Annotated in this window: 56 protein-coding genes and 6 pseudogenes (1 of these 62 running past the window's edge); 10 read left to right on the top strand and 52 right to left on the bottom strand. The window is 58.5% G+C overall.

Features of this window, described 5'->3' with window-relative positions; genetic code table 11:
• Positions 1–112 precede the first annotated feature (112 nt).
• The 10 genes and pseudogenes from ABIA45_RS00005 to ABIA45_RS00050 all read right to left on the bottom strand — a co-directional run bounded on the left by ABIA45_RS00005 (position 113) and on the right by ABIA45_RS00050 (position 9,118).
• The gene (locus ABIA45_RS00005) at positions 113–640 is read right to left on the bottom strand and encodes a hypothetical protein (protein WP_404650743.1); all 528 of its coding nucleotides are present in this window, start codon (positions 638–640) and stop codon (positions 113–115) included.
• An 11-nt stretch (positions 641–651) separates the two neighbouring features.
• Positions 652–2,055, bottom strand: coding sequence for an amidase (locus ABIA45_RS00010; RefSeq protein ID WP_404650744.1), 1,404 nt, complete (start codon positions 2,053–2,055; stop codon positions 652–654).
• Positions 2,056–2,065: 10 nt separating this feature from the next.
• Entirely contained in the window at positions 2,066–2,965 is a 900-nt protein-coding gene (gene phnE, locus ABIA45_RS00015; protein WP_404650745.1) for a phosphonate ABC transporter, permease protein PhnE, read from the bottom strand.
• A complete protein-coding gene (phnE, locus tag ABIA45_RS00020) occupies positions 2,919–3,812 on the bottom strand; it encodes a phosphonate ABC transporter, permease protein PhnE (RefSeq protein ID WP_404650746.1) in 894 nt (297 codons plus the stop codon). Before phnE (ABIA45_RS00020) ends, phnE (ABIA45_RS00015) begins: the two co-directional genes overlap by 47 nt.
• Positions 3,813–3,930: 118 nt before the next feature.
• Complete coding sequence (gene phnD / locus ABIA45_RS00025) at positions 3,931–4,617, bottom strand: phosphate/phosphite/phosphonate ABC transporter substrate-binding protein (RefSeq protein ID WP_404650747.1); 687 nt, start codon at positions 4,615–4,617, stop codon at positions 3,931–3,933.
• 24 nt (positions 4,618–4,641) lie between these two features.
• A pseudogene (locus ABIA45_RS00030) lies at positions 4,642–5,776 on the bottom strand (IS3 family transposase).
• Between the two features lie 294 nt (positions 5,777–6,070).
• Positions 6,071–6,709: a phosphonate ABC transporter ATP-binding protein gene (locus ABIA45_RS00035; RefSeq protein ID WP_404650748.1), complete on the bottom strand. Its 639-nt coding sequence runs from the start codon at positions 6,707–6,709 to the stop codon at positions 6,071–6,073.
• A gap of 82 nt (positions 6,710–6,791) precedes the next feature.
• Positions 6,792–7,733 carry an aminotransferase class IV gene (locus ABIA45_RS00040; protein ID WP_404650749.1) on the bottom strand — a complete coding sequence of 314 codons (942 nt, stop codon included), beginning with the start codon at positions 7,731–7,733 and terminating at the stop codon, positions 6,792–6,794.
• 69 nt (positions 7,734–7,802) lie between these two features.
• Complete coding sequence (locus ABIA45_RS00045; RefSeq protein WP_404650750.1) at positions 7,803–8,498, bottom strand: GntR family transcriptional regulator; 696 nt, start codon at positions 8,496–8,498, stop codon at positions 7,803–7,805.
• A 110-nt stretch (positions 8,499–8,608) separates the two neighbouring features.
• Positions 8,609–9,118: a hypothetical protein gene (locus ABIA45_RS00050; protein ID WP_404650751.1), complete on the bottom strand. Its 510-nt coding sequence runs from the start codon at positions 9,116–9,118 to the stop codon at positions 8,609–8,611.
• Between the two features lie 77 nt (positions 9,119–9,195).
• Between ABIA45_RS00050 and ABIA45_RS00055 the strand changes: the two genes are divergently transcribed.
• A complete protein-coding gene (locus ABIA45_RS00055) occupies positions 9,196–9,711 on the top strand; it encodes a RidA family protein (protein WP_404650752.1) in 516 nt (171 codons plus the stop codon).
• A 259-nt stretch (positions 9,712–9,970) separates the two neighbouring features.
• Here the strand turns inward: ABIA45_RS00055 and ABIA45_RS00060 are convergent, their stop codons facing one another.
• The 8 genes from ABIA45_RS00060 to ABIA45_RS00095 all read right to left on the bottom strand — a co-directional run bounded on the left by ABIA45_RS00060 (position 9,971) and on the right by ABIA45_RS00095 (position 19,123).
• Positions 9,971–11,512 (bottom strand): porin, encoded by a 1,542-nt coding sequence (locus ABIA45_RS00060; RefSeq protein WP_404650753.1) that lies wholly within the window; start codon positions 11,510–11,512, stop codon positions 9,971–9,973.
• Between the two features lie 499 nt (positions 11,513–12,011).
• Positions 12,012–12,941, bottom strand: a complete 930-nt coding sequence (locus tag ABIA45_RS00065; protein ID WP_404650754.1) for a Crp/Fnr family transcriptional regulator — start codon at positions 12,939–12,941, stop codon at positions 12,012–12,014.
• Positions 12,938–13,834, bottom strand: coding sequence for a CehA/McbA family metallohydrolase (locus tag ABIA45_RS00070; RefSeq protein WP_404650755.1), 897 nt, complete (start codon positions 13,832–13,834; stop codon positions 12,938–12,940). The genes ABIA45_RS00065 and ABIA45_RS00070 overlap by 4 nt, the downstream gene beginning before the upstream one ends.
• A 20-nt stretch (positions 13,835–13,854) precedes the next feature.
• Positions 13,855–14,613 carry an ABC transporter ATP-binding protein gene (locus tag ABIA45_RS00075; protein WP_404650756.1) on the bottom strand — a complete coding sequence of 253 codons (759 nt, stop codon included), beginning with the start codon at positions 14,611–14,613 and terminating at the stop codon, positions 13,855–13,857.
• A 131-nt stretch (positions 14,614–14,744) separates the two neighbouring features.
• On the bottom strand, positions 14,745–15,665 hold the full coding sequence (locus ABIA45_RS00080) for an ATP-binding cassette domain-containing protein (RefSeq protein ID WP_404650757.1): 921 nt from the start codon (positions 15,663–15,665) through the stop codon (positions 14,745–14,747).
• Entirely contained in the window at positions 15,662–16,543 is an 882-nt protein-coding gene (locus tag ABIA45_RS00085; RefSeq protein ID WP_404650758.1) for an ABC transporter permease, read from the bottom strand. The genes ABIA45_RS00080 and ABIA45_RS00085 overlap by 4 nt, the downstream gene beginning before the upstream one ends.
• A complete protein-coding gene (locus ABIA45_RS00090; RefSeq protein WP_404650759.1) occupies positions 16,540–17,505 on the bottom strand; it encodes an ABC transporter permease in 966 nt (321 codons plus the stop codon). The genes ABIA45_RS00085 and ABIA45_RS00090 overlap by 4 nt, the downstream gene beginning before the upstream one ends.
• Before the next feature lie 10 nt (positions 17,506–17,515).
• A complete protein-coding gene (locus tag ABIA45_RS00095; protein WP_404650760.1) occupies positions 17,516–19,123 on the bottom strand; it encodes an ABC transporter substrate-binding protein in 1,608 nt (535 codons plus the stop codon).
• Positions 19,124–19,281: 158 nt separating this feature from the next.
• On the opposite strand from ABIA45_RS00095, the gene ABIA45_RS00100 reads away from it, so the two are divergent.
• The 3 genes from ABIA45_RS00100 (at position 19,282) to ABIA45_RS00110 (ending at position 22,076) form a co-directional block, all read left to right on the top strand.
• The gene (locus ABIA45_RS00100; RefSeq protein WP_404650761.1) at positions 19,282–19,869 is read left to right on the top strand and encodes an HD domain-containing protein; all 588 of its coding nucleotides are present in this window, start codon (positions 19,282–19,284) and stop codon (positions 19,867–19,869) included.
• A 22-nt stretch (positions 19,870–19,891) separates the two neighbouring features.
• Positions 19,892–20,626 (top strand): GntR family transcriptional regulator, encoded by a 735-nt coding sequence (locus tag ABIA45_RS00105; RefSeq protein ID WP_404650762.1) that lies wholly within the window; start codon positions 19,892–19,894, stop codon positions 20,624–20,626.
• Positions 20,627–20,996: 370 nt separating this feature from the next.
• A complete protein-coding gene (locus ABIA45_RS00110) occupies positions 20,997–22,076 on the top strand; it encodes a D-alanine--D-alanine ligase family protein (protein ID WP_404650763.1) in 1,080 nt (359 codons plus the stop codon).
• A gap of 502 nt (positions 22,077–22,578) precedes the next feature.
• Here the strand turns inward: ABIA45_RS00110 and ABIA45_RS00115 are convergent.
• From ABIA45_RS00115 to ABIA45_RS00125, 3 genes and pseudogenes are all read right to left on the bottom strand, one after another.
• Positions 22,579–22,701, bottom strand: a pseudogene (locus ABIA45_RS00115) (IS110 family transposase); the annotation flags it as partial.
• A gap of 55 nt (positions 22,702–22,756) precedes the next feature.
• Positions 22,757–22,963, bottom strand: a pseudogene (locus tag ABIA45_RS00120) (integrase); the annotation flags it as partial.
• Entirely contained in the window at positions 22,945–23,469 is a 525-nt protein-coding gene (locus tag ABIA45_RS00125) for a tyrosine-type recombinase/integrase (RefSeq protein WP_404650764.1), read from the bottom strand. The pseudogene ABIA45_RS00120 and the gene ABIA45_RS00125, both read right to left, overlap by 19 nt.
• A 79-nt stretch (positions 23,470–23,548) precedes the next feature.
• Here ABIA45_RS00125 and ABIA45_RS00130 point away from each other — a divergent pair, with 79 nt between their 5' ends.
• Positions 23,549–24,319, top strand: coding sequence for an ISL3 family transposase (locus ABIA45_RS00130; RefSeq protein ID WP_404650765.1), 771 nt, complete (start codon positions 23,549–23,551; stop codon positions 24,317–24,319).
• Positions 24,316–25,074: a helix-turn-helix domain-containing protein gene (locus tag ABIA45_RS00135; RefSeq protein ID WP_404650766.1), complete on the top strand. Its 759-nt coding sequence runs from the start codon at positions 24,316–24,318 to the stop codon at positions 25,072–25,074. Before ABIA45_RS00130 ends, ABIA45_RS00135 begins: the two co-directional genes overlap by 4 nt.
• Before the next feature lie 17 nt (positions 25,075–25,091).
• Here ABIA45_RS00135 and ABIA45_RS00140 read toward each other — a convergent pair whose 3' ends face one another.
• From ABIA45_RS00140 to ABIA45_RS00225, 18 genes and pseudogenes are all read right to left on the bottom strand, one after another.
• Positions 25,092–25,652, bottom strand: a complete 561-nt coding sequence (locus ABIA45_RS00140; protein WP_404650767.1) for a hypothetical protein — start codon at positions 25,650–25,652, stop codon at positions 25,092–25,094.
• On the bottom strand, positions 25,649–26,224 hold the full coding sequence (locus ABIA45_RS00145; protein WP_404650868.1) for a tyrosine-type recombinase/integrase: 576 nt from the start codon (positions 26,222–26,224) through the stop codon (positions 25,649–25,651). Before ABIA45_RS00145 ends, ABIA45_RS00140 begins: the two co-directional genes overlap by 4 nt.
• Positions 26,225–26,236: 12 nt before the next feature.
• Complete coding sequence (locus ABIA45_RS00150; protein ID WP_404650768.1) at positions 26,237–26,890, bottom strand: site-specific integrase; 654 nt, start codon at positions 26,888–26,890, stop codon at positions 26,237–26,239.
• 41 nt (positions 26,891–26,931) lie between these two features.
• Positions 26,932–27,132: pseudogene (locus tag ABIA45_RS00155) on the bottom strand (hypothetical protein); the annotation flags it as partial.
• A gap of 37 nt (positions 27,133–27,169) precedes the next feature.
• Positions 27,170–27,709: pseudogene (locus ABIA45_RS00160) on the bottom strand (transposase); the annotation flags it as partial.
• 223 nt (positions 27,710–27,932) lie between these two features.
• Positions 27,933–28,898: a DMT family transporter gene (locus ABIA45_RS00165; RefSeq protein ID WP_404650769.1), complete on the bottom strand. Its 966-nt coding sequence runs from the start codon at positions 28,896–28,898 to the stop codon at positions 27,933–27,935.
• Between the two features lie 20 nt (positions 28,899–28,918).
• Complete coding sequence (locus ABIA45_RS00170) at positions 28,919–30,178, bottom strand: hypothetical protein (protein ID WP_404650770.1); 1,260 nt, start codon at positions 30,176–30,178, stop codon at positions 28,919–28,921.
• Complete coding sequence (locus ABIA45_RS00175; protein WP_404650771.1) at positions 30,175–31,110, bottom strand: transketolase family protein; 936 nt, start codon at positions 31,108–31,110, stop codon at positions 30,175–30,177. The genes ABIA45_RS00170 and ABIA45_RS00175 overlap by 4 nt, the downstream gene beginning before the upstream one ends.
• Entirely contained in the window at positions 31,103–31,933 is an 831-nt protein-coding gene (locus ABIA45_RS00180; protein WP_404650772.1) for a transketolase, read from the bottom strand. The genes ABIA45_RS00175 and ABIA45_RS00180 overlap by 8 nt, the downstream gene beginning before the upstream one ends.
• Positions 31,924–32,841: an aminotransferase class IV gene (locus tag ABIA45_RS00185; protein WP_404650773.1), complete on the bottom strand. Its 918-nt coding sequence runs from the start codon at positions 32,839–32,841 to the stop codon at positions 31,924–31,926. The genes ABIA45_RS00180 and ABIA45_RS00185 overlap by 10 nt, the downstream gene beginning before the upstream one ends.
• A complete protein-coding gene (locus ABIA45_RS00190; RefSeq protein WP_404650774.1) occupies positions 32,838–33,746 on the bottom strand; it encodes an aminotransferase class IV in 909 nt (302 codons plus the stop codon). The genes ABIA45_RS00185 and ABIA45_RS00190 overlap by 4 nt, the downstream gene beginning before the upstream one ends.
• A gap of 20 nt (positions 33,747–33,766) precedes the next feature.
• On the bottom strand, positions 33,767–34,939 hold the full coding sequence (gene aepY, locus ABIA45_RS00195; protein WP_404650775.1) for a phosphonopyruvate decarboxylase: 1,173 nt from the start codon (positions 34,937–34,939) through the stop codon (positions 33,767–33,769).
• A gap of 74 nt (positions 34,940–35,013) precedes the next feature.
• Complete coding sequence (locus tag ABIA45_RS00200; RefSeq protein ID WP_404650776.1) at positions 35,014–36,192, bottom strand: TauD/TfdA family dioxygenase; 1,179 nt, start codon at positions 36,190–36,192, stop codon at positions 35,014–35,016.
• Between the two features lie 53 nt (positions 36,193–36,245).
• Positions 36,246–37,565: an aminotransferase class III-fold pyridoxal phosphate-dependent enzyme gene (locus ABIA45_RS00205; RefSeq protein ID WP_404650777.1), complete on the bottom strand. Its 1,320-nt coding sequence runs from the start codon at positions 37,563–37,565 to the stop codon at positions 36,246–36,248.
• Between the two features lie 28 nt (positions 37,566–37,593).
• Positions 37,594–38,091 carry a GNAT family N-acetyltransferase gene (locus tag ABIA45_RS00210; protein WP_404650778.1) on the bottom strand — a complete coding sequence of 166 codons (498 nt, stop codon included), beginning with the start codon at positions 38,089–38,091 and terminating at the stop codon, positions 37,594–37,596.
• 494 nt (positions 38,092–38,585) lie between these two features.
• Entirely contained in the window at positions 38,586–38,996 is a 411-nt protein-coding gene (locus tag ABIA45_RS00215) for a LuxR C-terminal-related transcriptional regulator (protein ID WP_404650869.1), read from the bottom strand.
• Positions 38,906–39,292: an autoinducer binding domain-containing protein gene (locus ABIA45_RS00220; RefSeq protein ID WP_404650779.1), complete on the bottom strand. Its 387-nt coding sequence runs from the start codon at positions 39,290–39,292 to the stop codon at positions 38,906–38,908. Before ABIA45_RS00220 ends, ABIA45_RS00215 begins: the two co-directional genes overlap by 91 nt.
• A gap of 212 nt (positions 39,293–39,504) precedes the next feature.
• A complete protein-coding gene (locus tag ABIA45_RS00225; RefSeq protein ID WP_404650780.1) occupies positions 39,505–40,896 on the bottom strand; it encodes a nitrate/nitrite transporter in 1,392 nt (463 codons plus the stop codon).
• An 86-nt stretch (positions 40,897–40,982) separates the two neighbouring features.
• Here ABIA45_RS00225 and ABIA45_RS00230 point away from each other — a divergent pair, with 86 nt between their 5' ends.
• The gene (locus ABIA45_RS00230; RefSeq protein ID WP_404650781.1) at positions 40,983–41,216 is read left to right on the top strand and encodes a hypothetical protein; all 234 of its coding nucleotides are present in this window, start codon (positions 40,983–40,985) and stop codon (positions 41,214–41,216) included.
• 31 nt (positions 41,217–41,247) lie between these two features.
• On the opposite strand, the gene ABIA45_RS00235 is transcribed toward ABIA45_RS00230, so the two are convergent.
• The 13 genes and pseudogenes from ABIA45_RS00235 to traI all read right to left on the bottom strand — a co-directional run bounded on the left by ABIA45_RS00235 (position 41,248) and on the right by traI (position 52,591).
• A complete protein-coding gene (locus tag ABIA45_RS00235; RefSeq protein WP_404650782.1) occupies positions 41,248–42,195 on the bottom strand; it encodes an alpha/beta fold hydrolase in 948 nt (315 codons plus the stop codon).
• A gap of 229 nt (positions 42,196–42,424) precedes the next feature.
• The gene (trbI, locus tag ABIA45_RS00240; RefSeq protein WP_404650783.1) at positions 42,425–43,723 is read right to left on the bottom strand and encodes an IncP-type conjugal transfer protein TrbI; all 1,299 of its coding nucleotides are present in this window, start codon (positions 43,721–43,723) and stop codon (positions 42,425–42,427) included.
• A gap of 13 nt (positions 43,724–43,736) precedes the next feature.
• On the bottom strand, positions 43,737–44,189 hold the full coding sequence (gene trbH, locus ABIA45_RS00245; RefSeq protein ID WP_404650870.1) for a conjugal transfer protein TrbH: 453 nt from the start codon (positions 44,187–44,189) through the stop codon (positions 43,737–43,739).
• Between the two features lie 2 nt (positions 44,190–44,191).
• Positions 44,192–45,031 (bottom strand): P-type conjugative transfer protein TrbG, encoded by an 840-nt coding sequence (gene trbG, locus ABIA45_RS00250; protein ID WP_404650784.1) that lies wholly within the window; start codon positions 45,029–45,031, stop codon positions 44,192–44,194.
• A gap of 17 nt (positions 45,032–45,048) precedes the next feature.
• A complete protein-coding gene (locus ABIA45_RS00255) occupies positions 45,049–45,711 on the bottom strand; it encodes a conjugal transfer protein TrbF (RefSeq protein WP_404650785.1) in 663 nt (220 codons plus the stop codon).
• Between the two features lie 42 nt (positions 45,712–45,753).
• Positions 45,754–46,914: a P-type conjugative transfer protein TrbL gene (trbL, locus tag ABIA45_RS00260; protein WP_404650786.1), complete on the bottom strand. Its 1,161-nt coding sequence runs from the start codon at positions 46,912–46,914 to the stop codon at positions 45,754–45,756.
• A 16-nt stretch (positions 46,915–46,930) separates the two neighbouring features.
• Positions 46,931–47,116 carry an entry exclusion protein TrbK gene (gene trbK, locus ABIA45_RS00265; RefSeq protein ID WP_404650787.1) on the bottom strand — a complete coding sequence of 62 codons (186 nt, stop codon included), beginning with the start codon at positions 47,114–47,116 and terminating at the stop codon, positions 46,931–46,933.
• Positions 47,113–47,910: a P-type conjugative transfer protein TrbJ gene (gene trbJ, locus ABIA45_RS00270; RefSeq protein ID WP_404650788.1), complete on the bottom strand. Its 798-nt coding sequence runs from the start codon at positions 47,908–47,910 to the stop codon at positions 47,113–47,115. Before trbJ ends, trbK begins: the two co-directional genes overlap by 4 nt.
• Positions 47,882–50,332, bottom strand: coding sequence for a conjugal transfer protein TrbE (locus ABIA45_RS00275; protein WP_404650789.1), 2,451 nt, complete (start codon positions 50,330–50,332; stop codon positions 47,882–47,884). Before ABIA45_RS00275 ends, trbJ begins: the two co-directional genes overlap by 29 nt.
• 9 nt (positions 50,333–50,341) lie before the next feature.
• On the bottom strand, positions 50,342–50,641 hold the full coding sequence (locus ABIA45_RS00280) for a conjugal transfer protein TrbD (protein ID WP_404650790.1): 300 nt from the start codon (positions 50,639–50,641) through the stop codon (positions 50,342–50,344).
• Positions 50,634–51,002, bottom strand: coding sequence for a TrbC/VirB2 family protein (locus tag ABIA45_RS00285; RefSeq protein ID WP_404650791.1), 369 nt, complete (start codon positions 51,000–51,002; stop codon positions 50,634–50,636). Before ABIA45_RS00285 ends, ABIA45_RS00280 begins: the two co-directional genes overlap by 8 nt.
• Positions 50,992–51,960, bottom strand: coding sequence for a P-type conjugative transfer ATPase TrbB (gene trbB / locus ABIA45_RS00290; protein WP_404650792.1), 969 nt, complete (start codon positions 51,958–51,960; stop codon positions 50,992–50,994). The genes ABIA45_RS00285 and trbB overlap by 11 nt, the downstream gene beginning before the upstream one ends.
• A 5-nt stretch (positions 51,961–51,965) precedes the next feature.
• Positions 51,966–52,591 (bottom strand): annotated as a pseudogene (gene traI / locus ABIA45_RS00295) (acyl-homoserine-lactone synthase TraI).
• A 413-nt stretch (positions 52,592–53,004) separates the two neighbouring features.
• On the opposite strand from traI, the gene repA reads away from it, so the two are divergent.
• From repA to repC, 3 genes are all read left to right on the top strand, one after another.
• Positions 53,005–54,192 (top strand): plasmid partitioning protein RepA, encoded by a 1,188-nt coding sequence (gene repA / locus ABIA45_RS00300; protein ID WP_161532284.1) that lies wholly within the window; start codon positions 53,005–53,007, stop codon positions 54,190–54,192.
• A gap of 72 nt (positions 54,193–54,264) precedes the next feature.
• Positions 54,265–55,284 (top strand): plasmid partitioning protein RepB, encoded by a 1,020-nt coding sequence (gene repB / locus ABIA45_RS00305; RefSeq protein ID WP_404650793.1) that lies wholly within the window; start codon positions 54,265–54,267, stop codon positions 55,282–55,284.
• A 169-nt stretch (positions 55,285–55,453) separates the two neighbouring features.
• Positions 55,454–56,408: the 5' portion of a plasmid replication protein RepC gene (gene repC, locus ABIA45_RS00310; protein WP_404650794.1), read on the top strand. The gene runs 368 nt beyond the window's last position; only the first 955 of its 1,323 coding nucleotides appear in the window; its start codon is at positions 55,454–55,456; the stop codon falls past the right edge of the window.

The raw sequence follows: 56,408 nt of genomic DNA on the forward strand, positions 1-56,408 counted from the left end.
CCGGCCACTATAATGCGATTCTGCTGTGAGCTTGTTACTTGCCGTTCAGCCTTGTAGGTCCCTTCCCTCCTAATCTGCGCCAGGATCTCGTCAAGATATGCGTCAAGCTGATTCATTTTCTTACTTCGCCTGTCGCCTGTTCATTTGTGCTGGGCGACGATGCTTGCGTTTTGACGTTCGCTCCTGTCGGCGGCTCAATGTCAAAGTGCTTCGTGAGCCATTCGATCTGGGCCTCCGTCTCGACCGCCTTCGGACAATATTCTCGTCGAACAGTTTCGATTGCACATCGGTCGCCCAGCGATATGCGCAAGAGCGCAGATAACACGAGACCGGTGCGTCCGTGACCACCAACACACCCGATGTGCACTTTCTTTCTGGCGCCAAGTGCTTGAGTAATCACTTCGAGCAATTCTCGAAAAGACTCAAGGTTCTCTGGCGGACCTCTGTCCGGTATCGGATAAACGTAGTTCGCCGCACGCGCGGGCAGCACAGTGTGTTGCCCTCTGGCATCAAGGGCCACATACAAATCGGCGTCCAAAACAGCCGGCGCTAGACAAGATCCACCATAGATGACTCTAGCATTCGCTAGGCACAACGGTGCGTGAGAGGTATAGCAATTCGCCTTAAGATCGACGCTCACGATGGTCTCCTCTAGCAATCGCCGCGTTGTTTGCTCGTGGTTGTCGTTCTTGGAGCTGGTACAGAACCAAGCACGTTCTCAAGCGTCGAGGCTACGGAAAGAAGCGACAAATCTGATCCGATCCTAGAAGCGATCTGCATTCCGACCGGTAGACCACCTTCCGTGACTCCGCACGGAATACTCACCACCGGTACCCCCGCGAGAGTGAGCGCGTTGGTTATGTGAAACCAGTCGGCGTAGCGCTGATATCGGATCCCAGCTACTTCAGTAGGAAATAGCATGTTCGCATCGAAGGCTGTTGTAATGGTCGTCGGACAGATCAAGGCGTCAAAGCCGTCAAAAAACGCGGTTACGTCCCTAATAATTTCGCTCCTACGTACTTCCGCACGGGCTATTGCATCGCTCCCGATCTCCATTCCCATGTTGATTTCATCCTGCAAATGAGTCGCGAGTTCGGATTGCATAGGGCGCAGTGAGGTAGTACGCGCTCGCCTCAACGTGTTTCCAACTTCAACTACATCTTTAAAGGATGGACAGTCGTAGTCGACGTCGAATCCGGCGGCCTCAAGTCGCCTAACCGCTGCCTCAAAAACTCGAACGACCTCCGCGTCCGACTTGAAAAGTCCCAGGTCTTGTGAGACGGCGATTCTGATCGCCCGCTTTGACGTAGCGGCCGCAGCAATGGCGCTTCCAGGAGTCCACGGCCTGCTTATCGGATCGCGGTAGTCCCAGCCCGCCATCGCATCGAGCAATAGTGCCGCGTCTGCCACACTGCGTGCGATTGGTCCACAGACGCTGATTCCGTCGTAGGAATACGTACGCGGTCCGTACGGAACAACTCCGACTGATGGGCGGAAGCCTACAACTCCGCAGAGCGCCGCGGGAATTCGAAGGGATCCTCCTGAATCGCTTCCAGTTGCAAGCCAAGCAATCCTCGCAGCTACGGCCGCGGCCGAGCCACCGGAGCTTCCGCCGGCCGATTTCTCTAGATCGTGCGGATTGACGGTCGTCCCAAACACGCTGTTGGTCGTGTGCGCTCCGGCCCCCATTTCTGGCACATTGCTCTTAGAGTAAATGATTCCGCCGGAAGCCTTTATCTTCTCGACAAAGAGGTCGTCACGGAATGCCTTGTTTTCCTTAAATTTTGGGTGCCCCCACGTCGTGTGGAAGCCCGATACGTCGTATTGATCCTTAACAACGACCGGTAGACCATAAAGAGGTCCCGGCAATTGCTTGCTGGGGTAGCTCTGCAATTGCGCTCTAGCAGCGAGGAAATCTACCTCTATCAGGGCATTGATCTTCGAATTCTCAGTCAGCACGCGCTCCTCAAGCGCGCTTAGGAGCTCATGGACGGAGACCTCTCGATCGCGCAATGCGCGTGCGAGTTCAACTGCTGACATTTCGAAGAGGCTCATGCGAACTCCATCAGCTCAATCTTGTTCTAATGCGAGATGACATCACACTAACCATCCAGACAGTTCCGGCCACGATTAGAACAATGAATCCGACCTCTCTCCAATTGTTCGCGCGAAGCTGTTCGAACAACTGAAGCCCAATACCGCCAGCACCGACAGCGCCTAGAACGGACGCGGACCTTATGTTCGATTCGAGTCGGTAAAGTATATTGCTGAGCATGACGGGGGCGACTTGCGGCCAAAGCGCAAATCGAACTAGCTGAATGCGACTTGCACCAACGGACTCGACGCCTTCTCGCTGCGCTCTGTCGGTATTCTCGACGGCTTCCGCGAATAGCTTCGATAGAGTGCCGACATCAGCCACCACAAGCGCGAGCACTCCGGCGAACGGCCCGAGACCAACTGCCGAGACGAAAACAAGGCCCCAAATAAGTGAATCGATCCCACGCAGGAAATCGAACGATCTTCTTAGCAAGAGCCTATTCACGTGGCTTCGGGTAACGTTTCGGGAGGCTACGAATCCGAGTGGAAGAGCCAGTGCAGTCGCAATTGCAGTCGCGAGAAACGCCATGCTGATCGACTGGCCGAGCGCTAGGAGAATGTCGGCCGCAGAATCCTTCGGTACAGGCGGCCACATGAGAAGCGTGATAGTAGTGAGCTTCGCCAAACCACCTGCGAGGCGCTCAATATTGAAGCAGTCGGTAACCCAAAGTCCCCAAACCAGAAGGCTAATTGAGATCGAAGCTAGCGAAATCCGCAACATTCGCCGCTGGCTGTTTCTTCTTAAGATTCTGTTGCGTTCGTGTGCGTCGGGAGCTGACATAGCAAGTGGCGGTACAGCAGCACAATCAAATCCGCTCATCTCAAGTCCGCCCAATGATGGAGTGACGGATCTTCGTGCAAAGAACATCAATCATCACTACGGTCGCGAGTAGCATCGTGACAATCGCGCTGATGTCCGTGTAGTAGAACTGACGCACTGCAAACAGCAGATCCTGCCCGATGCCTCCTGCTCCAACAAATCCAATTATCGATGCACCACGTATATTCACCTCGAAACGAAAAAGACTGTAGCTTAGGAGCAGTGGGGAGACCTGGGGAAAAGCTTCAAAAGCGATGGTTTGGATCCGGTTAGCACCGGCAGACTGGACGCCCTCAAGAGAGCGTAGGCTCACGTTCTCATTTGCTTCGCTAAAGAATGTTGCCAGCACACAGCTGGAATGAATTGAGAGCGCCAACACTCCAGCCAAAGGTCCAATGCCGAATGCGTACACAAAAATCATGGCGAGTAGGAGTTCTGGAATGGACCGCGTTATATCTGCGATCGTGCGAATTGCGGCGCTCAACCGGGGAGAGCCGCTAAGAGTTGGCGTACAGGCGAGCGAAATCAGCAATCCAGCAATACTAGCGACTGCAGTGCTTACCAAGGCTATGATGATTGTGTCGCCTAGCGAACGCAGCCACTTAGGGGCCCCCGAGAACCAATGGGCGAGATCAGCCGACAGAGTGCCAAAGTGAAGCGTAGGCCCCGTGCGGGCAAAGTATGCGACGACATCCGGCAGCCCGTTGTATAGGACCGCAAGGTTAACCTCGTTGAGGTACGCACATGCAGCCAAGCAGATGGCGATTGAGAGAGCACCGACAACTCGTCGTCTAATGAGTCTAGAACGGTGCTTGGACCATACTCTAAGCAGCTCGCGAGTTTCATTGGCGTCCGCCGCCCTAGCAACTGCTGTCGACGCAGCATCGAGTGTCATAGGCACCGGACTCCTGGTTTCAAAACATTGCGCCCATGACGGGCCTGTGAGGTCTAGTTTGAGGCAGGTCCTTCACCTCACGCGACGAAAGAGGTTATTCTGCTATCGTTTCTGCTGGTTAGCTTGCACTATCCCAACGATGCCTTGGTAGTCTTCGGCGGGATGCGGCAACGAATCGCGCTAAGTTACCTGCTGCAGCTAAAGCACGAAGGGCTTCAGGATCATCTTTTGCCATCGAGACGATGGCATCGCGCAGGTCAGACCGCATCCTTTCCGGCAACCATGTTGGTGCAACCCGCGGATCAGACGGCAGCATCGGTGATTTCCAAATGATGCGGACTGACTGTTGGGGAATTAATCCCTTGTCTTCAACTCTCTTGATTGCGGACCTACTATCGTCCTGCCACCAAGACGTAGCCCCATCGACCGCTCCGCTCAGCAGCGTCGTTATGTTGTTATCATCGCTGCCAGTGAAGATCGTCGTCGCAAAGAATGTGTCAATATCGTACCCGGTTTTCCTTAGGTAGTACTTGGGGGCTTGATACCCGCTAGTGGAATTGGGGTCATTAAAACCAAATTTCTTCCCCTTCAGATCGTCAAGCGCGTGGTATGAACTATCGCTGCGGACTATGACGACGGAGTAGTATCCTGCCGCACCACGGAGATCGACGGGCTTAGCTAACGGCTCGACTTGGCCGTTTGTTATAATCCACAGACGGGCGTAAGCCGCAGGGCCAATGTAGGCCAACTCAACTCGCTTGGACCGAATGAGCTGGGCCCGGTTGTCTGAACAGATTTTCCGCATCGATAAGTGGAGCCTCTGCCGAGGTTAGGCTGCCAAGCGGAGAGGCAGCGTGGTGAAGTAAGCTTGATCGGGCGTCGCGCCGTCAAGGCTCGAATGCGGACGGCGGCCATTATAAAAGTCCAGGTAACGGCCGATCGAAGCACGGGCCTCGCTGACGCTGTCGTAGCCGCGCAGATACACCTCCTCGTACTTGACGCTGCGCCACAGGCGCTCGACGAACACGTTGTCACGCCAGGCACCCCGGCCGTCCATGCTGATGGCGACGCCGTTGTCGGCGAGAACGCCGGTGAATGCCGCGCCCGTGAACTGCGAGCCCTGATCGGTGTTGAATATCTCCGGCTTGCCGTGACGCGCCAAAGCATCCTCCACCGTCTCGACGCAGAATGCCGCTTCCATTGTGATCGACAGCCGCCACGACAGAACCCGGCGGGTCGCCCAGTCCAGCACGACAGCGAGATACACAAAGCCACGCGCCATCGGGATGTACGTGATGTCCATCGCCCAGACCTGGTTCGGCCGCGTGATCTCCATGCCGCGCAGCAGATATGGATAGATCTTGTGGCCGGGCTCGGGCTTGGTGGTGCGCGGACGGCGGTAGAGCGCCTCTATCCCCATCCGCCGCATCAGCGTTTTGACATGCCGGCGGCCGATCTTGCACCCCTCGGCAGCCAGCAGGCCTCGCAACATTCGCGAACCGGCGAAAGGAAACTCCAGATGCAGCCGGTCGAGCCGTCGCATGATCGCGAGGTCGTCGGACGACACCGGGCGCGGCAGATAATAGACGCTGCCGCGGCTGATGTTCAGAGCTTCCGCTTGCCGGGTGATCGGCAGATCGTGCGCACGGTCAATCATCGCTTTGCGCTCAGCAGGCCGGCTTTGCTGAGCGCTCCTTCTAAAAAATCGTTCTCCAGCGTCAGTTCCCCAATCTTGGCGTGCAGTGACTTCACATCGATGGCGGGTAGCGCCACCGCGTTGCCGCCCCAGGGCCGAACACGTCGGCGGCCCCGCCCTCAAGCTGCGCTTTCCATGATGCGATCTGATTGGGGTGGATGTCGAACTGCTCCGCCAGCTGAGCCAGTGTTCGGTCGCCCTTGACGGCGGCCAGCGCCACCTTCGCCTTGAAAGCCGGTGTGTGGTTCCGGCGTGCTCGTCTGCTCATCGTCTCTCCTGATTCGCGGGCCAATCTTGCCCGCCGTCAGGCAGAAACTCCACTTATCGCATCGTTCAGATTGGTGGGGCCGGCTCTGCGGCCAACAATAGCGAGGCAATGCCGATACCTTTTGGGTTTCTCATTGTATTTGCTCCACAGCGTCAGCTTGGTGTTACGAACTCATCCATCGCATGTGACAGGTCCTGCGCTGACGGCCCATAGATTGTTTGGATAACCTCGCCGGTAAGTTCGCTTGGAAAGCCATCGAAGACGATGGCTCCTCGAGCCATTCCGATGATTCGATCACAGTATGTCTTCGCTAGATCCAGCTGATGCAGATTGCAGATGACCGTTATTCCAGCATCTTTGTTCAACTGCTTCAGCGCACCCATTATTGTGTTTTGCAGTCACTGGATCGAGGGAGGCCGTAGGCTCGTCCGCTAAGATGATACAGGGCTCTTGAACCAGAGCGCGAGCTATGGCGACCCTTTGTTTTTGACCACCGGAAAGCGTCTCCGCGCGCTGAAGCGCGGATGCGAACATCTCGACTCTTTGCAATGCGCGTATTGCCATTAGTCGCTCGCGCTTCGAGAACAATCCAAGAATGCTTGGAACGGTGCTCCGGTAGCTTAGACGTCCCACTAGCACGTTTGTAATCACGTCAAGTCTTTCGACGAGATTGAATTGCTGGAAAATCAGGGCGCATTGGCGCCGCCACAAGTGCAGACGCCGACCGCTAAGATTCGCGATGGCTTTGTCATTAAAGGCGATTAATCCAGACGTGGGTGTCTCAAGCTGGTTTATCAATCTAAGTAGAGTTGATTTGCCTGCACCGGACCTCCCGACAATTCCGACCATCATGCCTTGTTCGATGCGCACGCTTATTCCCGAAACGGCAACATGTTGTCCGAAGCGCTTGGTTATGTTGGTCAGATCCAGCATCGTTTTCCCGCTGAGATACCAAATTGTCGATTTTACCTGGACTTGTATCGGATACGTCTCATTCGACGGAGAGAGCCTGGCTCTAGTCGACCGCCTCCCGATAACCCACGGGTACAGTGAACTGAGCACTCTCATGCAACGACCAGTATCGGCGGTGCACAGACTCATAGGCTGAGCCTGGTTTGCCAGATCCCACTGGGCGTCCCTCGATCCGCGTCACGGGCATGACGCCGCCTGCGGTGCTGCTGATGAATACCTCGTCCGCGCTCCGGAGCTCGTGCGCGGGGACTGCTCTTTCGTCAATAGGCAGGCCATCTTCTCGTACGATTTCGATGATGGTTTGCCTAGTAATCCCAGATAGCACCCCGTCCTTGGGGGTAGAGATTCTCCCGTTCTTAACAACGAAGATATTGAAACCTGGGCCTTCGACAACGGTACCGCGGATGTCAGTGAGTACAGCAGTTTCTGCACCTCTATCGTAGGCCTCAAAGAGCCCCTTCACGAGGTCGAGCCAGTGATAGTTCTTGATCGTGGGATCGACCGAACTCTCTGGTATCCGCAAGACTTCACTTATCGCTAAGTTGAGACCGACCTTTTGCTTTTCTGGATCGGCGATCCAGACAAATGGTATCGCGAAGGCGTAGAAGCGATTGGTTGCAGTTCTGGGATCTCGAGCGCCGGGCAATGGTACTCCGCGCGTACAAATCATCTCGACATATGCGCTTCGAAGACCAGAGCGCCTCACGCACTCTTTCAATATCTCGATGAGATCGTCTTGCGATATCGGCAGCGACATACGTAGCTTCTGAATGCCGCGATTGAAGCGCGCAATATGATCATGAAGCCGAAAAAAGGAACCGTTCCAGACATGCACGACGTCGTAAGTGGCATCCGAGTGCAAAAAACCCCAGTCCAAGATTGATAACTTGGCGTCACTCATCGAAACGTATTGACCGTCAATGTAGGCGACTCCGGGAGGATACCCGGCTTTAACGCCCATCGAAGCAATTCTCTTCTCGACCACAAAATTCCCCTGCGAATTTGGTCCTGCAGCTCGACCACTTGCACGTCGACCGGAGCGCCTTTGATAAAGTTATGATCTTTCGATCACCGTGAGAGCCGGCCCAGGTTTGGAGTTCTCCTGCGCGCGCAATTTTGCGAGCGCGGCTTCTCCATCTGCCGTGTTATGCACGGCTGCGGCACGCGCGGCAGCTTCGGCATCACCTCGACATATCGCGTGTACAATTTCAGTATGAGAGGTGACATACTCATCAAGCGTGAGAAATTCACTACAGAGTATGTAAAACAGCCGGATCTGCCGCTCTAAGATCTGATACGCGTCCCGCAATCGCGCGTGCCCTGTTAACCGCACTATCGTTCTGTGCAGTCCGAAATCGCTTTCAAAGATCGCGCGCTTATCGCCGGCCGCGACGATCTTTTGATGCTCTTCGAATGCAGTCATCACGAGATGCCTCTTAGCATCGTCAATACTTGAGGCGAGCAGCCGGGACGCCATGCTTTCGTAGGTGTTACGAAGCGTGTAAAGCTCCCAAACATCATGAGAGGCAAGAGTGGCGACAGAGTAACCTCGATTTGGAGACGAGACCACTAACCCGTCAGCCGCCAAACGCAATAGCGCCGCACGTAGAGTGCCTCGACTGATTGCAAGCACCCGGGAGAGATCCGCTTCAACAAGCCTCGTACCTGGAGCGATTTGACCACTCAGGATCGCGTCTCTTAGCCCTTCGGCAGCCAGTATTTCGGAACTTTGCTGATCGACTACCTTCAAGGTCACTATCGAATACCCCATTAAATCTAGCGCTACAAAGATGAGGTGCTCGCTGAGAGCTTCGCACGCGCTTCTGGCCTAAGGCTGTTTTCAATGATCTCCCGAAAATCCTATACCGTGCCAGGACATTGCCCCGGGATCATTGCAGCATCGTCCCAGCGCCGAAGTCGGATCGCCTCCTGCGCAAAAGACAACCGCTCGAATTCTCGGGCTTCTTCACGGGTAAATCCTCCACCCTGCCGCTCCATACTTCGCCGGGCCACGGGCGTCATCGCAGATCGGTAACCCTCGTCCGTTGTGAAGAGATACCGCTTTGCGGAAACGTGCAATCGGATCGGTTCAGTGACGGACGGGGGGAAGTATCCAGAAAGGAAGGCTGCGGCGATCGCTTCATGCTTGTTGTCGACACCGAGCCCCGTCAGCCCCACGGCGGATCGCACGACCAAGTGTCCCAAGTCGTGGAGGAGCGCAGCCGCGACCATATGATCGGCTGCATTTTCATTGCGCGCTAAAACAGCGGATTGGATCGCGTGCTCGATCTCTGACAGCTCCGCATTGCCGTAGGGCTGCGCCCCGACCCCTTCAACGAGCTTGAGGAGGGAATCTACGAAGGCGCTCACGTCAAATTCTCCCTAGGCGATGTCGTGACTCCCGCTGGAACGGGTTTCAGCTTGACGGTAGTCCAAGGATTGTCCACATGTCAACGGCGAATTGTTCTACAATCTTAGGTAGGGTGAAAGTGGCAGGGCAGAAAACAGAGCAGCGGATGAATGAATTAGGGGTTTTGCTTCCGAGCCCCTCAGCTCCGCCGGCGATCTACTCACCATGGTGTCGTGTTGGTGACCTGGTTCGGATTTCAGGACAACCGCCCTACTGGAACGGCAGTATTCGCTACAAAGGCAAAGTGGGAAAAACACTGAGCCTCTTAGAAGGCCGCGATTCAGCTCGAATTTCGGCGCTGAACGTACTTGCGCATCTTCGTAGTGTTTGCGGAGATCTTGATCGCGTGGTATGCGCGGTTCATTTGATGGTCTTTGTAAATGCAAGCGCCGATTTTTCGGACGTACATCGCGTCGCTGACGGTGCTTCCGAACTGCTAACAAGCATTTTTCCCCATCTTCCCCCGCCCACCAGGAGTTCGTTGGGGTGCTCAACGCTTCCGATGGGAATCGCAACAGAAGTGGAAGCGTCTTTTTTGATTGATGCCGAGTAGCTCTATTGTGAGTAAGCAAAGTCAACGATGGCGGCATCACGCTTTTCGTCGAGATCCACAAGTGAGTGCCAGTAGATTCTAGCTCACGCTGGGATGGGTCTGCCTGCGATCTCTCCTGACGCAACCGTCGCTACAAATCACACCCTAGTGAGGAAAGATGATCGAATTCGGAAGGCCTCCGGTGGGCATACCGGAGGCCTTCTTGGAGGCTAGATTTGTGGAGCTACTCCTCTTCTCCTTCCTCTAGTTTGACTTGAAATCACCAATTGCGTTGAGCGCGCAGGAGCAAGCTCACCGCGCTCTGGTCCCTCAGCTCATACACAGTGCCCGGTTTGGCGATACCCGACTGCAGCGGTAGGGTCACCGTGCTTCCGCTCGCATACCTTTGGTCGAGCATCGTATAAGTGAGGTGACCTGAGAACGTCAGGTTCTTGACCGGGGTCCAGCGAGTGACCACGCCGACAGATGAATAGTTGAAATCGGGGTTGCATCCGGCAAGACCGGTCGAGAGCGCAAGGGTTGCCACGACGGCGCCGCAGATGTGGCCTTTTGCCGTGGCGTTATATCGCACAGCACCCCAGCCACCGTAGATGCCCGTGTTCCAGTAAGGATCCCAGTTGTGAGTGTAGCCGCCCTGAAATCCATAGGTCGTCGTCAGCTGCTGGCCGGAGCCGCTCACGAATATGGAATCAGAAAGACCAGCAAGGCCGACGCTCCGGTAAGCACCCGCGAGGCTAGTACCGCCGTACATTGCATAGGTGCTCGACATCGAGTCTTGGAAGTTGTAGCGGCTTGCGCCGTCTGTATACACGCCCGACATGTTGATCGTATCACCCGCACCAGTCGGGATGTTCTTGATAGACAACGCCAGCTGGCCAGCCCAGCCCCACTTATCGCCAGGGTGGCCGGTCGTCTCGTCAGCGCCGTAGTAGGCAGCATGGTTGTTGTGTGCAGCAAACGAAGCTTGGAAGAGACCCCAAGCCTGATCGATACGAACCATCGTGATGAGGTCGGGCGACCGCGAACCGCCGATGTCATTGGCACCGTATGCGCCCGTTGCGAGACCTGCGGCCGTGGCACCGCTGATGTTCCAGATATTCGTAGTGCCATAGGCGACCTGATCCTGGGCCGAGAAGGAGGCCGTGATGCCCTGGCCGAAGTCAGCGGTATAGCTGAACTGGTTCACGCCAGTGGTCCAGCCGGCGCCTCCGGGAAGACCGTCGAAGCTGTTCGCCGGATAGTTCGCCCAGGGAGCGGAGAACTGGGAGAGCGACTTACCCACCGTGAACCCGGCGAACTGAATAAATGCGAAATAGACGCCGAGCGCACCACCGGCGATAGAGCCAGAACCGCTGGTTCCAGCCGGAGCAGCGTCGTATGCTGTCGCGCCACCGGCGGTACTGGCACCAGCTCCAGCATAACCACCGCTGGTCCACGTAAACGTCAATTCGGCGAAGGTGCGCAGCACGCCGTACTCAGTCGCGGAACGAGTGTCGACGGTGAAGTTTTCGCGCGAACGAGCAGTGTAGTAGTTGCTTAGACGATTTTGCGCGCCTCCCAAGCCGCTGCGGGCTGCGTCATAATCGCTGTGGGTATTCAACAGCAAGTCAGCGCGCAGATATCCCCCCAATTTGATGCAAGTGCCAGTGCCCGGGATGTAGTAGAACCCAGCGCCATAGAGGGAGCAAATCTTCACGTATTCGATAGCCTTGGCCTTAACGGGCAGATCGGCCGCCTGTGCTCCGCCTACGGTGACCAGACCGGTCGCCGAAACCAGCAAAAGGCGCTTGCTCATCTTCATTACACTTCTCCAAATTGTTCACCTCAAAGACGATGGCCTAACTATTGTGGAAGAGACCAATCACCTTCGCCCCCAATCTTCTCGACCTCTAGGGCTTTGCCTGAAGCGCCAACTGAGACATTGAACCAGTCGACGTCGCTGTGCGGACCATTCCGCCACCCGCATGCTTACGTTGGCAGATTGCGTTCTCTTTTGGCGCGCAAACTGTGTATGAAACAGACCAAGTTACGCTGGCGCTCAGCAGGCGTATTCGCGCCGCCTCATATTGGTATGCTTCGGACCGTAGCCGGCGAAGAATGTATGTTTCCTACAATTGAGATAGCCAAAGCGCTTTGCGCAAAGGACGTTGATCTCGAATGCGAGTCCTATGAGCGTGCACGGATGCGTATGGCCGCGCAGGCCGCCCATGCCGCCAACACTTCCGTAGGCAATTTGCGTGTTTGATTAAGGAGCCGTGATGCCGAACGACTATTTTAGTCAGCGAACATTTGCGCTGAATTCATCCAGACAGACGAGGCATAAGCGCATAAGCGCCTGCGATAAGTCTATAACAACCACATGCCTTCTGCTCGAGGCAGTCGCGGTCATCGATCTGCAGGACGCCGCGCATCCTGCGAATGAGCCGCTGTTCAGTGAATTGGATGAACGTCTCTGTGATGCCGGGACGCGGCAATCCCAAGACGGACGAAAGATAATCATGAGTAACTGGAAGCACGTGGGCGTCGATAGCATCACTCGCTAAACATAACCAACTCGCGAGCCGTTTTTCGCGATTGTGCCAAACGCCACAGAATCCCGTCTGGGCGCAATGAAGGTTTAGCGCTTCAACGAACCGAGAAAGCTGCTCCTGGATATTAGGACACTCGTCCATCACCCGACGCAAATCCCCGACACGGATTCTGAGTGCAGTTCCAGGAAATAGGACAACGGATTGGTGAGTTGAAACATGGCCCCACAATAAGGCTGAAGCGCCGACCGCGCCGCGATGTCCTATGACGGCGGTTTCGAAGGTACCTCCAGCCGCAACAATCCGCAGTGAAACGAGCCCCGACTCTATGAAATAAACGTAATCGACTTTCTTTTTCGGCTCTTGAAGGACCATGCGTTCTCGCAAGGCAATCGGTTCAAGGTATCGCCCTATTGCCGCGAGATCTTGCAGCGGAGCTGTCGCCAGAATTGCGTTCTTGACGAATGATCGCATATTCGGCCGCACGACGCTGGCGACGGACCGAGGAAGGATCGATAGATCGCTCTGTTCGTGGTTCAACATGTTCAACTCGTTTTCAGCTACGAACCAATGGTACTCTTTGGCTGCCTGTACCGGCTCCGCTCGGCAGGCGTCGCCGCTGATCTGAGACGGTGTCTGATCGAAGCCAAGTAACGCCGAGCTCTTTCGATTGGCTGGCGGGCCCGCCAAACGTTCGTTCACGAAAGCCAGAGTGGGTTACCCCAAGCTTTCGATCCAGCGGCGTCGACAAAGGTCAGGCGAATATAGGGGCTCTTGAGCCCGGATAAGGGAATTTCAGCGTGGGTGATTTCGTCACCAGGTACGACAACCGCCTTGGCACCACGGCCCGCGGCGATGATGCGACGACATGGGGAGCATTCGACGATCAGACGATCGGGTGTGATTTCCAGGCCGTGAATTCGCGGACCTTGCGTCGAGTAGAAGTGCCCTGCTCTTAAGGCAGTGACGATGCTCTCAGGTGATAGATCCGATGCTCGGACCTCGACCCAACCGCCGAAATGATCGCGCGGCTTGAAATGAGCATCGTCGGCTGCATAAGCTGTCACGCGACGTCCTTCGTTCAATAAACCCGTACAAAGATACCAACCATCGCCTCGGTCGCTGCTAACGTGACTGGCATGGTTATAGATTTCGACTGCATGCGCACAGTCAATTTCGCGAGCGTCCGTCATTGAAAGTCCGCTGCTCGACGGGTGGGCGATGCCAATGAACGCTCCTGTGCTTGCAGCGCGTTGGGCCAGGCTCTGACCGGTTTCATCCTTTCCCGTCGCTGCGAAATCGAGTGGCAAACCGACAGCGACGATGTGCCATAGCTCCCCGAGGGAGTTCGAGGGCGCATGTAACTCAGCACCCTGGATCACCAAGAACCTCTCGTCGGAATGCAGCCCCAAATCCGTGATCGGCCAATCGAAGCGAGCCTCGAAATGGTCTGTCAGCGCGATAAAATCATATCCAGCCTGCTTGTAGGCTTTGGCAACCTGCTCTGGAGAGCGCAGACCGTCGGATTTCGTCGAGTGCGTATGGAGGTTTCCCCTGTAAAAGTTACCGGGCAACGAGAAAGGGTTGTAGGTCATATTCCGTTTGTCCTTGCGGGTCAGATCGGTTTTTGTTGATGCGACGTCCCCGTCCCGATGCCGGCACCTGCGCACTGTCGTTTGTCGTGCGGATCGAGCACTGATGCGATCAATGACTGTGTGTAAGGATGTGACGCAGCATCGATGATGGAGTCGGTCAGTCCAGTCTCGACGATCGATCCATGATGCATTACCGCGATGCGGTCGCTGAGAGCCGCAACGACCGCGACATTGTGCGAGATCAGCACCAGGGAAACGTTGAGAACGCGCTTCAGTTCGGCGAGCAGCGTTATGATTTGAGCCTGCACTTTGACATCGAGCGCCGAGGTCGGCTCATCCGCTATGATCAGCTTCGGTCGAGTGACGATTGCTCGAGCGATGCAAACACGCTGTTTCTGACCGCCAGAGAGTTGGCCAGGCAGTCGGGTGAGAAAGTGTTCACCCAAGCCGACTTGGTTCAGCACTTCGGATGCCCGATGTCGGCGATCCAGCGCTTTGATGCCGATGTTTCGGAGCGGCTCCTCGACGATCTGGCTAATTTGCATTCGCGGGTTAAGCGCGGCGTTGGGATCCTGCTGAATGACTTGGAAATGTAATCTGGCTCGTCTGAGAGCGGTACCACGTAGTGCTGTGAGGTCTTGCCCGCCGAGAAAAACTCGGCCGTGAGACGGAGATAACAAACGTGAAATCATCCTCCCAAGGGTTGATTTCCCGGAACCACTCTCACCAATAATTCCCAAGGTTTCGCCTGCAGCCAGGACGAAGGAAACATCGCTCACGGCTCGAACTTCCATCCGACGCCACGGAGGACCAGATACGAAAGTTTTGGATAGGCGCTCCACGCGTAGCAAGGATCGCGAATCAGGGGCGTGGCATTCAGAAGATTGAGGAGAAGGCTTACCCATCGGGCTTACGCCGAATTTGGGGGAGAGCACGCCGCGACCGAGCAGTTCACGGCGCGCGCAGAAACGCTCTTGCCGACGGCAGCCGACTTGAGCCGGGGGACCGCTTCCAAGAGGCTGCGGGTGTAGGAATGTTGCGGCTCGCGCAAGACGTGGCGCACTGGCCCTTCTTCCACCTTCTGACCATCGAGCATGACGACGGCCCGATCGGCAAAATGCGCGACGACCCCAAGATCGTGGGTGACCAGCAGGATACCAAGATTGAATTCGCGCTTGAGCCTGTCGAGCAGTTCGAGAACGCGCAATTGAACGGTGACGTCGAGTGCTGTTGTGGGTTCGTCGGCGATGAGCACGGAAGGATGTGGCGCCACAGCCATCGCAATCATGGCGCGCTGTCGCATGCCTCCTGACAATTGATGCGGAAAACTTCCAAACGCCCGCTTGGGATCCGAAAGCCCCACCTCTGCCAGCATGTCAAGTGCCAGTGCTCGAGAGGCACTCTTTGAAATTGTAAGATGTAGCCGGATCGCCTCAACAATCTGGTCGCCGATGGTCATCAGTGGATTGAGCGCAGTCATCGGTTCTTGGAAAATCATCGATATTCGGCCGCCGCGCAAGGTGCGCAGCAAGCGATCGGGGATAGCAAGGAGGTTCGTCTCTCCATTAAGCATCGCTGAACCGGTGACATCTGTGGTCGCTCTGGGCAGTAGGCCCATGATGGCCAAAGCCGACGCAGATTTCCCGGAACCCGATTCACCAACCATTGCAAGTGTCTCGCCGGCGCTGAGGTGAAAAGAAAGGCGACGGACGGCCCTTGTAACGCTCGATTTAGAGCGAAAGCTTACCGAAAGATCCGAGACTCGGATGACTTCCCGCGATCGTTCTTGCTGGGGGCCGATAGCAGAATGGTAGATCGAGGCCGTAATCATTGTGGATAATCCCGACGTGGATCGAAACGATCCCGAAGCGCGTCGGCAACGAGCATGACGCCGAGTGTCGCGAGCGCAAGGGCTGCTCCAGGAGCAAGGGTCGTCCAGGGAGCAACAATGAAGAATCGCGCACCGCCCGCGATCATATTGCCCCAACTGGGCGTTTCCGGCGGCGTTCCTGCACCGAGAAAGCTGAGTCCGGCTTCCGCCAAAATGGCTGAGGCGCAAAGATAGGCGGCGAGCACGATCAATGAAGGCCAAGTGGCAGGCGCGATGTGGCGGAGGATAATCCACATTGGATGGGTGCCGCTGCTGATCGCCGCATCGATATAAGGCAGCTCGCGCACAGAAAGCAGGACGCTTCGCACCAACCGCGACGCGCGCGGAAGGTCCGCGATTGCGATAACGACGATGACAGTGGGGGTACCGGGGGCCATCAGCGTTAAGAGGGCGACTGCAAGGAGAAATGCCGGGAAGACCGAAACGAGATCGACAAATCTCATGATTACTTCATCGACCAGCCGACCGAGACCGCAGGCAAGTCCTAGAACAAGCCCGCCGCCGACGGCCAAGCCCGCAGTCCCCAGGCCCACGATTATGGATACGCGAGCCGCATAGATGGTGCGCGCCAGAACATCCCGCCCAAGATTGTCGGTTCCAAGAAAATGAAGATGGCTCGGGGGACGAAGACGTTCCGCTGGGGCGATCGAGAGAGGGTTTTGGACAATCCATGGTGCCAGAATAGCGCAGGCACCAAGGACACCGATCAGGCTGATACCAATGATCATGCGCGACGAAACTTTCGGCCATCGAGACCGGGGACGGCATTCAACGGCTAACTGCTGCCCGTTCTCTTCATGCGTCACGTCCGCTGTCATCGAAGCGCGATCCTCGGATCAATCAGTGAATAAGTGACGTCGACGAGAAGGTTGACCCCTACGTGAACAACCGCAAATACAACAAGCAAGCCTTGAATGACTGGATAGTCACGATTGCGGATGGCATCCGCTGTGAGGCTACCAATTCCCGGAATGTTGAAGACCACCTCGGCAAAGACCGCACCCTCAATGAGGATGGCAAGTGTAGAACCGATGGTTGTCACGATCGGGAGCGCGGCGTTGCGCGCGCAATGGTGAAGAAGCAGGCCAACCGGGCGGACACCCTTCGCTCTCGCGGTTCGAACAAAATCTTCACGCAAAACTTCGAGAAAGCTTGATCGTGTTACCCTAGAGAGGAGACATGCAATCGGTAACGATGCTGCAATACCCGGGAGGATAAGGTGATGGAGGGCCTCCAAGGGCGCGTTACCAACCGGTTTGAATCCTTGGACCGGAAACAGCCCGAGTCGGACAGACAGGGCGAAGCTGAGAAGATAGCCGATGAAGAAGACTGGCATGCTGTACGCCGCAGCCGTTATCATCATCCATACACGATCGATATTCCCCTCGGCGTACCATGCTGTGAGGATGCCAGTGGTCAGGCCGATAGCAAGTGCCCAAACGAGTGCCATGCTCGCGAGCGCCAACGTCGGCTCGAGGCGCTGGGAAATTAACGTGACGACTGGGGCATGGCTGTAGAGGGAGCTTCCAAGGTCGCCGTGCGCCAGCAAGACCAGCCATGTGCGGAGCCTGTCCGTAAGCGGCAGATCAAGGCCGAGCTCGGTGCGAATCGCAGCTTTGGCCGCCTCCGTTGCCGTATCGCCCGCAATGATTGTCGCAGGATCTCCGGGCACGAGAGCCAAGAACAAGAATACGAGTATGCAGGCTGCTAGTGTGGTTACCGCGGCGCCGGCTATGCGGCGCAGTGCAAATGACGGCAGCCCCGATAGTGCATTGAGCATACCCGTCCCCTTACCGGCCGGCCGATTTATTGATGTTCCAGAAGACATTCAAGTTTGGCACCTCCAGTACACCGGTCAGCCGGTCCTTGCGGTAAGCAAACGGAAGCGACCATTGGCCGAAGGGTATGTAGATGCCCTCGGAATACACGCGTTGCTGGATCTGCCCGGCGATGCGCCTAGCTTCCTCCGTTTGCGCATGCGGCCAGCGAAGGCGCAAATCTTCGATCTGCGGGTCACACGGCCACCCATACCAAGCCTTGTCGCATGAGGCAGTGATACCTGGGTGCGTCAAGGGATTGGTGACTGGCGGCCCGGAAAGCGAAGTCAAGAAGATGTTCCATCCGCCATCGGTCCTTGGACCCTTGTTTTCGCGACGTTGGACAAGTGTGCCCCAGTCCATCGATTGAAGATCGACGTTTAGGCCGGCCTCGCGCATCTCCTGCGCGAGAACAAGAGCAGCTGCGTCAAGCGCCGCGTTGTCCGTGGCATTGAGCAAGACGATAGGCTCGCCCCTGTATCCGGCCTTCAAAAACAGCTTCTTGGCTTCTCCAATATCGCGCGTCGGTCGGCCGTCCACCATTTCCAACGCCGAACCGCACCCGAAGACAGCCCAACACTCGCGTGCATGTTCGCCGAGGCCAAGTGCGCGCATCATGCTTTGCTGATCGACGAGTTTCTCCATTGCCAGCCGCGCCTCAAGCTTGTCGAAGGGCGGCTGCAGATGATTGAGGCGGATCATGCCCTGCGACCCGATCCTGCCGCGCTCGCCGGTGCCGATATTCGGATCGGATCTCAACATGGGCAGGTAATCAGGGGCAGGTTCCGATAGAAAGTCGATCTCACCCCTTCGGAGGGCAGCAAAAGCAGTTTGGGGATCAGCAATAGTCAAAAACTCGACACGGTCCACCAATGCCCGCTTTCCGCCAGCCGTGCCGGAGGCCGGCTCGTCGCGCGGGATGTAATGAGGATTTTTGACGTAAACGAGCTTATTACCGGGGACCCACTCATCCTGCTTAAACAGGAATGGCCCTGAGCCAATCGTCTCTGAGATCCGCTTATTCGGATCCGTTTCAGCGAGCCGGCGAGGCATCATGAAGGGGATAATCGGACCGCTTTTGGCCAACAGATCGAGCAGGGGCTCGAAATGTTTCGAAAGCTCGATCGTGAATGTCTGAGGACTAACAGCAGTTATGTTCGTGATGTTGGCGAACAATATCTGGGCGGCGCCGTCCTTCGCTCCCCAACGTTTCAGTGAGGCAACGCAGTCCTGCGCCGTTACCGGAGCGCCGTCGCTCCAACTTAACCCCTCGCGGAGCGTGAACGAGTAGATCCTCCGATTCTCCGATACAGAGAAGCTATTGACCATCTGCGGCTGAGGCCGCAGATCGGCGTCCAAGCCGAACAAAGTATCGAAGACCATCATCCCGTGGATCGCGGACTCCGTTGCTGTCGTTGCGATCGGGTCGACAATCTTCACCTCGGCTCCGAGCACCACGCGAAGCGTGGTGACCTGATCGCTCGCGATCGATTGGACCGGCTGCGCAAGCGCAAGAGCGACGCTCACAGTAGCAAGAGAAAGAAATTTGATCGTCCGACGTCGTGATATCGCGTGCCGCATTAGTCCAATCCCTATGAGAACGGGTCCGAAGCTTTGGCGGTTGCAATAGCGCCATTACATGACAGTATGTTGACGGTTGACCACAATCGTCGACCGTTGACCGTCAGGCCAGAATCGTTATTATTTCCGTGCGAATTTGGTCCGCAAGGGAGACAAAAATGACATTGGCGATTGTGGAAAGGCTCTTGAGTCTGATCGAGAATCTCGGAAGCGGGCCATACGGGTCGGCGCAGCTGAGCGAGTTCGAGCATGCCGTGCAGGCAGCTTATCTCGCCCGAGAGGCTAAATCAGGTGACGAGATGATTACGGCGGCGTTGCTTCACGATGTCGGCACCCTCGTCGTGAAGGCTGCGGTGGGCCATGCGGTGGTTGGGGTGGATAACAAACATGAAGAGATTGGCGCGGCCTTCTTGAACGGTTTTTTTCCGCCAGCCGTTACTGAGCCTATTCGTCTGCATGTTCCTGCAAAGCGCTATCTCGTGGTCGTCGATGAGGCGTATCGGAATGCGCTAACAGCACCAGCCCGACGCAGTTTAGAACGGCAAGGTGGCCCTTTCACTCCTGAACAGCTCAAGGCGTTCGAAGCGCTGCCCTTCGCACACCAAGCAGTACAGCTTCGCCGCTGGGACGATCTGGCTATGACTCCCGGTGGCGTGCCCGCGCAATTGCACGAGTTCAGAGACGCGGTCGAGAGTGCGTTGCGCCCGGATATTCGTGAGAACTTGCGGATGCTGGCCGCGGCCTGACTGAGAGGAGAGAGTCTACGAGATGTTGAAACCTATCGAAAAACGCAGTTCGGAACAGCAGGCGACCGAAGCGCTCCGAGCAGAAATATTGTCTGGCCGAATTCATCCAGGCACCAGATTGGTGGAGGCCGATGTGGCGCAGGCCTTCGCCCTAAGTCGAGGCACCATACGCGGCGCACTGCAGCATCTGGCGACGGAAGGCCTGATCGTGCCCTCGGCCTTCCGTGGATACGAGGTCACCTCGCTGACGTCGCATGACGTATGGGAAATCTATACGCTGCGTAATGCCTACGAGAGCATGGCCGCGCGGATGGTCGCAGGATCGATTGATCCGTCGAAAATTCAACGGATCACCGATGCATTCAGCGCATTGAAGCGTGTTGTTGAGACACACGACAAGGCGGCTATTTTCGAGCACGATGCGAAGCTGCACGGCACGATCGTTTCGCTAACGGAACATAGTCGCCTTCAATACGCGTACCGTATTCTGGCCCAGCAGACTCGCCTTTTTTACGTACTATGCAACGAGTTCATGTCCTTCGAGGATTACGTAACCTCGCATATCGACATCGTCGACGCGATCCTTGCGGGCGACGTCGACCGTGCGGGCAGACTCGCCGCGGATCACAACACGGCAGATGGCCAGGCCGTCGTCGATAAGTTGCGCGCACAAGAAACGGAGGCGTCAGCGAGAAAGCCTTTTGGGTTTGCATCGTTTCGTCCTAGCCAACTTACGAGCAAGGACATTGCCGGATAGGCTCTCATGGCTTTGCCGGAGTGGTCCGCGATTAATGCTGTCGACCTCTTCGAGAATCGTAAAGCTGCTTCACTTGCCGTGACGCACACGATCATTTCCTAGTTGGGGTATCTCGCCGAGGGATCAATGCGTCACCGGAGCAATTGTTGATCATGCATGAGCCGATTGGAGCGTCGTGGACAGCCAATCCGGCGCTTTCAAGTCGCTGTTGTACGGCTTCCGATCAAGGGTCCGTTGGACGCACATGATGAGGCAACGGATTGCAGAGCGCCGCTGGCAATGGCGCTAAGATCCACCGCCGTGCGACAAGTATCAACTCTCGTCGTAGCGTTGAGAACACCGAATAGAACGGCTAAGTGGGAAGATCTTGATGACCGAGAAACTACGTGTTGCACTGCTGTTCGGTGGGCGCTCCGCCGAGCATGATGTTTCGATTATGTCGGCGAAGAACGTGTGCGCGGCGCTCGATCCGTCCAAATACGAAGTCGTTCCGATTGGCGTGAACCGAGGCGGCGAGTGGATTCTCTGCGACCTTCGTGCTGGAGCGATACCCGAACAAGTTCCCCAAGTCGGACCGCGTGTGGGTATGTTACCTGGGGGGAAGGGTAAGCTCATAGCGGCTGTTGATGCCGGCGAGGCAGCCCCAGAGCTCCCCGTTATCGACTTGGTTTTTCCTGTTCTTCATGGGCCGTTTGGCGAAGACGGGACGCTGCAGGGGGCGGTTGAGCTGGCAGGCGTTCCCTGTGTCGGGCCAGGTGTCTTTGCTTCTGCAGCAGCCATGGATAAGGAAATCGCCAAGCGCCTGCTCGTGGCCGCGGGACTAACGGTCGCACGCTATCGAACGCTTACTGCTGGTCAGCTGCTTCCGGATTTTGAAGAACTGGTGGCCGAGCTGGGAAGACCGTTGTTCGTGAAACCCGCACGGTTGGGCTCGTCCGTTGGCGTAACTAAGGTTGAGGCGGCCGAAGAGCTCCGCCCAGCCATCTACGCGGCGTTTAAGCATGATTGGAAAATTCTGATCGAAGAATGCCTCCGCGGCCGCGAAATTGAGTGCGGCATTCTCGAAAACGCGGACGGGTCACTCTTGGCATCCATTCCTGGCGAGATCATCCCAACGAACCGCTACGCCTTCTACAGCTACGAGGCAAAGTATCTCGTCGATGACGGCGCGGATCTACGTGTTCCGGCCGATCTGCCCTCGGATGTGAGCGAAAAGATCAAAGATGTTTCACGACGCGCCTTTCAGGCCTTAGGCTGCGAAGGAATGGCCAGGGTTGACTTTTTTGTGCGAGAAAACTCGGAGCTCGTTGTCAACGAGCTGAATACGATACCCGGATTCACAAATATCAGCATGTACCCCAAAGTACTACAAGCAAGTGGAGTCCCGTATTCGGAGCTAGTCGATAGGCTGATTCAGCACGCACTTGCCAGATCTACGAGAGGCTTGTGAACCGTGATGCACGCTTGCCAAGCGGACTTCGGTGAACCCTCCATACCCGCGTCGCAACTCATTTCGGCGCCGAACATGAGGGCCAAAATGTTGGCCCACCACGGTGTCGTTTCACTAGCTGGACCAGCGTTTGGTGGATTATGGTGTCATTCGGCCCTTTAATTGCGGATTGTTGTCAATCACCTTTTAAACGTTCCGACGGCTCGACGGTAGCGCTCGCGCCGTCGGCGCTGGTCAGGATTGCGGAGACGGCGCGAGCGCGGCTGATACGTACTTTGCCGGCCAAGCATTGGATCGCCCGGACTGGTTGATGCCTTCGCTGGGGTCATGGTCCTTTCCGAGGTCGCGCAGCGCCTCACGATGATGTCCGGGTTGGGCGCCTCAACGTTTGCAGCGGAATACGGTCGAACCGCCACCAGCCGAATGAACGAGGTCACCTCAACGCCGTCCCAGCGGGACATCGCCAGTCCGGCAGACCGGACCAGGAACTTTCGAGCAAATATCAGTCTGGCTGCGGCTGCCCCCAGTCGAAGGATGTGCCATCGACCCAGATGCAGTGAAGGATGACTGCGATCTTTCGGGCGATGGCAACCTTTGCCTTCCTCATACCGATCCGCTTGGTTACGCGTCTTCGCGCTGGCGCCGCGCTTTACCTCGAGATCGGTTAGGAACGCGCCGATGAACGTTGTGTCCAGATCGGTGAGCGTCAGGGCCGATGGGGGCTTCCGCAGCTGCACCTGTGCGAACATGAACAGCAGCCGGAACGTGTCCCTGTAGGAGGCGATCGTGTTGGCGCTAACATTGCGCTGGCGCATGAGGCGCTCGGTGAAGAAGCGCTCGATCAACGTGGCGACATTGCAGGCGGGCTTCATGGCTTCACCTCCCATCGCTGATCGAGACGCCGCGCCGCTTCTTCCATCAACTCGGGGCAGGCCGAGAGATACCAGTAAGTATCGCGCACGCAGGCGTGGCCGAGGTAAGTGGAGAGCACTGGGAGTTGCTGCTCGACGTCCTTGCCTTCGCGATACCAGTCGAGCAGCGTCCGGATGGCGAAGCGATGACGGAAGTCGTGCACGCGTGGCCCGGTACGATCACCTGGGCGCCGCAGCCCGATCTCTCTGGACAATCGCCAGAAGACGCGATGAACGTCCTGGTGAAGCAAGCGGCCTCCCTGTTCGGCAACGAAGAAGGTCGAGCCGCAGCGTGATCCGAGCAGTGCATCGCGCCGGTCGGCGTAGTCGCGCAGCGCGGTTCTCGTCGTGGGATGCAATGGTACGAGCCGCGACTTGCCGAACTTGGTCAGCCGGACCGTCAGCACGCCGGCGTCGAGGTCGACGTTATCACGCTCCAGGCCAATCGCTATAGCGCGACAATCTGGGGTTCTTCCGCACATTTGGTGCAGGGTGCAGGATTCACGAACAGTGCGAATAAGGGCATAAGGTCGGAATCGCAGTCGACGCCCGTGATTCGCCTTGCTCCATGCCTTCCGCTCACTGGTTTCCCCCGAACTTTCGATTGTCCAGATCCTTCCCCAGACCGACAGGGTAGTGCTCGTGGCTCGGCCGAAGTCAGCGGTCTCGCTCTGCCCCTGTTGCGGCGGCCAGACGGGTCGCGTCCACAGCCATTACGAGCGACGCTTAGCCGATCTGCCATGGCAGGGTCGGGTTGTCGAAATCCGGCTTCAGGCGGCGCAATGCGATCCGCAATGCGCGCGTCGGATATTCACTGAGCGGCTACCGGCAACGGTGCGGCCGAAAGCAAGACGCACAACCCGCCTCGGCGGGAGCCAGCTGGCGATCGGCTTTGCGGTCGGCGGTGAGCCCGGCTCTCGCCTGTCGCGCAAACTGTTCATGCCAGTCAGCGGCGACACCTTGCTCCGAATGATTCACTCGGCTCCCTTGCCGGATTTCGTTCCCCCGACCGTCGTCGGCATCGACGATTGGGCTTGGCGTCGTGGCCAGCGATATGGAACGATCATTTGCGATCTGGAGCGCAATTGCGTGCTCGATCTGCTTCCCGATCGTAACGCCGGCAGTGTTGCGAGCTGGCTGAAGCGCTGGCCGGAGATCAAGGTCGTCGCCCGCGATCGTGCGGGACTTTATGCTGATGGCGCACGCTGCGGCGCCCCCGACGCGGTGCAGGTGGCGGACCGCTGGCACCTGCTCAACAGTCTGGGTGAGGCCTTGCGCCACGCGGTCGGTCGCCATCGTCACAACGTGGCCGCCGCCGTGCAAAAATCATGATGTCCGCGCAACGAGCGAAGACCGGCAGTTCCGCGCCGCCGCCCGGCCTTGCACAGTTGCGGGCGGATCGAAAGACTGCGCGACGCGAACGCTGGGATGAAATCTGTCGCCTACGCGAGCAAGGTTGCCCGACATCCAGGATCGCGCAACTGCTCGGCGTCGACAGGCGCACTGTTCAGCGCTGGCTGGCCGCTAGCGGCGAACCGGAGCATTCGCGTCCTCACAGACCTTCACATCTTCTCGCGCCCTTCGCGGCATGGCTCGAAGCGCGGTGGGCCTCCGGCTGCCAGGTGGGCCAGCAGCTTTGGCGGGAGCTTCAGCAACAGGGTTATACTGGAAGTCGGGTGACCGTCGCGCGATGGGCCGCTGACAGGCGTGCACATGCAGACTCGGGAGGAGCAGCACAACCGCACCCGACCTGGAAAGCTCCCACGCGTCGTCGCTGTGCCTGGTATTTAAGCCAGGATCCGGATCAGATCGATGCTGAAGCCCGGCTGTTCCTCGGTCGCCTGTTTGCGCAAGCTCCGGAACTCGCCACGGCGGCCGATCTGGCGAAGCGGTTTGTGTCCCTTCTCAGTGGCAGCGACATCGCCGAGCTCGATGAATGGATCGCACAAGCAGCCAACAGCGAGCTCAAGAGCTTCGCCAACGGCATCGCGCGCGACATCGACGCGGTCCGAGCGGCAATAACTACCTCCTGGACAACCAGTCCGGTCGAAGGCCAGATCAGTAGGATCAAAGCCATCAAACGATAAATGTACGGTCGGGCAAGCTATCCGCTATTGCGTCGACGCGTCCTTCTGGCTGCTTGAGCATGACCGGGCAACCTACCCAACCCCGATCGCTCAGGCTGCACCAAATATGCGGAAGAACCCCTGATTGCCGCGCCGCAAATCGCCTCGGATATACGCATGCCCGTCACCGCGATCAGCCCGAACAGGGTATGGTAGGTCCATCGACGCAGCCCGTCCTCCGGCGGCAGAGCTAGCGCCGCCGTCAGCAACGCATCGATCTCCGCGTCGCTATAGGCATATGGCTTGGCACGCTTCCATCCTGGCAGCATGCCGACGGGCGGCACCTCCGTTCTCGGATCGAAGTTGGCGGCATGGCGCGCGAACCCGCGCACGTCGCTCAATCTCAGCGCCCAGGATGCATGACGATCGGGCGCCAGCGTTGCCCATTCCCTTGCCAGCTTCGTCGTGATGATCCTGGCTTTGCGCTTCTTCATGAAGGCGACGAAGTCGGCGAGCCGACGGGTCTGGTGCTCGTACTTGTATCCCAGCCCCTTGCGCATGCTCAGGTACCTATCGAGTGCGGCGCGCAGATTGGTCATTGCACGTCTCCCGGCCAGGGCAGGCTCAATGTTCTCAGCGCATCGACGTCGACCTTCGCGTAAATCCGGGTGGTGTCGTGGCTCTCGTGCCGCAGCAACTGTCCGATCTCCGACAAGGTCGCGCCAGATCGGAGAAGCTCGGTGGCGAGACTGTGTCGGAAGATATGGGCGCCACGGTGTGCGCAACCTTCGATTCCAACGCGATCGAGAGCGACCTTGGCGATCATGGTGATCGCACATCCGGAAGCAAAGCCAACGTGTGGCGCGAGTGTGCGGACGAACAACCGTCGACACGACGTCTTTGGGCGGCCATTGCGCAGATATGCAACGATGGCCGCGCCAACGTCTGGCGGTATCGGCATCCGTGCACGCTGTCGACCCTTGGCCCGAACGAGCATCTCGCTGGCGCGCCAGTCGATATCATCGAGGGCGAGCGTCGCGACTTCGTCGGCCCGCAGGCCGAGCTTGGCCAGCAACAACAGAATGGCGTAGTCGCGCCGCCCCATCACTGTCTCCCGGTCGCAACCGTCGAGAGCCTTCCGCACCTGAGCGGCGGACAGATAGGTCGGCAGAGTTGCGAGCCTCTATCGGCGCATCGATGGAACGCAATCCGCCAACGGGCGCGCGTTCAGCCCCCGATGGTGGAGGTAACGGAGAAAGACACGCAACGACCAGCACATCGCCTTGCCTGTTCGCGGGCTCCAATCCTGGGCATGGCGCCCAACGTAGCGGACCACGTCCTCTTGGCTGATCTTGCACAGGGCGCCGGCGCTGCCGGAGCATACCTCGTGCAGGAACCTGCGGATGACTGGGAGATGGCGGGCGATGGACCTCGGGGCCAAGCCGCGCTCTGATCGCAGGTAGGCATCGAACTCCTTGAAGATGCGTTCGTGCGGGGTGAGAGGCGGTAGCACCAACGGCGCGATCGCGCCTTCCTCGCGCAGCACCGACAGCCATCGCTTGAGCGCAGCTCGGTCACCGGGTTGGATAGACTGCCTCCCGCCTCGATGTCGGAGGTACCGCTCAACGACCTGCTCATCGAGATCGACCAGCTTGTAGCGACGGCCTGCGATCCAATTCAGGAGCCCGCTAACCACGTTGAGGCAACGCCATGTGCCGTGCCGAACGAGCCTCTCTTCGACGAGACGAGCGGCGTAGCGCTCGACGAACTGTCCGTGCGGCCCGCTTCTGAGACGCCGGTATAGCCGGCTTCTGCTCAAGTACTCTTCAACTTCCATCTTCCTGTTCTCCGCTGTTGAAAGCGGAGGCACAGAACGAACTATGCCGAACCGATCAAACGCCGGTCGGCGAGAAATCTGGGGAAAATGATCCGATTCGGCATAGTTCGGCGGGCGGCATAAACCTGCCTATGCCGCGCTCGGTATAGGCAGGTTTCGACCAGGGAGGCGATGATGGCCCAGTGCTCGGCACCGCCGTCGGAGCCAGCGAACAGCGCATTTTTCCGGTTGAGCGCGATCGGATGTCAATCGGCGTTCAAATTTTGCATGCCGAATGACAGACCGGTGATCGGCCAGCGCTTCAACGCCTCCCTCGCGGTAGCGATCATACCAGCGATAGAATGTGGCGCGCGGGATACCGAGCTTGTCCAGTGTGCACTTGGCCGGAAGATGCGATTGCTCGACCAGCTGGATGATCTCGGCCTTCTCGGAGGCGGGATACCTTATGCCTCGTCCTCCCCATCCCCGTTCATGCTTTTTTTGAGCAGACGGTTCTCTAGGGTCAGATCGGCTACGGCCTCCTTCAAGGCGGTCGCCTCCCGGCGGAGGTCTTTCACCTCGCCGGAGGTCGCAGCTCGCGCCGCGTCGCCGGCCAAGCGGCGCTTGCCGGCTTCGAGGAACTCCTTGGACCAGCCGTAATACATCGAGGCCGCAATGCCTTCTCGGCGGCAGAGCTCGGAGATGTTCTCCTCGCCACGCAACCCTTCCAGCACGATGCGGATCTTCTCCTCCGCCGAATAACGCCGGCGGGTCTGTCGCCTAATGTCCTTTAGAACTTGTTCTGCCGGTGCTTTTGCCCGGTCCGGATTTCTGTTTCATCTTCGCTCCTGGTGGCTACGATGAACCAGAAATTCTCCCTCCGCAAAATCCCTCTGTTTGTCTCACAGGCCCTGACGGCGAACAATTTCACTGATTATCAAAGGTCTTCACCGATGTTGCGATGCGCGTCGCGATAACCGCCCACGGCAGCGCAACATGTCCCTACGCGGCTGATCGCCATTGACGCAAATGGCGCGCATAGGTCGATCCCGATCTGCCGGACCTATCTCTCCTTGAGGGGCGGCGTTGCCGATTGAGTATATTTGCTGTGTGCTATGGTCCTTACATAAATGTAGATCGCGCTTGCGATGATCAGTACAAAGCCTGTTATTGCTTGTCCGTCGGGTATCTGGTTCAGGAACGCAATTCCCAAGGCCGCAGCGAAGAGAACGTTTGCGTAACGAAAGGGAGCGACGATCGTCAAAGGGGCGCGCTTGAGCGCGGCAAGCTGCGCAAACTGTGCGGAAACTGCGAGCGGCCCCATTGCTGTGAGTGTCAGTGCGTCGGCCATCGAAACAGCTCGCCAACTATAGTAGCCGGGTACGGTCAGAACTAGGAGCCCGAACAAATTGACGATCAGCATCGTCAAAATGGTAGTCTGATGTTTTGCCGCATTACGAAATAGGAATACTTCTGTGGCCCAACAAGCCGACGCGACTGCAGCTGCGCCATACCCCGCTAGATTGTACCAATTCGCCTCGCTTGTAACCGGATCGGCAACAAGTATCGCCCCGGAAACAGCGAGCGCTATTGTCACGATGTGATGCCAGCTTACACTTTCACGGTCGATAGCCACCGCAAAAAGAAGGATGAGGGCGCCGTGTGAGCACAATATTGCTTGTACATTTGCAATCGGGACGCGGGAGGCTGCAAACAGCGTAAACATAAGCGTAGACATTCCGACTGATGCTCGCAGGAGATGCAGCCATATAGCAGCTCTGGACAATTTCCGTGACGAGACTGGCTCCGGCAAGATACGAAGCGGGGCCAATGCGCCTAGTACCAAGCTCCCTCCGACATATCTAAGGAAAGCCGATTGGATTGGGTTCGCCGGTACGTTCCCGAGCTGAGGCAGAAAGAACATGACAGTCAACAGCATCGTAGATAAGACTGAAAATGCGATGCCTGCGACCGTTTGCCGCTCGATGGCAGAATGGCTCTTCAACGTCGTGTCCTGTGGCCTGCTCACTGAAGGGCGTCAGCCGCGAGTTATTGGCTCTCGCTGGCGATGCGAAGAAGTCCGTTATATTTGATTACACGGTCCATGCGCGAGAGTCCGCCGGCCTTGAGGTGGCTGGCTTGCCCCGCGACAGCAAGATGCGTGATGAAATCATCGTCATTCTCGCCGCTTCGCTGCGAGACCAGTACGCCAAGGCCAAACTGATGCGCGACGCGCATTGCATCCAGCGTTTCGGTTACCGTGCCGATCTGATTTGGCTTTATGAGCACCGCACTTGCGAGCTTTGCCATGGCGCCGTGTCGAATACGTTCTGGCGACGATGCGAAAAGGTCGTCACCGACAACCATCAATGTAGGTTCGGAGGACTGGAGAAAAGCGGTCCAACTAGCCTCGTCCGTTTCCGCAAACCCATCTTCGATATAGCCGATCGGATATCTAGCCAGCAGTGAGCGATAAACCCGAGTCAGCACGGTAGAGGAAACGGCTTGCGCGTGTTCCGCCGAATTAGGTCCGTCATAGGCCCAAGGATAGGTATATTCATTACCGTTGAAGAAATCGGTCGCCGCGAGATCCAAGCCAAGCAGATAGTCACGTCGAGGTTCGAACCCACAAAGATGCATCGCTTCCGAAATGATCTCAAGCGGAAGGTCGCAGTTCTTCGCGACGACGTCGAAGGCGCCCTGAGGGCCGTCGGCGGCGGGTATACCATATTTCTGCAGGACGTTTTTGGTAGCGGCCCGCGCCCGCATCCCCATTTCAAGATGGAAGGCAGGACCGGTTGATCCAATCGGTATGACCAGAAATTCGATCCCCGAGATGCCCGACCCCGGCGATTTAGAGCCGTCGACAATATTGAACATTGCGGTCGGCAAAGGCATTTCCCCGCTGCCCCCGAGATGTCGATAAAGCGGGATGTTGCGCGCCGCGGCACCGGCTTTGGCCACCGCCATCGACGTAGCCACACAGACATTACCGCCGAGTCTGGATTTGGTCGGCGTTCCATCGATCGCACAGATGACTGAATCTAGTCGTGTTTGATCGGTGCAGTCCAACCCGACCAACGCCGGTCGAACGAATTGTTCAACCATATTCAAGGCCGGCAATACCGCGGCAAGCGTGCCAGCCGCAGCTTCGTCTTCGACGACGAGCGCTTCATATTGGCCCGTCGTCGATCCTCGTGGAGCGATCGATCGTGTGCTTGTGCCATTGGCGAGCCGGATCTCCACTTCGATCGCCGGATTTGCATTGGAATCGAGGACTGCGCGGCCGATGACAGTTTGGATGTTCATTGAATTCGACCTCGTTCAAGACCGAGCGCTGCCAAACAGCTCTCCACAATGCGGTCGGCCGAGAGGCCGAACAAATCTAGTAGTTCGTTGTAGGATCCCGTTTCGGTAAACCGATCTTGAATTCCCAAGCGAAGGTGCCGGATAGGCAGACCGAGCTCAGCAATCATCTCAGCCATGGCACTGCCCAGGCCGCCGATGATGTTATGTTCCTCGATTGAAACCACTAGCGAACAACTGCTCAGCCTCTCGTGCCAGAACTGTTGCGGAAAGGGTTTGAGCCGGAGGACGCTGAATACCGATGTCGCTACACCGATCTCACGGAGAGAGTTTGCGGCCGCAATGGCTTCGGATGTCACCGCTCCCGTTGTGACCAGTGCCACATCGCATGGGCCGCCCCAGATCCGGATCTCACGATCTGCTTCGTACCTACCGCCCGGAATTGGAGGCGCCGCATCGCGCGCAAGCCGCAAGTATACTGGCCCTCTATGCTCCGCTGCTGCTTGCAACAGCACAGCCACGTCAGCATCGTCCGCGGGCGAGTAGATCCGCATATTGGGAATGGCACGCAGAAAAGCGATGTCCGCTATTGCATGATGGGGTGCCCCTTCGCGAGAGGCGGAAATTCCGGAATAATGTCCGGCAATTTTTACATTGAGATTCGGATAGGCGATGGACTGAATAATTTGCTCGCCGGCCCGGGCGATCATGATAGCGGCAAAACCACACACAAACGGTATATACGCGTGCATCGCCAAGCCGGCCGCCATGCTCATCATGTTCTGCTCAGCGATGCCGACATTGAGAAACGCGCTGGGATTGAGTTCTCCAAAGCGATAGGATCTGGTCGAATGAGAGCAATCGGCGTCTAAGACGAAGATATCCGGCTGAGCTGGCCCGAGTTCGATCAATGAGGCAGCGAAGGCGTCACGCATTGAAGGCCTCCGTCGGCGCAAAGTCATTGCGCATTCGCGCCGCATCAGCGACCGAATGCCAGTGCCAGTCGTCTTCCATATAGGATACGCCCCTGCCCTTGATGGTTTTGGCAATGATCATTCTGGGCTTTCGGCCGCAAACGGGTCGCTCAAGTGCCGATACGATCGCGTCAATGTCATGGCCATCGACCTCGATCGTTTCCCATCCGAAGGCGGTCCATTTTTCGCTAAGGGGTGATAGAGAGATAATATCTTCCACCCGTCCGTCATGTTGAATGCCGTTGTAGTCAATGATGCCGCAAAGATTGTCCAGGCCGAGCGATGATGCGACGAGTCCGGCCTCCCAGATCTGCCCTTCCTGCGATTCCCCATCGCCAACAATAACGAAGGTCCGGCTACGGAGCTCACGTCGCTGGGCGCCGAGTGCCAAACCGATGCCAACGGACAATCCTTGACCTAGCGATCCCGTGCTGACCTCAACGCCAGACGTGAAACGCACATCCGGATGTCCCTGCAAGGCTGTCCCGAATTTTCGTAGCCCCCAGATGTCTTCACGCGGAAGGATGCCAAGATCAAAAAGAATTGAATAAAGCGCTGGCGCCGCGTGCCCCTTAGACAATATGAGATAATCTCGTTCCTTCCACATCAGATCGGTGGGGCGAAAGCGCATAACCCGATAGTACAGGGCGACAAGCAGCTCGACACACGACAGTGAGCTTCCCGGATGCCCCGTACCCGCTTCTGCGATCATCTGGAGGATATTCAAGCGAATTTCGGCGCATTTCTTTTCCAGCAATGCCGTGGAGTTCGAAGTCATTTCCATTGGGGTTCATTCTCCGGCTCGACGATCAGACCAAATCTAGGATCGGTTGCGGCGCTGTGGACAATCGTCGAAGACAGCTGCGACCACAGCTCGAGCGCCCGGCCAGCCTCGTCGAATTTCGTCTCGCCGATTGCGCAGATGGCTCTCGCCTCAAGGGTCGGCGCGATGAAGACACCGGACCAGAAAGATGGAATGTCTTCGACTTTAACCGGGCGTGCGACCAGCTTCCACTGGTCGCCCAGAGACGCCGCGCGTAGAATGGCCTGAGGAATCGGTAGGCACCGCGCCGGTTGCTCGACGATTAAGGCCAGATCAGCGTCATTCCCAAAGAGAAGGATGACGCCGTCGGGACGACCTATGATGTGGCCATGTGGGTCGACCAAGAGAGCGCAATCGAAGCCATGTCGATCCGCCCAACGTCGTGAGAGTCGCTCGAATGCGTGAAAACACGCAAACAGGCGAGATGCCAAGATCGCGTCGGAAGATACGGGTCTATCTCTGAATATCCCGCAGCGGAGTGATCCCTCCGAAGTGGCCGCTTCCGAATCAACGACTCGGATAAAAATGTCTGCACTGGCCGATCGTGCAAACTCGCCAGATGCATTCGTCGCGATAATTCGCAAGACGCAGGCTTGCTGAGGTACTGCCCGCCGAACGAGTTCTTCGATCTCTGCCGCAATATTGTCTTTTGCCGCTGGCAGTTCGAGGCAAAGCTCAGCGCAACCGCGCTCGAGTTCGGCGATAACGTCGGAAAGATCTCCAATAATAAGCCACTGAGTATCGGATTTTGGCTGGACCGGAAGATCTATCGACACCGTCTGCCCGTAGGCAACCGTCGGGACGTGGACCGCAACGGCACCGGAGGGAGTGGTTGTAAATTGGTTATCGCGCCATACGAAGGTTGTCATGCGCGCCTCTGAATCATCTCTTGATGGAGGGGAAATTCCGTCAAGATGTCATTCCAGGCCGCTCGCTCAGGGCCCGTTAATCTCTTAAAGTTATCTGAAATTGTCTCACCGCTTGGAGCGACAGGAAAAGTCACAGAGCCGATTTTCTCAACTGTCACGATGCCCAGCGAAGAGCTGCACATCACGGCCGCTTCCATTGTCGAGATCTCGCTCACCGGTATTGATCGTTCAACCCACGAAAGTCCGCACTCAATCTGGCACACTCGCCGGACCAAGTATCGAGTGAGGCCGGGGAGAACCCCATCGCTGACAGCCGGAGTCAGAGCCTCGCCGCCCCTTATAAACACCAGCGAGGCGCGAGGGGTCTCGGTGACGTTCCCATCTTCGTTGACAAAGACCGCGTCATCAAAGCCGGCGGCTAGCGCCTCATTCGTCGCGACCCGCCCGAGGGCGTAGTGACTCATTGCCTTGACGTGATGGGGCACGCCACTGTTGGCGAATCTCTTAAACCGGGAGATCACCAAGCGATAGGGCCGCTCCAGCGCGTAGCCCCTGAGAGACCTAAGGAAGACGACGACTTCGGCGCTTTCTTGAGCGGAGCGCCGGCCCTCGCGCGCTAGTGCGAATAGCCGCAGGCCCATTGCTTCTTGCGGACGGTTTTTCCGGATGACTTCAGATATGACAGAGTCGAGTTCCCGCGCACTGAAGCTGATGGGCAGGCAAAGCGCTTCGCAACTTCTCTGAAACCGGGCCAGATGCCCCTCGAGGTTGAAGATATACGCGCCTCTGGCGTCGGTCAAAACGCGTGCTCCATCGAAGACGGCCGCAGATTGCGTAACTGCCTTGGCATTTGTGGAAATGAGGACATCATCGGCAGTGAACTGTCCATTTCGCCAAGCGATCATTTTGAACGACTCCTTGAGATTCACGGCGACGTAATTCGCTGACGGCGGTCGAGCTCCTGCTGCTCGCTCAAGAAATGCGAGAAGCGCTCGGCAACCTCGTGGGGCGCGACTTTCGGCCGTCCGAGATTTTCGATGGAACCGGGAAGAGTGCGCACGTGAAGGCAGTTCGGACCAGGCCTCGGCTGAAGAGCGCGAAATGCCCGCGCAAACTCCTCAATGCCCGTGACTGAAATGATGTGGCGATAGCCGTTGGCTGCTGCAATCGAAGCCCAATCCACCAGGCTGGAAACAGTCTGCTGTCCTCCAGTGGAATCGTGAACGCCGTTGTCGAGCAGGATATGAAGGAAATTCTCGGGACTACGCGCGCCGACCGTGGCGAACGTACCCATGCGCATCAGAGCCGCGCCATCACCGTCGACAACGACGACCGGCTTTGGAGAATTCATCGCGACACCTAATCCCACGGCGCTAGCGGACCCCATCGCGCCGATCATGTAGAGATGCTGGTCCCGATCCTGCAGCGAGTAGAGTTCTCGGCCAGTTTTACCTGTGGTCGCGATGATTGCCGCATCGTCAGGCGCTAGGCCCAGCAAACGTTCAAGGATTGATATTCGTGCTGGCCGTCCGGTGTTCTCGCCCCAACGTTCAATGGTTCCGGTGGGCTTGGGACCTAGTTGTTTCTCCGAAGGCCTGGTTTCCTCGAAATCGCCCTTCTTGACGATCAGCCCGTAAGACGAGCCTGATGCAATAGTCGGCGAAATGATCGTCTTGAACGTTTGGGCCAAGTTCTCTTCGTTGGGTACGAGGCCCGTTGGTATTTCGAGAAGATCGAGCATTGATGTCGTTATTCTTCCCATCAGCTCGTGTTGGGGCTCATCAGTCTCGCCTGGCCGGCCACGCCACGTAACGATCAAGAGACTCGGGATTCGAAATGGAAAATTAAGAGAGGTCAGCGGGTTGACCATATTCCCCAAGCCCGAGTTCTGGGACATCACGACCGTCTTTTTCCCCGCCAGGTAGGCGCCTGCGGCTATCGCAACAGCCTCTCCTTCACTTGTCGCAATGACATACGACAGGTCGCGTCGCCTGCTCGTCTCATTGACCAGCGAAGTTAGGAAAGAGCACGGCACTCCAGTATAAAAGTCAAAGCCCGCCTGCAGAGCGGCGTCCACAAAAGTCGCTGCGCTAAGCATCACAATCTCCAGCTGCGACGAACCAGACGGATGTTCTTTGATCGAAGGTTAGAGTTGGCTTAGATGCCTCATAGCTATTTGGTAGCCACCTTCGAGCGGCGACTGCTGGCGAGCCGGTAACGACTCTCCATCCAGTCGAGCTCCGCATAGGCGCCCTCTAGTAAACGAGGTTCGCTTGCACAGAACGCTGTTCGAGCATGAAGTACGCGATGATTGTCGACGATGAACAGATCTCCCGTATCCATCTTGAACGTGACGTTGAGTTCCGATCGTCGCAGGATTTCGGCAAAGTGTCGTAGCGCATCGTACCAGTTTTCGACGATGTCAACCGGCGCGATGGGGCCGAGCATGGATCGATTATTGTATCGGATTTGCTTCGGGCGGCCCTGCCGATCGAGGGCGATCAGCGGGGCTGCGTCCTCAAACCAAGCGTCGTTCGTCTTGTATCGGAACTGCACGTCAGTCGACGAGAGAAGATCATAGTGTGATGAGTTCTCTTCGCGCAGGAGATCTGCCGCCTTGAATCCATCTGCAACGACCGACTCGCCGCCCGCGAACGAATTCTGAAGGCAATGCAGAAGTTGAAGGCCGGGAACTGGATTTCGGTACGGATTGTCAGTATGCAACGACAACCCCTTTGCTGTGAATGCTAGATTGCTGGGATCAGGTACACACTTGACGTCGAAGGTCTTTCCAAGACGGCTTTCCTTGATCTTCCCAAATGAGGCGACAACCTTTTCAACATAACGTTTCTCAGCAGGCACTTGATGGAGAATGGCGAAACCCAACTCCACCACCGCTCTGTACCATCGGTCTTTCGCGGCGGCATCATTGGCCACTTCCGGCCATTCAAACGACGGGAGGTTATCACCGAGCTCGCTTCCCCAAGGCCGTAAAGCAACCTCGTCCCTCACGGGTCCACCGTTGTAGTCATACTTGGAGGCGAAGAGCCAGGTCGGGTCGAAAATGCTGTGATGACCGTCCGGAGCAAAGGTTACCTCGACCTGATTGTTGGCATTGAGATGTGCATCGACGATTTGCGTGGCCGGGTCCAGTTGTTCAATGTCAATGTGCTTTTGGCCGGTGCTGAGCTGAACGGTTTGGGAATCTTGGGCGTTATGACGCAACCAGACGGCGTTGAAACGACTTACCGCTCCGTCGCTCCAAGTGAGCGTGAGTAGAGTGCCGCCGTTTGCAACCTTGCCGATACATGCGGTGCCGTCTTGGTTGTCAACTGCGAGGCGTAAGGGCATGATTGTTCCTCCTGAAATTCAAAGATACCGGCGCTGGACTAGACCACGAGCGTTTACGCTGCCCCGAGAACTCCCGTCAAAGTATCGACGAAGTCGTGGAGCGTTTGCTGGGGCATATTGAAAGCGGGCGCGAGCGTCAGATGGTCGCTTAAGACTTGGCCGCCAACCGAGGCGCAGACGCCGGGCATCGTTAGAATGCCGGCCTCGAGAGCCTGTTCGTAGACAATGCTGGACCCGTTTCGGCTGCAGCGTTTTTGAAAGTAGTCGTGGTCCAAGCAGACCGAGTATAACAGACCCGCGCCACGCACGCCCACCACGGGTAGCACGCCGACGAGGCTCGACAAGCGTTCGAAGAAGACTCGTTCGAGTTGCGCTCGGTTAGCGCTAATGCCCGGACTCTTGAGGTGCTCGATCACTCGCGAGCCTAAAGCAGCCCCCACCGGGTGAGCACTGTGGGTATGGCCGAGGAGATTTACCTCAGCCGTGAGAGCCTCGGCGATATGATCGGCAACAAGCACCACGCTCATCGGAAAGTAACCGGCGGTAATCGCCTTACCAAGGATGAGAATGTCGGGCTTCATTCCAAGGCGCTCGGACGAATACACTGGCCCAGTTCGCCAAAGCCCTGTGGTGATCTCGTCGCAGATCAGGAGAATCCTATGCCGATGGCAGAGCGCCGACACCCTCTCCGCATAGTCTTGAGGGATCGGCGAACAGCCGGCAGCATTTCCCAGAACGGGCTCAATGACGAACGCTGCGACGTCGTTGACGAGGGGCTCTTCAAATGCGTTCTCCAATTGTTGGTAAGGGCGGTCGTTTTCGTTTTTAGCGGAACCGGCTGTTAACGCTTTTATCGGAGGCGCAATCCTTATGACGTCCCCCAACAATTCGGTGTAGGAACGACGTGCCGTCTCATGTCCGGTGACGGTCAACGCACCGAGCGTTGATCCGTGATAACTGTATGAGAGAGCAATTGTCCTCCAACGCCTTCGAGACCCTACTGAATGCTGATACGAGCGGGCAATGCGGAGTGCCGCTTCGACCCCGTCCGACCCAGAGACTGAGAAATAAGCGCGGTATTTAACTCCATGTAGGGATCCGCTCAGCTTGTCTGCGAGGCTTACAGCGTAAGCGTTGTCGAAACGAGCGCTGTGGACGTAGGGCAGGAGCGACGAAGTCTCAAACAGACATTCGGCAAGATCCACCTCCGAGTAGCCCAATACCGCGGCATACGCGCCCGAAATACCATCAGTGTAGCGTTTTCCCGAAGTATCGATGAGTGCAAAGCCTTCGGCTCGCGAAATGGTTCTGAGTTGCTGATGCGGCTGACGTCCGAGAATCGCAGCACTAGATGCTAAGATACGCTGATGCATTCCAACTACCCGATGTTCGACGGCTTTCCTAAATCGTATAAAAATAGATGCCGCGCTCCACGAGATCCGGCATGCTTCGATACAGCGATATGACTTTTGGATTCGAGGCTTTGACCATGTAGGTCGTCGCGCCGACTTCGCGACAGTGTGACAAAACAGATCTCAGCAGGAGTTTAGCAATTCCCAATCCACGGAACTCCGGATCCACAGCGAGTCCGTCGTTCCGACCATGGCTGAAACCGATAGAAAGAACGGGCGTGATTTCGTAGAGTATTACGCCGACTATTCTGTCTCCGAGCCTCGCGACCAGCCCGTGCTTTCGCTCGTCGGCGAGGTATAGATCGAAGGTGCTCTTTGTCCTAGGATCATTTAGGTCGCATGAATATTTGGGTCCGAGATGTCGAAAGAGCTCGACAACTGCCCGATAGTCGCTCTCGCGGAGCCTGGTGATCGCGATGGCCCCCAAGACAGGCTTGCCGCTATCGGCGGTCACTTCGGGACGCGGCATACTGCTGAGCTCAGGCATTTCCCTCACCGAGGTCCTGACTTTGGTGTCGTTTGAAGCATCCATGTTACTTGGCGGGAGGTAGTTCTCTTCTGCTTCGCCGGACTCGCCTCCTCTCGAGCCGGCAACTCTTTTGTTTGCGATGCTCCGTTCTGATCGAGCCGGACAACAGATGCATTGTGAGAGCGGCCCAGACGACCTGGAGTCACGGCAAGCGGAGACAACGTCCCTAGTAGTCGATTGGGACAATTAGAGAGAACAAAGTGTGATTGATATTGCATGCCGAGTTCCTTGGAGGAGACTGCGCCGCCGACGTTCGGCCACCATAAATGACATGCGTCTGTCATCTAGAGCAAGCTACTAGAAATGACAGTTGAGGAGGCGCGAACAGCTGAACCAACGTTATAAGGCGCGTATCGTTCTCGACGATCTCATTCGGCGGGACGTCGTGGTTTCCGTTCCTTTGACCTAAGGCTGCGAAGAAAAGGACCGACCGGCGAACGTGTCACGGTGGACTAGATCAACTGCTTTTCCATGGCGATACGGACGGCCTGCTGGAGATTGCTGGCGCCGAGTTTGTCGCGCGCGTTATCCAGATAGAACTGGACTGTTCGTGGCTTGATCCCAAGCAAGTTCGCGATCACATTCATCGACTTGCCGTGCGACGACCAGCTGAGCGAGGTCGCTTCCTGCGTCGTCAACGTCACATCGCCCATTTTGAACGACGATCCAGACGCCAGGCTGAGGCGAACATGAATGTAGGTGAGTGCCAATGCCGCCTGCATCGGGTCCCACGGCGGGACCTCGACCCGCCGCCGATCCGATGCGAGTGTGATCATCGCGGTGCGGCCATAGCTTGTCCTGATCGGAACGGAAACGCCGGAGCGGATGCCGAAGTCAGTCGCCTCCGAATAGAATTGCTCGATCTCGCGCGCGAGCTCCTGCGCAGGTTGCGTTCATCCGCCGACCGGGCGAACATCCGCATGCTGCGCTTGGCGGTGGTCACGACAGGGTCGATGATCGTGTATCGCTTCGCAAAATAGAGGTTCAGCCATTCCGCAGAATAATCGCTGAAAGCAACCGCATCGTCGGCGTGAATATGAGTATAGGCATAGCGATCGAAGCCGGATGAGACAGTAAACCTCTTGAGCGCGCTGCGAATGGAGCGTTCGTCGTGCGCTAGATCGACAGCGTCGATCAATCCCTGTAACAGCCCATCCAATGTAAATTCCTCCTCGTCTTCTTCTTAGCCTTCAACGAAGATTTGCCTTCCCGTCCAGCGTCCCTCCAAGCGCTTGCACCAAACTCAAACGGTGCGGCGACATTGACGACATGTAGTTGGGGGTAGCGCTGACGCGCCACAGGCTCGACGCTTCCGAACGGCGGTCGAAGGATGGAACGTCCATGAGAAGGAAAACCATATCCATGCGACGATCAGCAGGCTAAGATTGATGGCAAAGGCAGTCTGATAAGCGATGGCGGGATAATGCCCCGCCACGGGCGTCCATTGCTCAAGCACAATGCCCGTTGCGGATTGCAGGACAAATGCTTCGCCGATATAGAACACGTTAAGCGCAGCATTACGCGCCCAGCAAGTTCTTTCGGGAAGTAGGTGGCCAGGATTGCATAACTCAGCACGGTAGCTGCGCCGACCACGGCCACGGCGCCCCACAGCAAGTATGATGACATCGGGCATCGCAAGATGATCGCGAACTGGATCGCGATAAATAGAAGGCCGACAACCGCAAGCCGCGCCTCGGTTCCAATTCCATAACGACGAAACCGGTCGGCCAGAACACCCAACAAAAGCGCGCCCAGGCTGAGCGCGGCGGCCATGACGAACAAGTGCTGCACCACCGCCGTGCGATCAAGGCCGACGTCGGTAAGCCACTGCGCCGCCCAAAGGTCATGCAGCGCCCAAGCCGTACCGACGGAAGTCGCGGACAACGGTGCTAGACGCCAGAAATGCGGATCCGTGTAAATCTTCCTGAGGCCGGCCATGGCCGTCCCTCTGATGGTTGGCGTTGTCGATGCACTTTCGGGCACTAAGAGATAGATAAGAGCCGAACAGCCGGCCGTGACGACGGCTAACAGTGCAAAGAGCATCCTCCACCCGATCCAAGTCAGCAATAACTGCGTCGGCGAGGTCGCAGTGACCGCCCCCAAACCACCGACCATGACCATAAGACCATTTAGAAACGGCAGGCGATCCTTCGGAAAAGACAAAACGAGGGTTTTCAATCCAGCAGTCATGCTTGCGGCGACGCCGAGACCGAGCAACGCCCGGCCAACGAACAGCACGAGAAAATTGTCTGATACCGCAAACAATGCTGTGCCCACTGCAGCAACAACCAGCAGAACGCTCTGGATTTGCCGCGGACCATAATGGTCCAAAAGGATGCCGATCGGTATCTGCGCCGCCGCGAAGGAAAGGAAATAGGCTGAGGTCAGCAAGCCGAGATCACCAGCGTCGAGCCCCAACTCCAACGTCAGGGGCGCGGCGATCAAGGCGTTGATTGTTCTGAAGAGATAGGAGAGGTAATAGCCGACAGCAAAAGGCAGAAACACCCGCACGATAAGTGCGGGGCCTCCTATCACGCCCGCAACTGCCGGTCGCGGCACCGAAGAATGGCTTGGTGTGGGCGGCCGCAAAAAGGGCGTTGTGTCAGCGCCGATAAATATCTCGGGCGTCGATCTGGTCGCACCATCAACTGTATCCGATGGGCGACGGTCTAGTTCTGAAGAGTTGTAATTCGTGCTGCGGGCAGCGCTTGCCGCAAGGTCGCGCGCAAAGCGGTCTTTATTCGCCATGGCGCGCTGGTTCATCGTCTCCCGTAGAAGGGATGTCCCCCGCTCGACGCGGCGTCCTACTTGCGCGGCGAATTCCTCGAACCGTTCGGAGCCAACCAGAGATGCAATATTCTGCTCTGACCTCGTTAGAGGGGCGTAATGGCCAAGTGAAAGCGTGCGTGATGGGCGACGACGACCTCGTTCACCGTCTTGAGATCGGCGCTGAGCCGATCGACCTGATCGTTCAGCTTCGTGAGGCCTGTCACTATCGCGAAATGCTCGCTGGCGCTATCAGGCTCCAAAAAGCGATCAAGGGCGGCTTCAATGAGCTAATCGCCATGGCTTCGCTTAGATGAACGCCGGTCCGCAATTCCAAGGGAATACTCGCTACGAAGCGGTTGGAGTGTTGGACATGCGGTCAACGGACTGCTTGACGTTCGCGCGCCTATCGTGCCTCATCTCAATTCTCAGATCGGATTGGTCATCAATCGCCGGATACCCACGGCGCCAGCTTCCGCGCTCGACGGCTGCCAGAAAGCAGTCGACCTGAGCATTGAACGCTGTCGGCTCTTCCAGATTGATGGTATGGCCCGTATTGGGGCAAATCCAAAGGCCGGCGTTTTGAAGCACTGTTTTTAGCATCAGGTTCGTCTCGAGGCAGGGAGCGTCTTCATCCCCCAAGGCCAGCAATACCGGTAGTCGCATCTTTGAGAACTGATGGCGCAGATCATGTAGCGGTGGCCGCAATGCCTGACAGCGCACCATCGTATTCGATATTCCCCGCTGGGAATGATGACGCAGGCGTTCCATGAACTCTTGCCAACTCCGGGTGTCCTTGTATTTGAGCTGAACGCGAGTAGGGCCGTACGCCATCTTCCGAGCCATCGCGTCCATCCCGCGCTCGATGAAGGCTCGCGCGAGAACGGAGGTTTCTCGCAACCAAGCGTCACGCTGGGAAGGAGCCGACCCAGATCCCACACCGGCCGCGACAATCGCGCTTACTCTCTCCGGATACCTCAACCCAAATTGCAGGGCGGCATATCCGCCCATGCTCAATCCGACCAGATGTGCGCGTTCGACGACGAGGCCACGCATGAGAGCGTCGATATCATCCACGGCGAGCTGCCAGCCATATAGAGCAGGCTCTTCAGGAACGTCGCTGGGCGGATATCCGCGGGCATTGTAGGTGATGCAGCGGAAAGCACGAGAAAAATAGCGAACCTGGGCTTCCCATTCGCGGCTGTCTGACCCGAGTTCGTGCAGGAAAATGATCGGATGACCCTCCCCAGTTTCCTCAAAATAAAGCTTCACACCAGTGGCATCGATGTATGGCATCCGACCTTGGCTATCGGCATGAGTCTTTCAATCATCCGCGCGACGAGTTCGGCGGGATCGGGCGCTGGGCTCCGGGGAATTTTGCGTACGGGTGCTCCACCGCCTCGCCTCTTCGCGGCGCGCGACAATTGCGAGAACGAGAAGCAATCTCCATCAGCCAACCGGATCGTTTCCTTCGAGCACAACGCGGCATGTCCCAGAAACTCTATCGTAACCGAACCGAAGCGCTTCATCCCCTGTAAGCCCCCGGAAAGACCATGTCCTGGTCGACGAGGACGTTGAACACATAGCCTGGTCGAATCTCGAGGGTGGGCTGGACGTTCAGGTTCTTGCTGATCGTCTGTTCGGCGACCCGGCCAAATGTCTCGGCGAAGCTATTTCGCGCGGCATCGGAGGGTGCCTGCCGATACCCGTACGACGAACTCGCGGGCACAGACATATCAATGCCCGCGCCGATCGCCGCAATCAGGATCGCGGAGCCGAATACCTGGAAGTAATGATTGTCGACTTGATCATTAAAGCCGCCATAGCCTTCCGCGTCCGTGCCCGCCATGCCTCCGATCTGTAGCGTCGAGCCGTTCGGGAAGATGATGTCGGTCCAGACCACGAGGACGCGACTTTGCCCGAATGCAATCTTGGAATCGTACCTTCCCAAGAGTTTGGCGCCCTGCGGGATCAATAGCCGATGACCTGTGGCGCTGTCATAGACGTTCTGGCTGACCTGGGCGGTGATGCGACCGGGAAGATCGGAATTGATACCGGTGATCAGCGTCGCTGGAATGACCGAGCCGCGTTTCAATTCGTAAGCGGATGTCGGCGCGACCACCTTGTTGGGGAGGTAGCCGAGCTTCTTGAGGTCTGCATTGAAGAAATCCTCTTTCGCCGTTTGCCCGTTCGGATCGATGTACTGCGTACTGAGGCCGCCGCGAAGCGCCGCCGCATAAAGGTCGGACGCGCCGCGTGCAAGGCCGGGTGTCGTCGTTGTCTTCCCTTGCGCGGCATTACTTACGGGTGCGCTCGATGTTTGCAGCTTGCTGAGATTGATAGCGAGCGGTGAATCATGGGCTGCATCGTTCGCCTGCACGCGGGCCATGCGCTGGCGTTGCCGCTCGCGCAGATACTGCTCGTGCGCCTCCCGGTCGAGACGCGCTCGCCACAGCTCTTCCGACTCGAGCTGTGAGCCGGACCGCGGTTCGCTTTGCGGGCGGCCGGTAAAGGGATTCTTCACCGGCTTCGGTGCGTCGGGCTGCGCCGGTGCAGGTTGGAATGTCTCCGGCTGTTCGCCGATAATTCCGTTGGAAACGCCTTTCTTGAGTTGATCAGCGTAGGTCGACGCCGGGTTGGATGAGGCGGTGTCAATGCCGGCCTCGCGGCGGAAGTACAGTCCGCGCGACGTCAGGCCGTAGAAGATGACGGCGAAGAAGACTATCACCAACACGATGGCGACGATGATCGGCAGCCGGTTGAGCCGTCGAATTCCTCTGCCCTCGCCCTCCTGAGCGCCACCGAGCTTCAGGGATTGCACCATGACCGGCCCTCCCCTACCCGCGCTGCATGACGGAGAGCGGGCTGGCCGGCGATGCTCCAGCGGCGGTTGCGCTATAAGCGCGGCCGAGCTCGATACTGCCGGTCGACAAGCGCGCCAGGACCTGACCGTTGTACGACTCGATCACATAGGCGAGTGGAATGGTCTTCTCGCCCTTGGTCTTCTGATCGGTCGCCACTGCATATCCCCAACTCTTGAGAGATGTCTCCAGCGCCTGGCCGAAGGGCGTACCGTCGGGCTTCAGGATGATCGTGCCAGAGCCGGGCCCGACCTGCTCGGCGAGTTTCGTCACCATGTCGCCGGCGATCGCCGAGGCCGCGGGACCGGACAGATCTGATGGCGCCGAACTCGCGACCAGAGCGCTGCCGCCGAACGAGGCGCAGCCGGCGAGCGACAGGCCGAGCAGGGAGAGAAGGAGGAGCTGACGCATCGAGGAGGCCGCGCGCATGGTCATCCTCCCCTCCGGATCGTCACCTTGTCCTGGTTCCAAAAGCCGACGCCGGAGACCAGAATGGCGGTGTCGATCTGATAATCGACCACCATCATATCGCCCTTCAGCCGGTAGTTGACGATGCGGTTCTGGCCGCCCGACACCACGAACAGGACCGGTGCATCCTGTCCGGAGAGCGATGATGGAAACTGGATATAGGTCTTCAAGCCATCGCTGTAGACGCGGGTCGGCCGCCAGGAGGCGCTGCCGCTCACGCTGTAGGCGAAGCTCAACTGCTCGGCGGGCACGCCAGCGCCCGGAATCACCTCAGCGCCAATACGCGCGTTGACGTCCGCGAGCCGGCTGCCGACAGCCTCCGGATATTCGAAGCCGACGCGCGCCATGTATTGGGTCGCATTCGACTTCAGCTGGATGTGATAGGTCCGCCGCGAGGTCGTCACCACCATTGAGGTGACAAGCCCTGGCTCCGACGGCTTGACGATCAGGTGGATGGCTTGTCCGCCGACCGCGCCAGACGTCGCCGGTTCGATCTTCCAGCGCACGGTGTCGCCAACCAGCACATCGCGCACGACCTCACCGGCCTCGAGCTCGATGTCGCAAACCTCGAGCGGCGAGCAGACGACGGAGGGCTGGACCTCGCCGAACAGGAAGACGACCTTGCCGTCCGCGCCGCGCGTCACAAGGCCGGTCGATCCGCGCCATTGGCTCGAAATGCCCGTGCCCTTTCGCTCCTTGGCGCTCATCGGCTGCGCGTGCGCGCTGACATCGGCAAGCAGCAAGCCGCAGGCGGATACCGCGAGAACACTGCATGCATGAAGTCTTGTTGTGTTTAGGTGCATCTGCGTCCCCGCCCCTTTCATAGTTGCGCTGTCCAGTCGAAATCACGGAGGTAGAGGCCGATCGGATTGAGCCGGATGGTCTGCTCGTCCTGGGGCGGAGTCAGCGTGACAGTGGCGATGCCGCGATAGCGGTGCTCGCCGGTTTGCTTTCCCTTCCTGTCCCGCTCGAATTCGGTCCAGTCGATCTGATAGGACTGGTTGGATAGGGCGACGATATTGTTGACCTCGACGGCGACAGTCGTCGTTTTGGCCTTCTCGAACGGCGAGTTGCTCCGGAACCAATCATTGATCTTTTGCGTGGCGGGATCGGAGGTCCGCAGCAGCGCGTAGGTGCGGTCGATATACTGCTTCTGCACGACCGCATCGGGCGTGACCGATCGGAAGTTTGCAACGAAGCTTCCGAGCGTCGCGCGCACCACCCGCGGATCTGCATACTCGATTTGCTGCGGATAGCCGGCGCTCGCGGCGGTGCCGAGCTTGTCCACCTCGACGATGTAGGGAACGAGCTTGACCTGCGTGCTCTGAAACAGCGCATAGGCGAAGCCCATCACCGCCATGACCATGGCGACGATGCCGACTGTGCGCCAGGCCGCGGCCGCCTTCACATAGGAGCCGTAGCGCTCGTTCCATTCCTGACGCGCGGCAAGATAGGGATTGTTGGGCGGATTAGGCGCAGCCATTCGGGAAAGAATCTCCATTCATCATCTGTCGGGTCGGGTCGCTCACGGCTTGTTGGTCGATTTCTTCTGGGCAACACTCTGATCGAGCTTGGCGTTGGCAAGGCCGAGCGTCGACGTGCCGAAGGAGCCCGGCGCGCCGATGGCCTGGTCGCGCGCGGCGGAGGCGAGCGCGCCGCCCGCCGTGCCGATGCCTTGCGTCATGGCCTTGAGGGCGGCCGCGCCAAACGAGGCGCCGTCGGCACGCGCGGAACTGAACCCGGCCGCCCCTGCCCGCGCGCCTCCAACCGCGAGGGCGGCGCCGCCGACCGCGAAGCTCGCCGCCTGTCCCGCATGCTTCACCACCTCCATGCCGCTGCCGACGGAGACGCCCTGCACGACGCCCTGTACGATACTCGGCACGTACATCGAGATGATAAAGACGACGACGGAGATGCCCCCGATCGCCAGCGTCCCGACGAAGGCGTCTTTGCCGGTGCCCGTCTGATTGGCGAGGTTCAGCAAGGCGTCGGACCCGATCTTGGCGATCATCACCAGCGCCATTAGCTTCATGCCGACCGAGAAGGCATAGACGAGGTAGCGGATGGCAAAATCCTTGGTGAAGGACGAGCCGCCGAGACCGAGCATGATCATGCCGGCGAGCAGGCCGACATACATCTCGACCATGACAGCCACGAAGATCGCCGCGACCAGCGAGAAGGAGATCACCACGATCACCATGGCGAACACCGAGGCAATCGCGAGCGCATTGTCCTGGAACAGGCCGAACTGCGCATTCTGCGACATCGCGGAGGCCACCTTGAGACCCGCGTTGAACACATCCGCCGGCGACGCCGAGCCGCCGCCGGCGCCGATCTGGTACAGACTGTCGACGACCGCTTTCGCGAAATTCGGTCCCTGGTCGAGCACGAAGGCAAAGAAGCCGATGAACATGATCCGCCGCACCATCTCGGCGAACCACGCATCGAGGGCTGCAGTCTGAACGGCGAGCCAGACTGCGGCAAGGCCAACCTCGATGCCAGCGAGAATCCAGAACAACGACTTGGCCGCCTGCATAACGGTTGACTGCCAGCCCTTGGCGGCGGTCGTCACCGAATTTTCCAGCGCCGTGAGAATGCTGCCGTCCTGCTGCGCCCATGCGGGATGCGCAGCAACGACGATGCCGATCGTAGTGATCAGAACGAGCCCCGGTTTAATCCCACGCACCCCCTGCCCCCTTCTCCTACCAACGAGGTTTCATCTGCTGGCCGCCGGACGTCTTGTAGTCCTGCGGCGGTTTGAAGACGTCGCTGGCCCGCGACGCAGTCCCTTGTCCCGGCACTGGCGTGCGCGGCGCAAGGAACAGCCAAGCCCCTGCGGCGCAGGCGCCGATCACGATGACAACGACGATGATGATCGATACTCTCACCAGCGCGGCTCCATGGTCTGACCGCCGGAGGTCGCGGGCGAGGTCGCGTTGAAGAACTGCTCCCGTCGCGCCTGCGACAGATCCTTGCTCGCCTGCGAGGACTGGAACCAGGTCGCCATCATGGTGGTCTGCTGTGCGATCAGACCGCGCAGCTTCTGCATCTGGGCGACTTCCTGCGCGGCGATCTCGTGGCCGACCTGCAGCGCTTTCATCTGGCCGTCGGCGCTCTCGGAGGCCGTCTTAAGCTGCGCCATCGTCGAGTTCTCGGTCGCAAAATGCTCGGAAGTGAGACCCGCCGCCTGCAGCGTGCTCGAGATCGTGTCGCGGTTGGTCGCCGACCAGGTCTGATAGGTCGAGGCGAAGCTTGCGCCGTTGGGCAGATTGGTCTTGAACTGGGCGTAGCTCTGGAAGCGCTGCTTGAGCACGTCATCGATGTTGCCCATCGAGAACGCCATGCCCTGGCCCTGGTTGACGACGTTCTGCAGCTGCTTGAGATCGTTCTCGACCTGCCCCCAGACATGCGACGGCAACCGTGCGGTGTTCTGCAGCATGTTCTCGTAGATCTTTAGCTGGTTCTGAATCTGCTGGGCGAGCTGCGAGATTTGTTGAATCTGGTTGTTGATCTGCGTCGTCGACTGGCCGACGAGGCTGACCAGTTCGCCATTATTGAGGATTTGCGTGAACTCGGTGGCGCCGCCGGCTGCGGCGCCGGCGAACGCCGGACCGGCCGTCGGCGATCCGATGATGATGGCGGCGAAGAGCGCGTTACGAATTTGCGAGAAGCGTCTCGGCATGGCCGATCCCCCTTTCCTTGAGCCAGTGAACGGGCCAATTGGCCTCGGCCTTCTTCAGCGCCAGGATGCGCTTCAGGTCGTCCTTGCCGGACGCACCGACAAAGGAGAGCGCGACGGGTCCGAGCGCCATATTGAAGAGGCGACGGCCTTCGGGCGAGGCGACGTAGTATTCCCGCTTGGGGCTAGCTGCCGCGACAATCTCGATCTGCCGCTCGTTGAAGCCGATACGCTCGTAGAACTCGCGCGTGCCGGGCTCGCGCGCGGCGCCATTCGGCAAGCAGATCTTCGTCGGGCAGCTCTCCTTCAGCACATCGATAATGCCGGAACGCTCGGCGTCCGAGATTGACTGCGTTGCGAGCAGCACCGCGCAATTGGCCTTGCGCAGCACCTTCAGCCATTCGCGGATCTTGTCGCGAAAGACGGGATGGCCGAGCATCAGCCAGGCCTCGTCGAGAATGATCAGACTCGGCGCGCCAGACAGCCTTTTCTCGATTCGCCGGAACAGGTATGTCAGAACCGGGACCAGGTTGCGCTCGCCCATATTCATCAGCTGCTCGATCTCGAATGTCTGGAACGAGCCGAGTTGCAAGCCGTCCCTCTCGGCATCGAGCAGTTGGCCCATTGGGCCGTCGACGGTGTAGTGATGCAGGGCGTCCTTGATTTCGCGCATCTGCACGCCCGACACGAAATCCGACAGCGATCGTCCACGGGCCTCGGCCATCAGGCCGATCTGCCGCGAGATGGCGTTGCGATGGTCGGGCGTGATCAGGACGCCTTGCACGGCGACGAGCGTCCCCACCCATTCGGCCGCCCAGGCGCGATCGGTGTCCGTGGACAAGTCCGACAATGGGCAGAAGGCGAGCGGCGCCGCGCCGTCGGCATCGTCGCCGATCTCGTAGTGGTCGCCGCCGGCGGCCAGCGTCAGCGGCAGCATGGAACGGCCCTTGTCGAAGGCGAAGATCTGTGCGCCGGCATACCTGCGGAACTGCGCTGCGATCAGCGCGAGCAGCGTCGACTTGCCGGAGCCAGTCGGCCCGAACACGAGGGTATGACCGACGTCGTCGACATGCAGGTTCAGCCAGAAGGGTGTGGAGCCGGATGCGACCTGCATCAATGGCGGGGAGGCGGGAGGATAGAACGGGCATGGCGCGGTCGGATTGCCCGACCACACCGAATTGAGCGGGATGAGGTCGGCGAGGTTACGCGTGTTGATGAGCGGCTCGCGGATGTTGGCGTACCAATTGCCCGGCAGGCTTCCGAGGAAGGCCTCCGTCGCGTTCAGCGTTTCGATGCGCGCGCCAAAACCCTCGGCCTGGATCAGGCGACGGACCGCCTCGGCCTTCTCCTGCAGGCGCGCGCTGCTCTCGTCGAACAGAACGATGACCGGGGTGTAATAGCCGTAGGCAACGAGTTGCGAAGAAGCTTCCGCGATCGCGTCCTCGGCCTCCGCCACCATGGCGGCCGCGTCCTGGTCGATCGAGCGGCTTTGCGTCTGGAAGAGCTGGTCGATGAACGGGCGGACCTTCTGCTGCCACTTCTTTCGGGTCCGCTCGAGCTTCTGCCGCGCGTCCTGATCGTCGAGGAACATGAAGCGCGACGACCAGCGATAGGTCAGCGGCATCAGATCCAGCGAATTGAGGATCCCCGGCCAGCTCTCGGCCGGAAAGCCGTCGATCGCCACCACGCCGAGAAAGCGGTTCTCAACTGTGGGCGACAGACCATGCTGAAGTTCGGCCGTCGCCAGCCAGTCGAGGTACATCGGGATGTCCGGCAAGCGGATCGGGTGATTCTCGCCGGTGATGCAGAAGCGGATGAACTGGAACAGTTCATCGTAGCGGGCCCTGCGCGTGCCATCGCGCTCCTCAATCTCGCGCGTTTCCATGCGCCGGATGGACAGGACGCTCGCGAGGTACTGCTCGACTTCGCGGACCGAAGTGCGGAAGCTCTCGATCGCCGTATCAGCATAGGACGCCGATCGGCTCTCGGCATCGGAATAGATGTAGCGCGCGAGACCGGCGCGCCGCCGCTCCGGCGGCCGCCAGGACAGGATGATCGCGTGGCGGCTCTCGTAATGTCCCCTCTCCTGCTCGAACCGGCTGCGGCGTTCATCGTCGATCGCCCGCGTCACCGGGTCGGGAAAGTAGCAGTCCTGTCGCGCAGGATAATCCGTGGTCGGCACGCGCACTGCCTCGACCTGGATCATCCAGCCTGAGCCGAGGCGCGCCAGGATGGTGTTGATCTGGCGCGAGACCTCGTTGCGTTCGGGATCGGTCGAGCTCTCCGAGTCCGGTCCGGCAAAATACCAGCCCGCCATCAGCGAGCCGTCCTTCAGCAGCACGATCCCGTTCGCAACGAGCCCGGCATAAGGCACGAGATCAGCAAAGGACGGGCCGGAGTGACGGAAGGAGCGCAGCGCGACCATGAGCGGACCTCAGTAGCGACGCCAGGGCGTCGAGGTTGCCCGGTAGTGAGGTCGATAGGAGATGTGACGGGCATAGACTCGCCGCATCATTGGGTCCGCCTTGGCCATCATCCGCAGCGCTGCCACGACGACGATCCAAATCGCTGCGCCGAGGAGCGCCGCGTACCAGGTGAGCACGACGAAGATCAGGATGACGGCGGCAAGGCCTGTCAACAGCACGAGCTCGCGGTCAGCGCCGAACAGCAGGTTCGGCCGCGACAGCGCGCGATGGATACGATTGCGTCGAAGATTGGCGCCGACCTCAGCCATGGCCGAGGTCCCCTGCCAGCGCCGTGGGTGCGATATGACCGATCGACGCGCCGCTCGCACCGAATAGAGCCACGATCTGTGTGGCGCCGAGGAGAATGCCGGCGACGAGCACGACATACATGAGGCGTCGCGCGAAGTCGTTCAGCTCGCCACCGAAGATCAGCATGCCGCCGGCAACCGCCACGGCCGCCAGCGCAATGAAGCCGGCCACTGGGCCGGTGATGGACTGCTGGATCTGCTGAAGCGGGCTCTCCCAAGGCAGATTGCCGCCGCCGCTGGTCGACGCAAAGGCGGGGTCGAGTATCAGGAGCGCGAGCAACGCGGCGCTCGCGCCTACAATCATCATGCGGTTATGCGACATGGCGTTCCTCCTTCGGGGCATAGGATTGGGTTTGGTATTGGCCCGCTGAGAAGCTCTCGACATGGAGCACGTCACGGACCTGGCGGCCGCGATCCGTTCGTTCGATCGAGATGATCAGATCGACCGCCTCGCCGATGACCTGGCGCATGGGCTGTTGACTGGCTTCGGCTGTGAGCTGCTCGAGACGGCGCAGCGCCGAAGAAGCGCTGTTGGCGTGAATGGTGGTGATGCCGCCGGGATGGCCGGTATTCCAGGCCTTGAGCAGCGTGAGTGCCGCGCCGTCGCGTACTTCTCCGACGATGATGCGATCGGGCCGTAGCCGCATCGTGCTCTTGAGCAGGCGCGCCATATCGACCGTGTCGCTGGTGTGAAGCGAGACGGCGTTGTCGGCCGCGCACTGGATCTCGGCCGTGTCTTCCAGAATGACCAGGCGGTGTTCAGGCGCGTGCGCCACGATCGCCGCGATCACGGCATTGGCGAGTGTTGTCTTACCTGAGCCCGTGCCGCCCGACACCACGATGTTCAGGCGCGAAGCGATGGCGTTGCGGATGACCGCAAGATGGTCGGCCGTCATCATGCCCTGCGTCACGTAGTCCTCGAGATTGAAGAGACGCGAAGCCCGCTTTCGGATCGTGAATGTAGGGGCGCCGACGACGGGCGGCAGCAAACCTTCGAAGCGATGACCGCCGATCGGCAATTCCCCCGAAATGATCGGACGCTCGTCGTCGGCCTCCGATTGCAGCGCATGCGCGACACTGCCGATAATGATCTCGGCGGTCGCCTCCAGCATGGTCCCGGCAGCTGTCATCCCTTGGCCTAGTCGTTCAATGAACAACCGGCCATCCGGATTGAGCATCACTTCGACGACCGCCGGATCATCGAGCGCGGCGCATATCTGGTCGCCAAGCGCATCCTGGAGTTTGCGGACGAGCCGCGGATGTGAACGAAGTTCGGCCATATCGCTCACGCAGCGACGCGCTGAAGGTGCCGCAGGTCGGACCGATAGCCAGGCGGGCACACCCGTTCGAAGCTTGCCTGGTCGGCCGGCAGGATGCCGGCGACGCTCATGGTCTCGCCGATGAGCTTTACGCCGCCAAGGCGCGTCATCGGCCAGCCCGCCCGTTGCAGGATGCGTTCGAAGCGCACGTCCGTTGCCGTGGGGATCTGCCGAAGCCATTCGACATCGACCACTCGATCATCCCCGCGAACATCGTCAGCGTGGCTTCGTGCAGGAACCGGCCTCCCCTCCTCTTCCCGACGCGCGTGTCGAGGCAAAAGCGCGAGCTCTCGATCATGGTCGAATTGCTTCGTAACCGGCCGCCCGGGAGCAGTTGCGGGAAGGTTCGCGACAGCATGGTCGGGCCCGAGGTCGGAAGCAGACGGGCACAGCCTGCGACGTCGCCGAGGTCCGTCAGGGCCAGGATGTAGGTCGGGTTGAGCGCATCGTATTCGTCGCGCTCGCGACCGCACTCGATCTTGACTTGCCAACCGAGCCGGCCGGCGAACACCCGGGCGCGCAACTGATGCATCTCATCGACCAGTGACCCCAATCCGCCGTGTTCGTTGGCATCGATCGCAATTGCCCGCATTCGTCGAATCCTCCGTCGCGTTCGCGTGAACGGAGGCAAGTCAGCACGGCGCGGCGGCTCGTACGCTCTGGTGAATTACCGGGGGGCCGGGCGAGGCCCGAGTCGCGGTGAGTCGCGCCTTCGGCGTCGGATTTGGTCGGCTTGCAGCTCTAGTCGAGGCAAAAAGGGTCGCTTTGACTGTAGAATTAACGGGGCAGAAAACCACGCGGCCGCGCTCCACGAGCGCTTCGTAAGTCCTCGATAAGATTGGACGAATCCGAACGAATCGGTCGCTCGTTCTGCGCGGCTGAGAATAGCCGTTAAGATATTGTTAACCTTAAAGGACTTGCCACACAGGCCGAATCTCCCATACTGGCGCCTGACCGGCACGTTTTGCTGTTTATGGCGCTATTTTCTAGGTGGGGTGGATTAGGATGGGCCTGCTCCCGACATTCGAGTTTGACGAGAAAATCCTCGCACAGGGCGACGAGATCTCGAGGAAGCTCGATCAGCTTCGCCTGGAGAAGTTTCCTCCGGACGCGAAGAAGACGCTACGTCTGTTCCCGATGTCGGAAGTCGCACACTATCTCGGCGTCAGCCCGAACAACCTCAAAAGACTACATCTCGAAAAGAAAGGTCCGGAGCCCACTATCGCAGGTAGTGGAAGGCGCTTCTATACTGCGGAACAGATGATGGAGCTGCGGCACTATCTCGACAAAAACGGACGGTCAGACGCGAAGAAATACGTCCCCTCCCGCAAGCCCGGCGAGAAGCTCCAGGTTATCGCTGTCGTTAATTTCAAGGGGGGCTCTGGGAAGACCACGACGGCCGCCCATCTGAGCCAGCATCTCGCCCTGACCGGGCATCGTGTGCTCGCAATTGACCTCGATCCGCAGGCCTCGCTCTCGGCGCTTCACGGCTTTCAGCCGGAGCTCGATCGGAATCCGTCGCTGTACGACGCGATCCGGTACGACGAAAAGCGTCGGCCGGTTGCCGACGTCATTCTGCCGACCAATTTCCCTTTGCTTGAGATCATCCCGGCAAACCTCGAGCTTCAGGAATACGAGTACGACACGCCGCTCTCGATGCAGGGCTCGAACGAGGGGAAGCGGTTCTATGAACGCCTCGGCCGCGCGCTTGAGGAAGTAGACGATCGATTCGATGTCGTCGTAGTTGATTGCCCGCCGCAACTGGGCTTCCTGACGCTGACAGCGCTGACCGCTTCCAGCTCTGTTCTGATTACCGTCCATCCGCAGATGCTGGACCTTATGTCCATGAGCCAGTTCCTGCTGATGCTCGGAAACTTCGTTAGGGCAATCCGGGAGAAGGGCGCGCCCGTCAAAATCGACTGGCTTCGATATTTGATCACCCGATTCGAGCCCACGGATATTCCGCAAACTCAAATGCTGGGCTTCATGCAGTCGATGCTCGCTGAGGAGATCCTCAAGAACCCCATGCTGAAGTCGACTGCCATCTCGGACGCAGGACTGACGAAGCAGACCTTGTATGAGGTCGAACGCGGCAGCTTCAATCGGGACACCTATGATCGTGCCATTGAGGCACTCGACGCGGTGAATTTCGAGATTCAGGCGCTCATCCACCGGGCGTGGGGGCGTCTGTAATGTTGACCGCAGTCAAAACCGCCGAAAATCTCTGCGACTTCAAGAGCCTAAGGCGAAATGGGAGGTTTGGTCATGGCTCGTAAAAACCCCTTCGCCAACATTCTTGACGATCAGCGGCACGCGCTTGACGACGTCGCCGCCGATCACAAACGGCCGTCCCGTCCGGTGTCCGACTATGCGGCCAAGGGCGCGTCTCGCTCGCTCCTTAAGTCGCTCGACGAGCTTGCGGCTAAGGCCGACAAGCTCGTCGAGGGTGAAACGGTCGTCGAGCTTGAGCCCGACTTGATCGACGCTTCGTTCGTCCGCGATCGTCGTGCTGACGATGAGGCCGAGTTCAACCAGCTGCTGGAGCGGATCCGCGAGCGCGGCCAGGACTCCCCTATTTTGGTCAGGCCGAATCCGAAGTCGGCCGGCCGGTACATGGTGGTCTTCGGACATCGCCGCTGGAAAGTCGCTCGGGCCCTTGGCCGAAAGGTGCGCGCCGTCGTCAAGGACATCGAGGATCGAGAGCATGTGCTTGCGCTCGGTCAGGAGAACGCCGCGCGTGCGGACGTCCCGTTTATCGATCGCGCCCTCTTCGCCGCCGACGTTGTGCGTCTCCGTTACGACGACGACAATGCAATCATTCTGAGCGCGCTCTCGATCGACCGAACGACACTCTCAAAGATGCTGTCGGTCGCAGGCCTGCCCTCCCCCATCTTGGAGGCCATAGGCCAAGCGAAGAACGTCGGCCGCGATCGCTGGTATGAGTTGAAGCTGCTGCTCGATAGTCCGGCAATCCAGGAGCGCGCTCTCGAGACCATTCGGGACGACGCCTTTTCCGCGCTGTCGAGCGATGCGCGGTTCGACTTTCTGGTCCGCAAATTGAGGTCAAAGCCGACACGCAAGCAGAACCAGCCGAGCAGGCGAAACTGGACACCCCCGGACAGCGCACTCTCGGCGGAGATTTCAGCCGAAGGGAAGAAGTTCACACTGGCGCTCAAGGCCAAGACGTCTGACGCCCGTGCGTTCGGCGAGTATCTCTCGGAGAACCTCGATCAACTCTACGAGGCGTTCCGCAGAGGGTCGATTCCACAGGAGACAGGAGACTAACCCAGCAAAAGAAAAAGGCCCCCGAAACGAGGTTCCGGAAGCCCTTCTCTGTTACGTTTGGCGACTGACAGAATCCCACTTCCGCGAATCGGTGTCAAGCCCAACCGGCCGCAGTCATGCGCTCGTTTTGGAGGGCGGACTTCTTTTGCCTAACGATAGGTGAAGAACAATGCAGACACCCTTATCAACGACGCCCTTTGGGCGGCGGCCAATGACGCTTGGCATGATTTCAAGCCAGCTGGCCGCGAAGGCGAAGCCAGAGACGGCCATTGTTCACAAATGGCACGTCTTTCAGCACATCAAGGAGGCGCGCCAGGTTCTCGGCGCGACCGACCGTGCGCTGACGATCCTGCATGCGCTGTTGTCATTCCATCCTGAGACCGCGCTCGAGGCCGACGGCGAGTTGGTCGTCTGGCCCTCCAACGAGCAGCTGATGGCGCGGGCCAACGGGATGCCGCCGACGACGCTGCGCCGGCATCTCGCCGTCCTGGTCGACTGCGGTTTGATCATTCGCAGGGACAGCCCGAACGGCAAACGCTATGCGCGCAAAGGGCAGGGCGGAGAGATCGAGCAAGCCTACGGCTTCGACTTGGCCCCGATCGTGGCCCGCGCCGAGGAGTACAAGACGCTCGCGGGTGCCGTGCAGGCCGAGAAGAAGGCGTTCCGCGTTGCCAAAGAGCGCCTCACCATCCTGCGCCGGGACATCGTGAAGATGATCGACGCCGGGCTTGACGAGGGCGTGCCGGGAAATTGGAAGCGGTTTCAGCAGGCCTACCAGGAGATCGCCGGGCGGATTCCCCGGACTGCCCCACGGCAGATACTGGAAAGCCTCGGCGGCGAGATGGAGAAGCTCTGGCGCGAGATCCGTGAGCTGTTGGAAACCTTTGCTAAAACACAGAATCCGGACGCCAATGAGTCCCATTCTGGTTGCCACATACAGAATTCAAATCCAGACCTTCCATCTGAATCTGAACGAGGCCTACCAAAGGAAGATGAAGCGGGTGGCAACGCCGCGGCTAACCACAACCTGCGGAGCTTGCCGAAACGTGAGCTCCCCTTGGGAATTGTGCTGGATGCCTGTCCCAACATGCGCTGGCTGAGCAAAGGCAGTGAAATCCGGCACT

This window comes from Bradyrhizobium sp. USDA 336 (genome assembly GCF_044908355.1).
In the GTDB taxonomy this organism is placed as follows: Bacteria; Pseudomonadota; Alphaproteobacteria; order Rhizobiales; family Xanthobacteraceae; genus Bradyrhizobium; species Bradyrhizobium yuanmingense.

Bases quoted from the DNA above. Each gene is read 5' to 3' on its own strand.
- ABIA45_RS00135 (WP_404650766.1), top strand. From the start codon at position 24,316: ATGATGTCCGCGCAACGAGCGAAGACCGGCAGTTCCGCGCCGCCGCCC.
- phnE (WP_404650745.1), bottom strand. From the start codon at position 2,965: ATGTTCTTTGCACGAAGATCCGTCACTCCATCATTGGGCGGACTTGAG.
- aepY (WP_404650775.1), bottom strand. From the start codon at position 34,939: ATGCTTAGCGCAGCGACTTTTGTGGACGCCGCTCTGCAGGCGGGCTTT.
- ABIA45_RS00225 (WP_404650780.1), bottom strand. From the start codon at position 40,896: ATGAACCAGCGCGCCATGGCGAATAAAGACCGCTTTGCGCGCGACCTT.
- ABIA45_RS00190 (WP_404650774.1), bottom strand. From the start codon at position 33,746: ATGATCGCTTGGCGAAATGGACAGTTCACTGCCGATGATGTCCTCATT.
- ABIA45_RS00140 (WP_404650767.1), bottom strand. From the start codon at position 25,652: ATGACCAATCTGCGCGCCGCACTCGATAGGTACCTGAGCATGCGCAAG.
- ABIA45_RS00210 (WP_404650778.1), bottom strand. From the start codon at position 38,091: ATGCCTGAGCTCAGCAGTATGCCGCGTCCCGAAGTGACCGCCGATAGC.
- ABIA45_RS00150 (WP_404650768.1), bottom strand. From the start codon at position 26,890: ATGGAAGTTGAAGAGTACTTGAGCAGAAGCCGGCTATACCGGCGTCTC.
- ABIA45_RS00200 (WP_404650776.1), bottom strand. From the start codon at position 36,192: ATGCCCTTACGCCTCGCAGTTGACAACCAAGACGGCACCGCATGTATC.
- ABIA45_RS00280 (WP_404650790.1), bottom strand. From the start codon at position 50,641: ATGGCTGAGGTCGGCGCCAATCTTCGACGCAATCGTATCCATCGCGCG.
- ABIA45_RS00285 (WP_404650791.1), bottom strand. From the start codon at position 51,002: ATGTCGCATAACCGCATGATGATTGTAGGCGCGAGCGCCGCGTTGCTC.
- ABIA45_RS00275 (WP_404650789.1), bottom strand. From the start codon at position 50,332: ATGGTCGCGCTGCGCTCCTTCCGTCACTCCGGCCCGTCCTTTGCTGAT.
- ABIA45_RS00175 (WP_404650771.1), bottom strand. From the start codon at position 31,110: ATGCGTGACGCCTTCGCTGCCTCATTGATCGAACTCGGGCCAGCTCAG.
- ABIA45_RS00080 (WP_404650757.1), bottom strand. From the start codon at position 15,665: ATGATTACGGCCTCGATCTACCATTCTGCTATCGGCCCCCAGCAAGAA.
- trbB (WP_404650792.1), bottom strand. From the start codon at position 51,960: ATGGCCGAACTTCGTTCACATCCGCGGCTCGTCCGCAAACTCCAGGAT.
- ABIA45_RS00085 (WP_404650758.1), bottom strand. From the start codon at position 16,543: ATGACAGCGGACGTGACGCATGAAGAGAACGGGCAGCAGTTAGCCGTT.
- ABIA45_RS00185 (WP_404650773.1), bottom strand. From the start codon at position 32,841: ATGACAACCTTCGTATGGCGCGATAACCAATTTACAACCACTCCCTCC.
- ABIA45_RS00010 (WP_404650744.1), bottom strand. From the start codon at position 2,055: ATGAGCCTCTTCGAAATGTCAGCAGTTGAACTCGCACGCGCATTGCGC.
- repB (WP_404650793.1), top strand. From the start codon at position 54,265: ATGGCTCGTAAAAACCCCTTCGCCAACATTCTTGACGATCAGCGGCAC.
- ABIA45_RS00230 (WP_404650781.1), top strand. From the start codon at position 40,983: ATGCAATATTCTGCTCTGACCTCGTTAGAGGGGCGTAATGGCCAAGTG.
- ABIA45_RS00180 (WP_404650772.1), bottom strand. From the start codon at position 31,933: ATGGAAATGACTTCGAACTCCACGGCATTGCTGGAAAAGAAATGCGCC.
- ABIA45_RS00090 (WP_404650759.1), bottom strand. From the start codon at position 17,505: ATGCTCAATGCACTATCGGGGCTGCCGTCATTTGCACTGCGCCGCATA.
- phnD (WP_404650747.1), bottom strand. From the start codon at position 4,617: ATGCGGAAAATCTGTTCAGACAACCGGGCCCAGCTCATTCGGTCCAAG.
- repA (WP_161532284.1), top strand. From the start codon at position 53,005: ATGGGCCTGCTCCCGACATTCGAGTTTGACGAGAAAATCCTCGCACAG.
- trbI (WP_404650783.1), bottom strand. From the start codon at position 43,723: ATGGTGCAATCCCTGAAGCTCGGTGGCGCTCAGGAGGGCGAGGGCAGA.
- trbH (WP_404650870.1), bottom strand. From the start codon at position 44,189: ATGCGCGCGGCCTCCTCGATGCGTCAGCTCCTCCTTCTCTCCCTGCTC.
- ABIA45_RS00070 (WP_404650755.1), bottom strand. From the start codon at position 13,834: ATGACCTACAACCCTTTCTCGTTGCCCGGTAACTTTTACAGGGGAAAC.
- phnE (WP_404650746.1), bottom strand. From the start codon at position 3,812: ATGACACTCGATGCTGCGTCGACAGCAGTTGCTAGGGCGGCGGACGCC.
- ABIA45_RS00095 (WP_404650760.1), bottom strand. From the start codon at position 19,123: ATGCGGCACGCGATATCACGACGTCGGACGATCAAATTTCTTTCTCTT.
- ABIA45_RS00125 (WP_404650764.1), bottom strand. From the start codon at position 23,469: ATGTGCGGAAGAACCCCAGATTGTCGCGCTATAGCGATTGGCCTGGAG.
- ABIA45_RS00100 (WP_404650761.1), top strand. From the start codon at position 19,282: ATGACATTGGCGATTGTGGAAAGGCTCTTGAGTCTGATCGAGAATCTC.
- ABIA45_RS00170 (WP_404650770.1), bottom strand. From the start codon at position 30,178: ATGAACATCCAAACTGTCATCGGCCGCGCAGTCCTCGATTCCAATGCA.
- ABIA45_RS00105 (WP_404650762.1), top strand. From the start codon at position 19,892: ATGTTGAAACCTATCGAAAAACGCAGTTCGGAACAGCAGGCGACCGAA.
- ABIA45_RS00255 (WP_404650785.1), bottom strand. From the start codon at position 45,711: ATGGCTGCGCCTAATCCGCCCAACAATCCCTATCTTGCCGCGCGTCAG.
- ABIA45_RS00235 (WP_404650782.1), bottom strand. From the start codon at position 42,195: ATGCCATACATCGATGCCACTGGTGTGAAGCTTTATTTTGAGGAAACT.
- ABIA45_RS00205 (WP_404650777.1), bottom strand. From the start codon at position 37,565: ATGCATCAGCGTATCTTAGCATCTAGTGCTGCGATTCTCGGACGTCAG.
- ABIA45_RS00035 (WP_404650748.1), bottom strand. From the start codon at position 6,709: ATGCTGGATCTGACCAACATAACCAAGCGCTTCGGACAACATGTTGCC.
- ABIA45_RS00110 (WP_404650763.1), top strand. From the start codon at position 20,997: ATGACCGAGAAACTACGTGTTGCACTGCTGTTCGGTGGGCGCTCCGCC.
- ABIA45_RS00055 (WP_404650752.1), top strand. From the start codon at position 9,196: ATGTCAACGGCGAATTGTTCTACAATCTTAGGTAGGGTGAAAGTGGCA.
- ABIA45_RS00060 (WP_404650753.1), bottom strand. From the start codon at position 11,512: ATGAAGATGAGCAAGCGCCTTTTGCTGGTTTCGGCGACCGGTCTGGTC.
- trbJ (WP_404650788.1), bottom strand. From the start codon at position 47,910: ATGCCGAGACGCTTCTCGCAAATTCGTAACGCGCTCTTCGCCGCCATC.
- trbG (WP_404650784.1), bottom strand. From the start codon at position 45,031: ATGCACCTAAACACAACAAGACTTCATGCATGCAGTGTTCTCGCGGTA.